Here is a 56,177-nt window from a genome sequence, read left to right on the forward strand (position 1 = left end):
CCGAGCAGAAGCGCCGTGCGATGAGCTGGGCGCAACGGCTCAAGCGGGTCTTTTCCATCGACATCACCACCTGCGCCCACTGCGGCGGCGCGGTACGGATCGTCGCCAGCATCGAGGAACCCAAAACCATCCGCGCCATCCTCGCCCACTTCGAGAAGCACGGCGCGCTGGAGCAAGCGCACTACCGGCCCGCAGCGCGCGCGCCGCCGCCGGCCGCGTGACGAGGTGCCGGCCACGCAGCCGGCAGCCAAGCCAGAGTCCGATCCGATGCGGCCACGACCCCGCAGGGCTGCGCTCGGCCCTGTGCCGGGATTCGGTGAGAAATGGCTACGCACTGAGCCGCTGCGTGGCCCCGCGATGTCGAAAACCCACGCATGAACCCCCGATCTGTGCCCGATCTGTGCCCAAAGCGGCGCTTGCGTGGCCGCGTCCTACCCGCCAGACTCGCCAAAAAGGGCGGTTGAACTTCCTATACCCGAGGACACCATCGCCATCCTGCGCGGGCTCAAGGAACGCTACGCGGTGCACCACGGCGTGGAGATCACCGATCCGGCGATCGTCGCCGCGGCCACGCTGTCCAACCGCTACATCGCCGACCGCCAGCTGCCGGACAAGGCCATCGACCTGATGGACGAGGCCGCGTCGCGCATCCGCATGGAGATCGACTCCAAGCCCGAGGAACTCGACCGCAAGGAGCGGCGCCTGATCCAGCTCAAGATCCAGCGCGAGGCGCTGAAGAAGGAGAAGGACGCCGAGTCGAAGCAGCGCCTGGCCGACCTGGAAACCGAGATCGAAGGCCTGGAGCGCGACTACAACGACCTCGAGGAAATCTGGAAGGCCGAGAAGGCCACCGTGCAGGGCGCCACGAAGATCAAGGAACAGATCGAGCAGGCGCGACTGCAGCTCGAGGCCGCGCAGCGCCAGCAGGACTACGCCAGGATGAGCGAGATCCAGTACGGCACGCTGCCGGAGCTGGAGAAGCAGCTCAAGGCCGCGCAGGAGGCCGAGACCACCTGCTTCCAGCTGCTGCAGGACCGGGTGACCGCCGAGGAGATCGCGGAAGTCGTCGCGCGCTGGACCGGCATCCCGGTGTCCAAGATGCTCGAGGGCGAGCGCGAGAAGCTGCTGAAGATGGAGGACGCGCTGCATGGCCGCGTGGTCGGCCAGGACGAGGCGATCAAGGTGGTCTCCGATGCCGTGCGCCGCTCGCGCGCGGGGCTGTCCGATCCCAATCGCCCCAGCGGTTCGTTCCTGTTCCTCGGCCCGACCGGCGTGGGCAAGACCGAACTGTGCAAGGCGCTGGCCGAATTCCTGTTCGACAGCGCGGACGCGATGGTGCGCATCGACATGAGCGAGTTCATGGAGAAGCACGCGGTCTCGCGCCTGGTCGGTGCGCCCCCGGGCTACGTCGGCTACGAGGAGGGCGGCTACCTCACCGAGGCGGTGCGGCGCCGGCCGTACAGCGTGATCCTGCTCGACGAGGTCGAGAAGGCGCATCCGGACGTGTTCAACATCCTGCTGCAGGTGCTCGACGACGGCCGCCTGACCGATGGCCAGGGCCGCACGGTGGACTTCCGCAACACGGTGATCGTGATGACGTCCAACCTGGGCAGCCAGATGATCCAGGAGCTGTCGGGCGACACGCCGGAAAGCTACACGCAGATGAAGGCCGCGGTGATGGGCGTGGTGCAGGCGCACTTCCGGCCCGAGTTCATCAACCGGCTCGACGACATCGTGGTGTTCCATCCGCTGGACAAGGCGCAGATCCGCTCGATCGCGCGCATCCAGCTGCGCGGGCTGGAAAAGCGCCTGGGCGAGCGGGGCATCCGCATCGAGGTCTCGGACAAGGCCTTCGACCTGCTGGGCAACGTCGGCTTCGACCCGGTGTACGGCGCGCGGCCGCTCAAGCGGGCGATCCAGCAGCAGCTGGAGAATCCGCTGGCGCAGCGGATCCTGTCGGGCGACTTCGGCAGCGGCGACGTGATCCGGGTCGATGCCGACGGCGGATCGCTCGTCTTCCACAAGGCCTGATGTCCGGCGGTCGCGGGGCGCGTACCGGTGCGCCCCGCGCCACGCTCTCCTCAACCCCCACGGCGTGCTGCTAGACTTGCCGCGCCTGAGGTGACCGCCGGCCTGGCCGGTGGTTGAAACGGGAATCCGGTGCGCCCCGTCGTCACGCGACGACGCGGCAATTCCGGAGCTGCCCCCGCAACAGTAGGCGAGCCAGGTCCGCACACAGCCACTGTGCCAAGCGCATGGGAAGGCGCGGACCGGGAGCGACGGTCGCGATGACACGACGCTCCACTCGCAAGCCCGGAGACCGGCCACAGGTTTCGATTGGCACGCGGTGGGCGCTGTCATGGGGCCCGTGCGCCTGCACGTTGCGCCATGACCACTCCTTGCCGTTTGCCCTGGCCCAACGACACCGCGCGGGCAGGCGCGGTCCAAGGAGTTCCCCGTGCAGTTTCCCCGGCATTGCCTCGCCGTGGCCGCGCTTGCGGTCGCGTCGTCCCCTGTATTCCCCTCCCACGCATCCGGCCCGGTCCCCGCGACCGACCTCGACAAAGTCGTGGTCACCGCCAGCCGCACCGTGCGCACCCAGGACCAGTCGCTCGCCGCGGTCAGCGTGATCGACCGCGAGCGCATCGAGCGCCTGCAACCGCCCTCGCTGCCGGCGCTGCTGCGCGGCCTGCCGGGCGTCTCGCTGGCCAACAACGGCGGGCCGGGCAAGTCGACCTCGCTGTACCTGCGCGGCACCGAGTCCGACCACGTGCTGGTGCTGGTCGACGGCGTCAAGATCGGCTCGGCGACGAGCGGCGGCGCCGCGCTGCAGGACATTCCGGTCGAACTGGTCGAGCGGATCGAGATCGTGCGCGGGCCGTTCTCCAGCCTGTACGGCTCGGAGGCGCTCGGCGGCGTGGTGCAGATCTTCACCCGGCGCCCGAAGGGCGCGTTCGCGCCGTACCTGGGCGTCGGCATCGGCAGCGAGCGGACCCGCAACCTGTCGGCCGGTGTGGCCGGTCGCGCCGGCGAAGGCTGGTATTCGCTGGGTGCGGCCCATACCGAAACCGACGGCATCGACGCCTACCGCGGCGACCCGTCGCGCGCCACGCCCGAGCCCTACCTGGACCCCGACCGCGACGGCTACCGCAACGGCTCGGTGACGCTGCAGGGCGGCTACCGCTTCGGCGAGCACTGGGACGCCGAGGCCCGCGTGTTCCGCGCGCAGGCCCACAACGAATACGACGGCAGCCAGAACAACGAGGCCGACAACGTCCAGCAGGTCGTCGCCGCGCGCCTGCGCTACACCGCCGACGGCCCGCTGACGCTGGTGCTCAACGCCGGGCGCAGCGCCGACCTCAGCGATGCCTACATGGACGGCGTCTATTCGAGCACCTTCGACACCCGCCGCGCGATCGCCTCGCTGCAGGCCGACATCGGCATCGGCGAAGGGCTGCTCAGCGCCGGCCTGGACTGGCAGGGCGACGAGGTCGACAGCACCACCGTCTACACCGTCGACCGCCGCCACAACCGCGCGCTGTTCGCGCAGTGGCAACAGGAGATCGGTGACCACGCGCTGCAGGCCAGCCTGCGCCGGGACGACAACAGCCAGTTCGGCGGCCGCACCACCGGCAGCGCGCTGTGGGGCTGGGACTTCGCCGATGCGCTGCGGCTGACCGCCAGCTACGGCACCGCGTTCAAGGCGCCCACCTTCAACGAGCTGTACTTCACCGGCTACGGCAATCCCGACCTGCGGCCGGAGACGTCGGACAGCATCGAGCTGGGACTGCGCGGCGAGCATGGCCGCGGCGGCTGGGCCATCAACGCCTTCCAGTCGGAGATCGACGACCTGATCGCCTACGACTCGCGCCTGGTCGACGACACGCATCCCTACGGGCAGCCCAACAACATCGACCGCGCCCGCATCCGCGGGCTGGAGCTGGTCGGCCACGCCACGCTGGCCGGCTGGCTGCTGCAGGCCAACGCCTCGTGGCTGGACCCGCGCAACGACAGCAACGGCGCCAGCGCGGGCAACGTCCTGCCGCGCCGCGCACGCCGCACCGCACGGCTGGAGGCGGACCGCGAGCTGGGCCGGTTCAGCATCGGCGCCACGGTCAACGCCGCCGGCGAGCGGTTCGACGACCTCGCCAACCGCAAGCGGATGGCCGGCTACGCCACCGTCGACTTGCGCGTGGGCTACGCGCTGGCGCCGCAATGGCAGCTACGCCTGGGCACCGACAACGTGTTCGACCGCGACTACGAGACCGCGAAGTTCTATCGCCAGCCCGGTCGCAGCTGGCTGCTGAGCCTGCGTTACAGCGGCGGCTGAGCGCCCGCCGCCATTGCCGGTGCCCCGGCCGGGGCACCGGCGCGACTCCCTGCCGAACCTGATCCCGCATCCACTTCCGGAGCCTTCCATGATCGACCGCAGTTCGAACCTTCCGTTCTCCTCCCGCCAGGCGCAGACCGGCATCGCCATCGTGCTGGCCGTGCTGCTGGTGGCCACCCGCGGCAACCATGTCGCCAGCATCAACGCGCTGCCGGGCGGCTCGTGGGCGGTGTTCTTCCTCGCCGGTGCGTTGCTGCGCCCGCGCTGGGCGTTCTTCGCACTGTTCGCGCTGGCGGTGTCGGTCGATTTCGCCAGCCTGACGCTGGAGCGCATCGCCGGCACCTGCATGACGCCGGGTTACTGGATGCTGCTGCCGGCCTACGCACTGCTGTGGGGCGGTGGCCGGCTGTATTCGCGGATCCACGTCGAGCGGCCGGCGACCGTGCTGCGGCTGGCGGCGGTGATGGTGGTGGCGTCGGTGCTGGCCTACCAGTTCTCCGGCGGCGGCTACTACCTGCTGTCGGGTACCCAGCCCGACCCGAGCGTGGCGGAGTACGTGGCACGGATGCTGAAGTACCTGCCGCAGCGGTTGTTCAGCCTGTCGGTCTACGTGGCGGCCGCCGCCGCGATGTACGCGGCATGGCGGGTGGCCGGGCGCGTGGCGGGGGGTTCTGCCCACGCCCGCGGGGCCTGAGCCGGTGGGCGGCGTGCGCGTGGATAGCCCCGACACCGCCGACACTGCGGGCGCGGCCGGCACCCCGGAGCGCCACCGCGAGCGGGCGCAGCGCAAGAAGGAGCTGGTCGACCGGCGGATCGCGCGGGCGACCATTGACCGCGGCGTTGTGGTGGTCAACACCGGCAACGGCAAGGGCAAGAGCTCGTCGGGGTTCGGCATGCTCGCCCGCTCGCTCGGGCATGGCTTCCGCTGCGGGGTGGTGCAGTTCATCAAGGGCCGCAGCACCACCGGGGAGGACCTGTTCTTCCGGACCCTGGGAGTAGCCTTCACCGATCGCCTCCGGTACCACGTGATGGGCGAGGGCTTCACCTGGGAAACCCAGGACCGCGATCGCGACATCGCCAGCGCGCAGGCGGCCTGGGCGGTGGCGGCCGGCATGCTGGCCGATGAGACCTGCGACTTCGTGCTGCTGGACGAGCTGAACATCGCGCTGGTCAAGGGCTACGTCGCGGTCGAGCAGGTGCTGGAGGCACTGGCGGCGCGGCCACCGCGCCAGCACGTGGTGATCACCGGCCGCGGCGCGCCCGCGGCGCTGGTCGAGGCTGCCGACACGGTCACCGAGATGCGCGTGGTCAAGCATGCGTTCAAGGCCGGCATCAAGGCGCAGAAGGGCATCGAGCTGTGACCGGGCAGACCGACGCCACGGGCACCCGCCACTGCCCGGCGCTGCTGGTGTCGGCGCCCGCGTCGGGGCAGGGCAAGACCAGCGTGACCGCCGCCCTGGCCCGCTGGCACCGCCGCCAAGGCCGGCGGGTGCGCGTGTTCAAGACCGGTCCGGACTTCCTTGATCCGATGATCCACGAGCGCGCCAGCGGGGCGCCGGTGCAGCAACTGGACCTGTGGATGTGCGGCGAGGACGACGTGCGCGCGCGCCTGCATGTCGCCGCCGGCGAGGCCGACCTGATCCTGATCGAAGGCGTGATGGGGCTGTTCGACGGCGAGCCGTCCAGCGCCGACCTCGCGCAGCGGCTGGGCCTGCCGGTGCTGGCGGTGATCGACGGTTCGGCGATGGCGCAGACCTTCGGCGCGCTGGCGACCGGGCTGGCGCGTTACCGCGACGGGCTGGCGCTGTACGGCGTCGCCGCCAACCGGGTCGGCAGCGACTATCACGCCGGCCTGCTCGAGAAGAGTCTGCCGGACGACCTGCAGTGGCTCGGCGCGCTGCCGCGCGGGGACGCGATGAAGCTGCCGGAGCGCCACCTCGGGCTGGTCGCCGCCGGTGAGCTGGAGGACCTCGACGCACGGCTGGAGGCGCTGGCCGATGCCTGGGGCCGGCACGCCGCCACCGGGCTGCCGCCGCCGGTCGCGTTCGCCCCGGCCGAGCCGCGGCCGGTGCCGCAACTGCTCGCCGGCAAGCGCGTTGCGATCGCGCGCGACGCCGCGTTCTGCTTCATTTATCCGGCCAACATCGCGCTGCTGCGCGCGGCGGGCGCGGAGCTGGCGTGGTTCTCGCCACTGGCCGGCGACGCGCTGCCGGCCTGCGACGCGGTATGGCTGCCCGGCGGCTACCCGGAGCTGCACCTGCAGACGCTGTCGCAACAGTCGTCGCTGCATGCCGCCCTGCGCGCGCACCGCGACGCCGGCAAGCCGCTGCTGGCCGAGTGCGGTGGGCTGCTGTACCTGCTGGATTCGCTGGCCGGGCGCGACGGCGCCGCCTCGCCGATGGCCGGCCTGCTGCGCGGGCACGCCACGCTGCAGGCGCGGCTGGCCGGGCTTGGCATGCAGCAGGTCGAACTGCCCGAGGGCGTGCTGCGCGGGCACACCTTCCACCACGTCCGTGCCGAAATCGAAGCCGAGCCCATCGCGCTGGCGTCCAACCCCAACCGCGGCCCGAGCAACGAAGGGATCTATCGCGACCGCCGGCTGACCGCCAGCTTCGTGCACTTCTACTTCCCGTCCAACCCGGAAGCGGCGCTACGGCTGCTGCTGCCATGAGGACGCGACGGTGAGCCTGGCTTTGGTCGCCGAACTGGCGCTGCTGCGAGCCGGTGCAGCGACGGTCGCGGTGGCGCTGGACGCGATGTTCGGTGAGCCGCGCCGTGGCCATCCGCTGGTCGGCTTCGGCCGGCTGACCGGCTGGATCGAACGCCGGCTGTACCGCGACCACCGGTTGGCCGGGGTGCTGGCCTGGTCGTGCGCGGTGCTGCCGCTGGTAGCGTTGGCCGCGGCGGTGGAGTGGTTTGCGCAGGCCGGGTCGCCGTGGGTCGCGGCGGCGCTGGGCGCGCTGGTGCTGGCGCTGGCGATCGGCCATCGCAGCCTGGGCGAGCACGCCGCGCCGGTCGCCGCCGCGCTGGAGGCCGGAGACCTGGATGCGGCGCGCGGCGCGGTCGCACGCATGGTCAGCCGCGACACCGTGGCGCTGGACGCCACCCAGACCGCCGCGGCGACGACCGAGTCGGTGCTGGAAAACGGCTGCGACGCGGTGTTCGGCGCGCTGTTCTGGTTCGCCCTGCTGGGCCTGCCGGGGGTGGTGCTGTACCGGTTGGCCAACACCCTCGATGCGATGTGGGGTTACCGCAACTCGCGCTACCACCGCTTCGGCTGGGCCGCGGCGCGGATCGACGACGGGCTCAACCTGCTGCCGGCGCGGCTGACCGCGCTGGCGTATGCGCTGTGCGGACACACCGCGCGCGCGCTGCGCTGCTGGTCGGCGCAGGCGCGGCACTGGAAGAGCCCCAATGCCGGCCCGGTGATGGCCGCCGGCGCCGGGGCGATCGGCGTGCGGCTGGGGGGAGCGGCGCCGTATCACGGCCGCTGGCAGCTCCGGCCGGAACTGGGCGAGGGCGGGCCTGCCGGAGCGGAGTCGATCCGGCGCGCGCTGCGGCTGGTGCGCGACGCGTTGCTGGTCTGGCTGTTGGCGCTCTGGGCACTCGCCATCGCCTTGAACTGGGCCGGGCCCGAGGGGCCGCATGCTTGAGCACGGAGGGCGCCTGCTCCGCGCCGCACGCCAGTACCGGATCGACCCATCGCAGTGGCTGGACCTGTCGACCGGCATCAACCCGGACGGCTGGCCGGTGCCGCCGGTCCCGGCGCAGGTCTGGCAACGCCTGCCGGAGGACGACGACGGCCTGGTCGAGATCGCGTGCGACTACTACGGCGCGCCGTCGCTGCTGCCGGTGGCCGGATCGCAGGCGGCGATCCAGATGCTGCCGCGACTGCGCGCGCCGTCGCGGGTCGCGGTGCTGGCGCCGGGCTACGCCGAGCACGCACACGCCTGGCAGCGCGCCGGCCACGCGGTGGAGCGGCTGCCGGCCGCGGACATCCACGCGCGAGCGGCGGAGTTCGACGTCGTCGTGCTGATCCATCCCAACAATCCCGGCGGCGAGCGGTTCGATGTCGGCGCGCTGCTGCAGCTGCACGCCGCGCTCGCCGCGCGCGGTGGCTGGCTGGTGGTCGACGAGGCGTTCATGGACGCCGATCCCACCCACAGCCTGTGCCCGCACAGCGACCGCGAGGGGCTGGTGGTGCTGCGCTCGGTCGGCAAGTTCTTCGGCCTCGCCGGCGCGCGGGTCGGCTTCGCCTGCGCCGCACCGGCGCTGCTGGACGCCCTGCGCGAGCGGCTCGGGCCGTGGACGCTGACCGGGCCCAGCCGCTTCGTCGTGGCCCGGGCACTGGCCGACCGCGACTGGCATGCCCGCGTGCGCACCGCGCTGGCCGGTCGCAGCGCCCGCCTGGCGACCCTGCTGGTGACCCACGGCCTGGCGCCCGATGGTGGCTGCGCATTCTTCCACTGGCGCCGCGACGCCCGCGCCGCGCAACTGCACGACGCGCTGGCCCGGCGCGGCATCCTGGTGCGGCACTTCGACGCGCCGGCCAGCCTGCGTTTCGGCCTGCCGCGCGACGCCGCCGACTTCGACCGGCTCGACGCGGCGCTGGCGGCGGTGATGGCATGAGCGCGCGCGTGCTGATGGTGCAGGGCTGCACCTCCGACGCCGGCAAGAGCGCGCTGGTCACCGCGCTGTGCCGCTGGGCCCGCCGTCGCGGCCTGTCGGTGGCGCCGTTCAAGCCGCAGAACATGGCCCTGAATGCAGCGGTGACCGTCGACGGCGGCGAGATCGGCCGTGCCCAGGCGGTGCAGGCACAGGCCTGCGGGCTCGACCCGCACACCGACTTCAACCCGGTGCTGCTCAAGCCGTGCAGCGACACCGGCGCGCAGGTGATCGTGCACGGCCAGCCGGTCGGCAACATGGATGCGGTGCGCTACCACCGCTACAAGCCGCGGGCCTTCGAAGCGGTGCTGGCCTCGCACGCGCGGCTGGTCGCACGCCACGACGCGGTGATCGTGGAAGGCGCCGGCAGCCCGGCCGAGATCAACCTGCGCGAGCACGACATCGCCAACATGGGCTACGCCGAGGCGATCGACTGCCCGGTACTGCTGGTGGCCGACATCGACCGCGGCGGGGTGTTCGCGCACCTGGTCGGAACCCTGGCGCTGCTGTCGGACAGTGAGCGCGCGCGGGTGGCCGGCTTCGTCATCAACCGTTTCCGCGGTGACATCGCGCTGCTGCAGCCGGGGCTGGACTGGCTGGCGCGGCACACCGGCAAGCCGGTGCTCGGGGTGCTGCCGTTCCTGCAGGGGCTGTACCTGGAGGCCGAGGACGGCCTGTCGACCGTGCGTGCCGATGCCGCCGCGGGCGCACCGTTGCGGCTGCAGGTGGTGGTGCCGGCGCTGCCGCGGATCAGCAACCACACCGACCTCGACGCCCTGCGCGCGCATCCGCAGGTCGAGCTGCACGTGGTCGGGCCCGGCCGCGCGCCGCCGCCGGCCGACCTGATCGTGCTGCCCGGCTCCAAGGCGGTGCGCGCCGACCTGGCGTGGCTGCGCGCGCAGGGCTGGGAGCCGCTGATCGCCCGCCACCTGCGCCACGGCGGCAAGCTGCTGGGCATCTGCGGCGGGCTGCAGATGCTCGGCCGCGCGGTGCACGATCCGCTCGGCATCGAGGGCGCCGCCGGATCCAGCGCCGGCCTGGGCTGGCTGGCGCTGGAAACCACGCTCGAAGCCGACAAGCAGCTGCGCAACGTCCGCGGGCTGTTGCAACTTGCGGGTGCCGACGCCGCGGTGCCGGTGCATGGCTACGAGATCCACTGCGGCCGCAGCGAGGGCGCGGCGCTGGACCGCCCGCTGCTGCGGTTCGACGACGGCCGCGAGGACGGCGCCCGGTCCGACGACGGCCAGGTGCTGGGCTGCTACCTGCACGGACTGTTCGACGCCCCGCAGGCGCTGGATGCGCTGCTGCGCTGGGCCGGCCTGCGCGAGGTGCAGCCGCTCGACATCCACGCCCTGCGCGAGGCCTCGATCGAACGCCTGGCCGACGCGGTCGAGGCGCACCTGGACGTGGCCTTGCTGTCGCGGCTGCTCGGCCTGGAGGCGCCATGCGAAGCCTGATCCTCGGCGGCGCGCGATCCGGCAAGAGCGCGCTGGCCGAGCGCCTGGCCGGCGGGTTCGACGACGTGGTCTACATCGCCACCGCCCGCCGCGAGCCCGCCGACGCCGAGATGGCCGCGCGCATCGCCCACCACCGCGACCGGCGCCCCGCGCACTGGGGCTGCATCGAGGAGCCGCTGGCGCTGGCCGCGACCCTGCGCGCGCAGGCCCGCCCGGGCCGCTGCCTGCTGGTCGACTGCCTCAACCTGTGGCTGAGCAACCTGCTGCTCGATGCCGACGCCGGCCGCTACGCGCGCGAGCGTGCGGCGTTGCTGCAGGCGCTGCCGGACCTGCCCGGCGCGACCGTGCTGGTCGGCAACGAGGTCGGCATGGGGTTGGTCCCGATGGGAGAACTGCCGCGCCGCTTCGTCGATGAAGCCGGCCGCCTGCACCAGGATCTTGCCGCCCGCTGCGAGCGGGTGGTGTTCGTCGCGGCGGGACTGCCGCTGGCACTGAAGGGAGCCCTGCCATGAACCACCAAGCGCTGCGCGCCGCCTGCATGCAGCCCGACGCCGCGATCGAAGCCGCCGCGCGCGCGCACCAGTCGCGCCTGACCAAGCCGCCGGGCTCGCTGGGCCGTCTGGAAGACGCCACGATCCAGCTGGCCGCGCTGCAGCGCAGTCCGCAGCCTCGCGCCGCGCGGGTGTGGATCAGCGTGTTCGCCGCCGACCACGGCGTGGCCGACGAGGGCGTGTCGGCGTTCCCGCAGGCGGTGACCGGCGAGATGGTGCGCAACTTCGTCCACGGCGGCGCCGCGATCAGCGTGCTGGCGCGCGAACTGGGCGCGCGGCTGGAGGTGGTGAACCTCGGCCTGGTCAACGATCCCGGCGCGCTCGATGGCGTGCGCCGCGCGGTGATCGCCGCGGCCAGCGGCAACTTCTGCAACGGCCCGGCGATGAGCCCGGCGCAGCTGCAGGCGGCGCTGGCCGCCGGCGCCGACAGCGTGGCCGCCGCGCTGGCCGACGGCAGCGACCTGTTCATCGGCGGCGAGATGGGCATCGCCAACACCACCACCGCCACCGCGCTGGGCTGCGCCCTGCTGGGTCTGCCGCCGGAACGGCTGGCCGGCGCCGGCACCGGGCTGGACGCCGCCGGCATCCGCCACAAGGCGGCGGTGGTCGCACGCGCGCTGCAGCGCCACGCCGGTGCCGCCGACCCGCTGGAACAGCTGCGCTGCCTTGGCGGCTTCGAGATCGCCGCGCTCACCGGCGCCTTCATCGCCGCCGCGCAGGCCGGGCTGCCGGTGCTGGTCGACGGCTACATCACCACGGTCGCGGCGCTGGCCGCGGTGCGGATCAATCCGGGCGTGCGGCCGTGGCTGCTGTTCGGCCACCGCTCGCAGGAACGCGGCCACGACGCGGTGCTGGCCGCGCTGCAGGCCGAACCGCTGCTCGACCTCGGCATGCGTCTGGGCGAGGCCAGCGGCGCGGCGGGCGCGGTGCCGCTGCTGCGCCTGGCCTGCGCGCTGCACGGGACGATGGCGACGTTCGAGCAGGCCGGCGTGTCCGACGCCACGGGAGCGCGGTCATGATTGAACTGATGCGCCATGGCGACACCGGCCAGCGCAGCTACCGCGGCCAGATCGACGACCCGCTGACCGATCTCGGCTGGGCGCAACTGCGCGCCGCCGCGGTCGGCCGCGACTGGGACCTGGTGGTGTCGTCCACCCTGCAGCGTTGCGCCGCCTTCGCGCGCGAGCTTGCCGGCGCCCGCGGCGTGCCGCTGCAGCTCGACCCGCGCCTGGTCGAATACCACTTCGGCGACTGGCAGGGCGTGCCGATCGAGCAGATCGATGCCACCGACCGCGCGGCGCTGGGGCGCTTCTGGGCCGACCCGGTGGCGCATCCGCCGCCGGGGGCCGAGACCTTTGCGCAGTTCCGCGCGCGGCTGTCGGCCGCGCTGGACGACGTGGCCGCGCAGGCGCAGGACCGACGCGTGCTCGTGATCACCCATGGCGGCGCGATCCGGCTGCTGCGCTGCGTCGCCGAGGGCCGTGATTTCGGCGACATGGCCGGCATCGACGTCGCCCACGCCTCGCTGCATCCCCTGGCTTGGCCGCCGCGGCAGGACATGGCGGGCGCTGGCGCCGCGCAGCGGCGTCCGGCGCTGGCGTGATCGGCTCCGGACTGCGCGGCCTGCTGGTCGCGGTCGGATTCATGACCCGGATCCCGGTGCCGTCGCGGGCGTTCGGCGACGCCCGCGCGCAGGCGCTGTCGCTGGCCTGGTACCCGGCGGTCGGCCTGCTGCTGGGCGGGATGCTGCTGGCGCTGGCGTGGGCGACGTCGGGGCTGCCGCCCCTGCTGCAGGGCGCGCTGCTGCTGCTGGCCTGGACCGGGCTGACCGGGGCAATGCACCTGGACGGGCTGGCCGACAGCGCGGACGCCTGGGTCGGCGGCATGGCTGGCGACGCCGATGCGCGTCGCGAGCGCACGCTGGCGATCATGAAGGACCCGCAGTGCGGACCAGTCGGCGTGGTCGCACTGGGCCTGCTGCTGCTGCTCAAGTTCGCCGTGCTGGCGAGCCTTCCGGCAGCGGCGTGGCCAGCGCTGCTGTTGGCGCCGCTGCTGGCCCGCGCGATGCTGGTGCCGGCGTTTACCCGACTGCCGTACGTGCGCCGCGGCGGACTTGGCGCGGCCCTGCCGGGTGCGCCGCGCGCCGCGTGCGTGCTGTCGCTGCTGGCGAGCGCAGCGGTGTGCGCGACGGCCGGCTGGCGCGGCGCGCTGGTGGTGGCGGTGGCGGTGCTTGTGTTCGCCGTCTGGTGCCGGGCCTGTCTGCGCCGGCTCGGAGGGATCACGGGCGATACCGCCGGCGCGCTGGTCGAACTGGTCGAGGTCGCCGTGCTGGTGGCGCTGGCGGCGACCCCGCCCTAGGCAGCGCAGACGGCAGGTGGTGGTCGCCGCAGTCGAATGCGGTCGCCATCACCTCCGGCGATGGTTGGAGCTGAAACCATGCGGCTGCCCGATGGCGAGCTGGGCTATCTTCCCGGGTCCTGAATTCGATCCGTGCCGCGAGTCCGTCATGAGCAAGCAGAGCTGGAAGCCCGAAACCATTGCCGTCCACGCCGGCTACTCGCCCGACCCGACCACGCGTGCGGTCGCGGTGCCGATCTACCAGACGGTGGCCTACGCCTTCGACAGCGCCCAGCACGGCGCCGACCTGTTCGACCTCAAGGTGCCGGGCAACATCTACACCCGGATCATGAATCCCACCACCGACGTGCTCGAGCAGCGCGTCGCCGCGCTGGAAGGCGGGATCGGCGCGCTGGCGCTGGCCTCGGGCCAGGCGGCGATCACCTATGCGATCCAGACGATCTCCGAGGCCGGCGACAACATCGTTTCCTCGGCCGCGCTGTACGGTGGCACCTACAACCTGTTCGCGCACACGCTGCCGCAGTTCGGCATCGAGACGCGCTTCGCCGACCATCGCGATCCGGAGTCGTTCGGCAAGCTGATCGACGCGCGCACCAAGGCCGTGTTCGTCGAGTCGATCGGCAACCCGCTCGGCAACATCACCGACATCGAGGCGGTGGCCAGGGTCGCGCATGCGCACGGCGTGCCGCTGATCGTCGACAACACCGTGCCCACGCCCTACCTGCTGCGCCCCATCGATTTCGGCGCCGACATCGTGGTGCACTCGCTCACCAAGTACCTGGGCGGGCACGGCAACAGCATCGGCGGCGCGATCGTGGACTCGGGCAGGTTCCCCTGGGCCGAACACAAGGCGCGCTTCCGCCGCCTCAACGAGCCGGACGTGAGCTACCACGGCGTGGTCTACACCGAGGCGCTGGGGCCGGCCGCCTACATCGGCCGCGCGCGCGTGGTGCCGCTGCGCAATACCGGCGCGGCGCTGTCGCCGTTCAACGCGTTCCTGATCCTGCAGGGCATCGAGACGCTGCCGCTGCGCATGGACCGGATCAATGCCAACACCCTGGCCGTCGCGCGACGCCTGCAGGCCCATCCGAAGGTCGAGTGGGTCAACTACGCCAGCCTCGAGGGCCACGCCGACCATGCGCTGGCGCAGAAATACCTGCGCGGCGGCGGTGCCTCGGGCCTGTTCACCTTCGGCCTGCGCGGCGGGCGCGAGGCGGGCGCGCGATTCCTCGACGCCCTGCAGCTGTTCACGCGGCTGGTGAACATCGGCGACACGCGCTCGCTGGCCACGCATCCGGCCTCGACCACGCATCGCCAGCTTTCCCCGGCGGAACTGGCGCAGGCCGGCGTGAGCGAGGATACGGTGCGCCTGTGCATCGGCATCGAACATGTCGACGACCTGATCGCGGATCTGGAGCAGGCGCTGGCACGGGCCTGAGCGGCGAAGCCGGCGGGTCGGGCGGCTGGCCGGGGCTGGCAACGGCCGCTTGCCGCAGTCACGGCGGAAGAGGTCTGGTCGCCGGCATGCGCGATGCGACGGACATCGCGCTGCGTCCGGCGCCGCTCGCGAGCGGCATTCAGATAAAGCGCTCCCGCAGCATCGCGACGCCCGCGCTCGCCGGCAGGCGCAGCTGCTCGCTGGCGTACGCGCTCACCGCACTGTCGACAGGATTGACCTCGATGACCTGCGCACGCCGTTGCCGCGCGCGCAGCGGCAGCGACGCGGCCGGATGCACCAGGCCGGACGTGCCGACCACCACCAGGACATCGCAACCGTCGATCGCGGCGCATGCGCGCGCCCACGCGTCCTCCGGCAGCGCCTCGCCGAACCAGACCACGCCAGGCCGGAACGGGCCGCCGCACAGGGGGCAGGCGGGTGGCGTCTCCCGGGCCCCATGCCGACCCCGCCGTGCTTGAGCGATTGGTGGCGGAATGGGCGCCGCGGGGCGTGCGCTCCATCGACTTGCCTAAAGCCGAACTCCCGGTGTGGCAGGCATATTTCGCCAACGGCGAACGCGCCTACTTCGGGCCGGACGACGGCACCTTGCTGCTGCGACGTGGCCCCGACAACGACGTGCTGATGTGGCTGCACGAATGGCATGTGGCGCTGCTGGCCCACGACACGGGCAAGCAGGTACTCGGCATTATCGGCTGGATCTCGCTGGGGCTGCTCTTGAGCGGTTTGTACCTGTGGTGGCCCAAGCCTGGGCGCTGGCGATCGCACTTGAAGGTACACGCACAGCCCCCGGCGCGAAGGTGGGCGACCTGGCACCGCAGTAGCGGCGCTTTGTTGCTGCCGCTTCTGCTGATGGCCACTGTGACCGGTGTAGGGATGGTCTATGGCAAGGGTTTCCATGCCGTGCTGACGGCGGCGTTCGGTGGTGCCGCGCCGCCCACGCCGGTGCTGGCGGGCACAGTGGAGAAAGTGGCATGGGATCCTGTGCTGAATCAGGCGCTCCACGCACTTCCAAGCGCCCGTCTGAGCCGCGCGTCCAATGATTCCTCTGGCGTGATTCGCAAGCCACTTTGCGTGATCGGCTAGCAAACGAAGGTGGGATGCCAGTGCGGGATTCGGTGAGGGATGTCCGCTCTTGGCCGTAGCGGGACACCCGCGCGGTGTCAGGCTTCGACCCAGCCTAGCCAGCCTCCCTTCTCGCGGTAGAACAGGTAGGGCGGAGCGGTGTTGATCGATACATTAGCAACCCTCATGTACGCAAGGTTATGCCAAGTTGTAGTGAATCTTCGCGTAAAACTGAGGCGCGCCTCTTGGCAACGAGGCGATCAACTCTGCCATAGCATCAGATAGCAAACGCGCGGCGCGGCGCGTCTCCGGTGGAGGGCTGTCATCGAGCTTATCTTCGATGAGCCCTCGATGGAAATACTCGGGAGCATTGCTGAGAAACGATTCGCGTGCTGCGTTCTTGGTGTTGCCAGCGCCGACCATCAGAGTGACGCCTTCGCCCGTTGCGTAATAGTCGCAGTACGCCAAAAAGATTGATTCAGGTTTCCTTTCTGCTTCTTCAGTCGAGTCATGAATCGGCATCGAGATGACTCGGATTGACTCGGGGTCAATGCTGGAGCGGTTAGCCAGAACCTTCAGTAACAGGTCTGAGCGGCCATCTGCCAATGCTGCCGCTGGGCTTGCCCCAAGCTCCTGATCATAATCTAAGAGAAAGCGACCGAGTTTGCGCAGAAATGGCTCAGTGTCTTCCGGGACGCTAAAGATGCGCTGGCTGATCATGTAGTGCTTCGGGAAAGCATCCATGAATGCTTCAGCGACAATGCCTTCAGCTTTTCGAAGCGCGCTTTCAAATTCTGAGTCTGAGCTGTCCATGATCTAATTCCGCTGTATTGGGGTGTGCAGGTTCGCGACTTCTAAAGTGGCTCGCACGGGACTATTCCTCTGGCCAGGATAGTCGTGTAGATCGCCTCAACGGGCCGTAACGAAGGTCTTCAGACCATGCAGGGCATTCACTTGGTGGTGCCAGTCCGATGCCAAGTCCGGACGAGTGTCGGAATATGGCCATCGTCGAGACGTCTTCTATGGTTGGGAAGTGGCGAGCGATGACCACCGCGCTACGCCTAATGTCAACGGGCAATCTCTTATCCCTTGCCAACTCAATCAGGAAACCTCCAGCCCATAGCAGGGCCCTTGTTCGTTCGTCTGGCATGGTCATTGCGGACCCTCTTAGATGCTTGCGTTCGAGAAGCATCTTTCAGAGCCGTCGCACAAGGTGCGATCATGCTTCCGCTGCGTATTCGCTGCAACGCGCGGGTTGGCTAAGTTGTGGTTTACTGAGTTGGAATAATGATGGGTGTACGCACAGGATCCTCTGAAATCCGGTGCTGCGCCAGACCCCATCTAGGGAAGATAGAACTTTATTTCCCTGTGGGTTCGCCCCCGACAGCTGTGCCACGATAGAACTTTAGGAGTTGCACCCATTCGGCGGTGACCGCGAATCAATTAGTTACATTCGTTTCAGGATGAGACTTTGTTCTACATCCATAGACAGGACGGGCCGCGCAATGCGGCCCGTTTCTGTTTGGTAAGACGCGAACTTGCGATCAGGAAGCTGCGGTGCCCGCCGTCGGCAGCGCCAATCGCTTTTCCAGATCTTCGCGCATGTCCACCAGCTCGGTGGACAGCTGCTTCCGCTTGGCCATGCCTTCGCGGTGGATCTCGCGGACTTCCTCCACCGTCCGGATCAGGGTTTCGTTGACGGTGCGCAGGGTCTCGATGTCGATCACCGAGCGTTGGTTGGCGCGTGCGGTGCCGACGGCGGTCGCATGCACCAGCTCGGCGTTCTTGCGCATCAATTCGTTGCTGGCATCGTCGATGGCGTTGGCCAGTTCCACCGCGTTGCGCTGGTCGGCCAGCGACAGCTGGATGGCGAACTGGTTGCGCCACATAGGGATGGTGATGTCGCGCACGGCGCTGAACTTCTCGATCAGCTGGATGGCATTGGCCTGGATCAGGCGGATCATCGGCAGCGTCTGGTCCGCCGCGTGCTGCAGTACCTGCAGGTCGGATACGCGCTTGTCGATCAGGCGCAGCGCGGTGTCCAGGGCGGCGCGGCGCGTGCGGGATTCCGGATCCTCCTTGCCCGCCAGCGTCGCCAGCTCCGCTTCCAATTCGGCGATGCGGACGCGGCCGGCGGCTACGTGCACGCCGAGTTCGCGACGCTCGTCCAGCACGATGTCGTGCATCTGGTCGTACTCGCGTACGCGCTGCTGCTGGATCTGCTGGGTCTTGCCCACGTCGCCCATCAGCTGGTCGATCTGGCGGTTGGTGGAGCTGTAGCGCTGGACCAGGTCGTCCTTGGTCGCGCGCATCTTGTCGATCAGCGGTCCCAGGATCGGCAGCTTGGAGCGGCCATGGAAGGATTCGAGATTCAGCGAGCGCGCGATGCGCACGACTTCGCCCAGCTTGTCGCCGCTGCTGTCGAGGTCGGCATTGCGGACCTTGTCCAGCAACTGCGTGCTGAAGGCGCTGGTCTTGGTGGTCGCTTCGCGGCCATAGGTGTGCAGGTTGCCGGGCGCGATGTCCTGCAGCGCCTTGGTCGCCTCCTGGATGCGCGGGATGTCTGCGCTTTCCAGGCCCAGGTCGGTCAGCAACTGCGGCGACAGCGCCGCGGGCACCAGCGTCTGTTCGGATGGGGTCGTCGTCATGTGGCCTCCTTGGGTAGGGTTCGCTGCGCGACCGCTGTCTGCGTGGCGGACGGGGCGGGCAGGTGTTCGATGTGGGCTTCCAGCGCTTCTATCGTCCGCGTGGCGGAGGATAGCTGCATTCCGTGGTCGGCACCGGCGGCGACACCGAGCTGCTGGTCGAGCAGCACGGTCAGCCGGGGCAATTGCTGCGCGTGGCGCTCCGCGATGGCGAGTGCGTTGGCGGCGACCAGGTCCAGCTGGCTGGCGGTGATCTCGTAGGCGCTGCGCAGGGTGATGAGGTGCGCGAGCCGCGACGTCCCGGCGTGCGAGTCATCCGTGGCCTGCTGGCGCGCCAGGTCGTCGATCTCGCGTTGCAGGCGCGCGCATGCATCGCGCAGTTGCTGCGCATGCGCGGCCAGCGTCTCATGCTGTCGGTGCAAGCGGGAGGCTTCGAAGCCGGCCTGCCGCAGCAGGATGCCGCTGCGCTCGCGCAAGGACCGTGCCTCGGCGGCCAGGCGGATGTCGCGGCCGATCAGCCGGCCCCAGAAGCCGACGCTCCGGCGCAACGCGCGCGGATCGGCGGACAGCAGCACCGTGCGCAGGTCGCGCAACGTCGCCTGCAGGTCGCCCGCGCCGGCCTGCGCCAACGCACGGATCGCGGCGGCGTGTTCGGCTACGCCGATGGTGTCGGCGTCGGTGGAAGGCGGCAGGCTCACCTCCGCGGCTCCCCTTCTTCATCTTCGCCGGATGTCGACGGCGATACGTCCAGCGTGGGCGTCGGACGCTCTTCCTTGAAGGCGAGGCTGGCGATCACCTGGTCGAATTCCGCTTCACGCGGCGATCTCGGCTTGGCCTTGCGCGCACCGGCAGGCACGGGGGCCGCCACGTTACTGCGCATCGCCTGCGCCAGCGCGACGAGGGCGGCATTGAGCTGGTCCTGCCGCACCATCGTCTGCTGCAGCGCCTGCAGTACCGGCGCGGTGTCCACGACCGCGGCAGCGGGGGCGGGCGTAGCCGGCGTGGCCGTCTCCGGCATGCGCAGGGCATGCAGGGCGGAGAGCAAGGCTTCCCAGGGCGCAGGTGCAGCCACTTCCACCGGCGCGGGTTCGCCCATCCGCTGCAGGCCGACGGCGATGTCGGCAAGTTGTGCGACCACGCGACCGCCGACATCCGCATCGTCTGCGCCCATCGCCTTGTTGCGCAGGAAGTCCGCCTTGATCTGGTTCCAGCGCGCCTGTTCTTCGCCGGTCAGCATGCCGCGCAATTCGCCGAGCTTGAGCAGGTTCTCTTCGGCCCCGGTGGTCAGCAACTGCGCCTCGCCGAGATAGTGGTCGGAAATCAGCTGCTGCAGCTCGGCAGCGTTCATGACCGGCGAGATCTTCTCTGCCAGCTTGTTCATGTTGCGGTAGCTGCCCTGCAGCCGGAACGGCGGCTCCACCCGGTACTTGTCCGCCTGCGCGGCGCTGGCGATGTACTGCTGGTTGACGCGGTAGACCACGTCACGCACGGTCAGCAGGCGCTGCAGCACGGCGACGATCTCGCCGATCTCCGCGCCGCTGTAGGCATGCGACAGCTGGTTGGTGCTGACGTCCTTGCCGCGCGCCTTGTCGACCAGCAGGTAGAGATCGGCCAGGTCGCGCGTGGCGAGCGGCGCGAGCACCGGGTTCGATGTCAGGCAGTTCTCCACGTAGCTCAGCAGGAAAGCGTCTTCCATTCCGCCGAGCACGTCGCCGAGGTTGTAGATATCGGCGCGGTTGGCCAGCATGTCGGGAATCTTGAAGACTTCGCCCGACTCCGTGTAAGGATTGCCCGCCATCACCACCGCGAACTTGCGCCCGCGCATGTCGTAGGTCTTGGTCTTGCCGCGCCACACGCCCTCGATGCGGCGCGTGCCGTCGCAGAGCGAGATGAACTTCTGCAGGAATTCCGGATGCGTGTGCTGGATGTCGTCCAGGTACAGCATCACGTTGTTGCCCATCTCCAGCGCGAGGTTGAGCTTCTCGAGCTCCTGCCGCGAGGTCGCATCCGGGGCCTGCGCGGGATCCAGCGAGCGCACCTCGTGGCCGAGCGCCGGTCCGTTGATCTTCATGAAGACCAGCCCCAGCCGGTGTCCCACGTACTCCATCAACGTGGTCTTGCCGTAGCCGGGAGGCGAAATCATCATCAGCAGGCCCATCAGATCGCTGCGCTTGCTCTCGCCGACGGTGCCCATCTGCTTGGCGAGGTTGTCGCCGATGACGGGCAGGTAGACGTCGTTGATCAGCCTGTTGCGCACGAACGAGGTCAGCGGGCGCGCCTTGAACTCGGACAGGCGCATCGCCGCGCGTTCCCGCTGCGCCACTTCGCCGCGCAATGCCTGGTACCGCTGCCATGCCGGCACGAAGTGCTCGCGGTGCGTGGCGAAGCGGGCCGGCAGGTCGTCCACTGCCAGCGCCAGCCGTCCCTCGCGGATGCGCGCGTGCTCGCCCAGCAGGCCGTCGACGGTGGCCATCAGCGTGACGTGTTCGACCACGTGCGTCAGCTGCGGTCCGTGCCGCAGCAGCGCAATCGCTTCCGGCACGTAGGCGGCGAGAGGGGCATGGTCGGGCAGGGCGGCCAACGCTTCGAGCGCCTGCCGCAGCAGCGACCACGCCGCGGCGGGCTTCGCCTCCAGCCGTTGCAGTGCGCTGGCGAGGACGGCACCACCCGCGTCGTCGGTCAGGCGTGCGCGGAAGGCGGACACCAGCGCGTCGGCGTAGTGGGTGAAGCGGAAGGTCGGTGTCGCCGTGGTGACGGTGTCCACCAGGAACGTGGCGGCCGCCTTCGTGTCCGTCGTGGCGAAGGGCAGCGCATCGCGCTGGATCCACTCGGCGAGCGTGGCCGCCAGGTCGTCGCGCAGCGTCGTCACGGCGCGGCCCGCCGGCGACAGCGCATCGATCGCGCGGGCAGCGCGGATGCGGTCGATCGTTTCCTGCGGCACGGCGTCGCTGCGGCACCACCAGGCGACTGCCAGCGCGCGCGCGGACGGCGCATGCCGCAGAGTGCCCGCGGCATTGCGCAGGGGGAGGAACGCGCGCAGGATCGCGGCCGCATCGTGGTCGTGGATGCCCTTCTCGTAGCCTTCGCGATAACGCGGCGCGGCGTACTCGCGGACGTTCCTGTCGAGTGCCTCGGGATCGGCCAGTGCGTGTTCGAGCGCCTGCATGCTGAGCCCGGCCTCGCCCGCCAGCGCGTCGTCCAGCAGCCGGCATGCGAGGTACTCGCCGCGGTAGAGCGAGGGCGATTCGGATTCGAGGCTGACGTTCCAGTAGTCGCGCAGGGCGTCCAGCGCCGGTTCCTGCAGCGGCGCCAGGTAGTCGGTGCCGGTCAGGTGCACGGCCAGCGTGTCGCCGCGCGGGATCAGCGTCAGGTCCAAGGGTTGCGTGTTGACGCTGAAACGATGGCGCGGTCCGAGGCGGATGACGTTGCCCGCGTCTTCGAACAGGTCGCTGCGGTCGCGCAGGCCGCGCACGGCCTGGTCGCGGGCGCCCTTGATGCGTGCTTCGATGTCGTCGGCCTTCACCGAGTCCTTCAGCTCGCGCAGGCGGCCGGCCAGTTCGCGCAGTTTCAGGATCAGCGCATCGCCGGCGAAGAACGCGTTGAGTTCGTCCGGCGTGGTGAAGCGCTCGGTGCGCCGGCCGAGGCCCTCCAGGATGCGGTTGGCGGCTTCCTGCACCGACTGCGCCTTGCGCTGCCGGTCATCCAGCAGTGCCTGCTTGTGCGCCTCGAAGGCGTCCAGCATCTCCTCGCGCTTGGACAGGATGTCGCCGAGGAACTGCTCGTGCTCGCCGAACTGGCTTTCCAGTTCTTCCAGCTGCACCATCAGGCGCGCCAGCTGCTCGTCGGCGCGCTCCGGCGTGGTGGCCATGGCCAGCGCATTGCTCACGGCCTGGCTGAAGAGGGTGAACTGCGCGCCGAACTGCGCCACCGCTTCGGCGGAGCCGAGTTCGCGGCGCCGCTGGGTGGCGCGTGCGCGGGTCTGGTTGAGGCGGGCGTAGATGGCCGACAGGGCGTCGACGACGCGGGTGCGCTGGGTCGCGTCGTCCACCCGCAGCGTCGCCATCAGTTCGGACAGCATGTCGAGCTCGCCGGCCATGCCCTGCATGGCCTCGATGGCTTCTGCCAGTTCGCGTGCGCTGGCGGCTTTCTGCGCGCGTGCGTCGAGTTCCAGCAGACGCTGCTGGAACGGCGCGAGCGCTTTTTCGCCGGCGAGGAACTGGCCGGTCGCCGTGCCGATACGCTCATGCGCTTCCTGCAGCGCGGCCGTCATCGCGTCGATGGCCGCCGTATCGATGTAGCGGAAGTCGCGCAGCGTCAGCAGATGACCGCGCAGGCGAGAGACCGCGCCCAGCGCCTCGACGAACTCGCCGATGCCGGTCCATCCCTCCGGCTGCAGGCGACCGAGCAGGGCGCGGTGGTCGCGCTGCGCCTGCGCCATCGACGTTTCCGACTGGCGCCGGATCTCCTGCACCTTCTCGTACTCGTCCAGCACCGACTCACCGGTGCCGGCGATCTCGTGCAGCAGCGTGGCCAGGCCATCGCACTGCGTATCGTCGATCCAGTGGTGCACGTCGAACAGGCGTCGCGTGCCGTGCGTCAGCAACTGGTAGCGCTGCGCGGACACGTCCGGGCGCTCGATCTCGCGGGCGAGGTCGAACAGATTCGACACGGCGCGCACCAGCTCGGCATTGCCGAGCTTCGCCATGAACGACGTGCCGGCCGGACGCGTGGCGGCGAATTCGTCGGACGTGAAGGGCGTCTGCCATACCTGCATCGGGTGGACGCGGGTGGGGTCGTCGTTCTCGGCGCGGAACAGCACCATGCGCCCGTCGTGCAGGCGCGCATAGCCGTGCGCGAGCACCGGCGGCTGCAGGCGGCGCTGCACAAGGTTGTAGACGAGCAGGGCGGCCTGGCCGGTCTCGCGCTCGTAGAAGATGTACATCACGTCTTCGCCGTTCGGCGAACGGATCGTGCGCTTGTACTGCATGTGCTGCACGGCGGCGTCGAAGGCCTTGTGCTCGCCATTCTGCAGGTAGTAGCCGCCCGGGAAGATGATGCCGTGGTCCTCGGGCAGCTGGATGCAGGCCTGCACGATGGCGTCCAGTCGGGTCGCCTTGCCGGTCTGCGTGTTGTAGACCAGTCCGCGCCACGTGCCCTCGCGGTACGGCAGCACCTTGAGCAGGATCAGCGAGCCGACCCGCGCGAATTCGATCTGCGCGTCGTCCAGCGACTGCGTGCGGTCCTCGACCGGTTCGCTGTAGACGCCGGCGCCGGTCTCCGTGTTGTTTTCCACCTTCAGCGTCAGGTCGCCGCCGATGGTCTCCACGAACAGGGTGTCGAGGATGTTCAGGTGCGGGTGGCGGCCACTGACCTCCATGTCCTTGGTAGCGCGCGTCCATTCGAAATCGAACGGAGGCGGCAGCACGATGTCGCGCTCGCCGCGCGCATCGAGGTAGTTCACCTCGCCCTCGGCCGTGAGCGTCCAGCGGAACACGCGCACGTCGGTGTTCTTCAGGCCGATCTGGAACGCCATCAGCAGGCGCCCGTCGCGCACGATCAACTGCAGCAGCCGCGCGTCCTTGTAGTAGCTGTACAGCTCGCTGAAATCGCGCTGGAACGCGTCGTCGCCCAGGAAGGTCGCCGCAATGTCGACGGGCGCCACGTCGTAGCCGTCGCCGGTCTCCACCAGGCGATAGATACCGAACACGTCGGCGACCGAGGTGGTCGCCTTCAGGCCCATGTAGACGTTGAAGCCGAACAGCAGCAGGTCGCCGACCTGCACGATGTCGCGCCCGACCGAATTGTGCTCGGTGCGGATGCGCAGGCGGCCGATGGCCTCCATGCGGCTGTCGCCGAATTCCTGCAGGCGGCGCGTATTCAGCGCTTCCACGAGCGTACGCAGGCGCGCACCCTGTTCGTCGAGGCGACGGCGCAGCACGTCGTAGGCGCCGCCCTGGGCCACGGCCTGGTCGACCTGCGTATCGGTGGAGGGAACGGCGGTGTTCGGCGTCTCGGACATCGGACCTCATCCTCGCCCGTCCTGGGCGGTCGATGCGGAAATCGGGGCCGGCGGCACGCGCCGCCGGCCCGGCTCATGGCAGGGCGTCAGGCGTCGGTGGCTTCTGCCTGGCGACCGGCCGCCGGCAGTCCCGCGCCTGCCAGCCGACCCAGCAGCTGCGAGGCGATGGGACTCTCGCCAACGATGCCTTCCAGCGCCTTGCCCAGCGAGATGCCCTTGGTCAGCGCATTGAACACGCCACCGTCGCCACCGATCAGTTCGATGTTGGCGTTCTTCAGCGCGCCGGCCAGCACTTCGGCGTTCTCGCGCGAGATCGCCTTGCCGGCGTCGATCGACGCAAGCAGCTGGCGCAGCTGGGTTTCCAGCAGCATGCGGAACTCCTCGTGGCTGCGCGCATCCGGGCTCATCTTGCCCATCGCATCGAACTTGGACGTCAGGCCCTCGGCCTCGGCGGACATCTTCTTGGCGATGTTGCTGGCTTCGGCGTCGCCCATCGCCTGCGTCGCGCTGGCATTGGCCTGGCCCAGCTTCTGCGCACCTTCGGCTTCGGCGGTCAGGCGCTCGGTCAGCACGCGCGCATCGGCGTTGCCCTGCTTGTAGGTGGCGTCGGCCTTGGCTTCCAGCACGCGGGCTTCGGCCAGGCCGGTCTTCTCCATGGCCACGGCGTTGGCTTCCTGCACCTGCGCTTCGGCCAGGCCCGGCGCAGCGCTTTCGGCGCGCACGCCGTCGGCCAGCACGCGCTTGGCCTCAGCCTGCTTGCCGGCGGCCTGCAGTTCCGCCTCGGCCAGCACGGTCATCTCGACGGCGCGGTGGCGCGCGGCCTGTTCGGCGGCTTCGGCGGCCTTCACGTCCTTGACCAGCGTCTCCTGGGCGGCCGCCTCGGCGGCCAGCACGGTGACCTGCTTGGCGCGATCGGCCTCGGCGACCTCGCGGGTCTCCTTGATCTTCTCTTCGGCCACCGCGACGGTCTGCTCGATCTGCGTACGCTCGCGCACCACGTTCGCCACTTCCATGCGGCCCTGCTCGACGACCTTGTCGCGGTCGACCTGCTGCATCTGAACCTCCTTGTCGGTGTTCACGCGCTCGAGCTGCTCGGCGCGTGCGACGCGCTCGAGTTCGATCGCCACGGCGCGGCGGCGGTTCTGCTCGGCGACTTCCACCTGGCGAAGCTGTTCCTGCTCGCGGATCTTGATCTGCTCTTCGGTCTCCAGGCGCGCACGCTCGGATACCTGGCGCTGCTCTTCGATCACCTTGGCGGTTTCGGCCGCCTCGCGTGCGCGCACGGTCTCGACCTCGCGCTTCTGCCGGGCTTCCGCCTCGGCCTGCTGGCGTTCCAGCGCCAGCAGCGCTTCCCGTGCCTCGGTGTTCTTCTTGGTGATGGCGAGCTTCTCGTTCTGCTCCAACTCGTTGGTATGCACGTTCTGGCGCGCGGTCAGCTCGGTGATCTTGCGGATGCCTTCTGCGTCCAGGATGTTGCTGGGGTCCAGCAGGTGCTTGGGCGTCTGCTCCAGGTAGTCGATGGCGACGTCCTCGAGCACGTAGCCGTTGAGGTCCTGGCCGATGACGGCGACGATCTCGTCGCGAAACTCCTGGCGCTTGTCGAACAGCTCGGTGAAGTCGAACTTCTTGCCCACCGTCTTCAGGGCCTCGGAGAACTTGGCGTTGAACAGCTCATCCACCGCATGCTTGTCCGAGGCGCGGTCGGCGCCGATCGCCTTGGCCACGCGCAGCACGTCGCCGGGGGTCTCGTTGACGCGCAGGTAGAACGCCACCGCGATGTCGGCGCGCATGTTGTCCTTGCAGACCAGGCCTTCCTTGCCGCGACGGTCCACCTGCAGGGTGATCAGGCTGATCTTCATCAGCTCGGCCTTGTACAGCACCGGGATGATCAGCGCGCCGGTGAAATGCACCTTCGGCTGCGAACTCATGTCGTTGACGATGAGCGCGGTGCCCTGTTCGACCTTCTTGTAGAAGGCCTTGAAGATGCCGATGAAGCCGAAACCCAGCACCAGCAGGACGACGAGTCCGATGGCGAAGGGAAGGATCGAGGCAGTGGTCATTGCAGAACTCCTTGTAGACGGCGCGGGTGTTTACTGCTGGTGGAAGGCGGTTTCGGACATGACGCGGTACGTGTTGTCGGGTTCGAGGTGTTCGATGAGCACGACGCGGTCGCCGCGCATCAGGCGCTCGCCCGGCAGCGTGCGGATTTGCAGGATCAGGCCGGCGCCGCCGTCGTCGAAATGCGCGCGTCCGCTGGTCGCATCCGCATGCGGCGAGATCACCGAGCCGGCGCGGCCGAGCACGGACGGAGGCACCGGCGGACGCAGTCGCGTGATCACGGCGGCGACGGGACGCAGCAACAGCGAGGTCACTAGGGCGCCCGGCAGCAGCGCCACGACCAGCGTGCCGGCACCAGCGAGCCAGCGGAGGCTGTCGGGGATGTGCTGGAGCACGAACAGGTGCACGAAGTAGGTGATCAGCCAGCCGAAGAAGGACAGCACCGTGAGTACCAGCATCATCGGTACGCCGGACAGTCCAAGCTTCGCCAACATGCCCGCGACCACGCTGGGTTCGGCAGTGTCGCCGTCGGTCGTCAGCCAGCCATCCACGGCGTCGATGTCCACCATGCCGGTGGCGGCGAGCAACCAGTACACCGTGCAGAAAGCGAGCAGCACGCTGTACACCAGCGTGGGAAAGGTCAGGACGGTGTTCAGGAACTCATTCATCGTGGCTCCCCCTGTTTCAGCGCTTGCGCGCGGACGACGTGATGCGTTTGCGGGCGCGGTCCAGCACGGCCTGTGCAGGATCCCCGGCGGCCTTCGTGCGCTTGCCCGGTGCGCTCGATCCACTCCCCTGGACCGGCGCGCGGCGTTGCTTCATGCGGGCTGCCGACGCGAACGCAGGTTCCGGGTACAGCGCGTCGCCCGGCTGGCGCTTCGCCACCGTGGCCTGCGCGCGCTGCAGGCTGTTGGAGGCGCGCAGGATGTCGAGCTGGTGCTTGAGACGACGCAGGCGGCCTTCGAGCTGCTCGACGACATGCTGGAACTGGCGCTCCTGCGCGGCCAGCTCGTGACCCTCCTCCAGCCGCTGGCTGCGTTGCGCCTGCAGGCGGACCACGTCGTCCGCCGCCGCGCGCGCCTGCGTCGTGCGCCCTTGCCGCAACGCCGATTCCACCTTGGCCTCGGTCTCGCCGATGCGCGTGGCCAGCGCAGCCTGGTGTTGCTCGTTCGCCACGCGGCGCGCCTTCGCGGCCGCGTGCTCGCCGCGCGCGCCATGCAGGGCGTCGTCGACGGCGCGGATTTCCTCGTCCAGCAGCCGTTCGGCGCGGTCGCCCATCACCGCGCCGGCCAAACCTTCCATGCCTTCCTGGATGCGCTTGAACAGGGTTTTCAGCGTATCGGGCATCAGGCCTTCTTCCTGGCGGCGGGACGCAGGAACGGGCGATACGCCTCGGTCGCGCTGATCGCGTTCTCGGCGAGCGTCTCGATCTCGAACATCACGTTGGCCAGGCTGGAATGCGTGTCCAGCGCGCCGAACATGGTGTAGCCCGCCACGCCGCCGATGCGCTGCATGCCGATGGTGGAAAGCGGCAGCAGCACATGCGTGCTGAGCACGTGCGCATTGAACGCCGCCACATCGGTGACGTCCTCCACCGGCCATAGATAGGCTTCGACCAGGATCTGCTCGCCCCCCACCGCGAGGAACACCGAGAGGTCGCCGTACTCGTGCATCACCAGGTGCAGGCTGGGTTCGGCGCCTTCGATGGTCTCCAGGGTGATCAGGCCATCGCGCACGGTGCTGGCCTGCTGCAGTGCGTGGCGGATCGCTGCCACGGTCCATCCCGCTTCCGCCGGTTGGGTCGGCAGGTAGGGAATGCCGGACTCCCGCTCGGCCTCCCGCATCGATTTCTCGATGGATGCCAGTTCCTCGGCGTACTCCGGGCGGATCCACACGTCCTTCTTGACCAGCCCCTGCTCGCGCATGCGTTCGCGGTAGTTGCGGACGTGCAGCGTGGATGCCTTGATGGCGGTGTGCGAGGCTGTCATGAAATGATGTTTATTGATTACATGTAATGATGTCAAGCGGCGGTGCGTCACGGTCCGGTTGTGGTCACGCAGGATGTCCCGGCAAGATGACCGGGCGGTGGCGGCTGTCGTCTGCGTGTAACAGGCGGCGCGCAGAATGCGCCCTGCAACGAGGCATCTCTCTCCTCCCGCGTTGCACCGGAGCCTGGCGGAAGCCGGGCTTCGTGCTGTCCGGGCCACGCATGATGCGTGGCATGCTGGTCGCCATGAGGGTTCCACCATGCCGTTCCGCTATCTGCTCCCGCTGCTGATGGCCGTCGCCCCGCTACCGTCTGCCATGGCCGGCGATACGCCGGGAAAGCCCCTCGTCATCGGCCACCGCGGTGCCAGTGCGCTCCTGCCGGAGCACACGCTGGCCGCGTACGAGCGTGCGATCGCCGATGGCGCCGACTACATCGAGCCGGACCTGGTCGCCACGCGTGACGGCGTGCTGGTGGCACGCCACGAGAACGAGATCGGCGGCACGACCGATGTCGCCCAGCGGCCCGAGTTCGCGCCGCGAAAACGCCGCCAGGTGATCGATGGCGAGACCTTCGAAGGCTGGTTCACCGAAGACTTCACCCTGGCCGAGCTGAAGACGCTGCGTGCGCGCGAGCGCCTGCCCGCGTTGCGCGGCACGGCGCACGACGGCCGCTACGAGATCGCGACGCTGGACGAGATCATCGTGCTGGCGTCGGAGCACTCGCTGCGTAGCCGACGCACCATCGGCCTGATTCCGGAGATCAAGCATCCCAGCCACTTCCGGCGCATCGGCCTGCCGATGGAGGAGCGCCTGCTGGACGCGCTGGCGGCGCATGCCTACACGCGCGAGGCGCCCGTCGTGATCCAATCGTTCGAGCAGGCCAACCTGCGCGCGCTGCGCAAACGCCTGGAGCCGTCGCAGCGGAACATCCGCCTGTTGCAGCTGTTGGGTGCGCCGGACGGGCAGCCGGGCGATGTGCTGGCGGCGGGCGAGACGACGCGCTACGCCGACCTGATGACCCCGGCAGGGCTGAAGGACATCGCGCGCTACGCCGACATCATCGGGCCGTGGACGCGCCTGCTGATGCCGGTGGCGGAGGATGGCGCGCTGGCAGCGCCGACGACGCTGATGGCGGATGCCCGTGCCGCAGGCCTGCAGGTGTGGCCCTACACGTTCCGGCCGGAGAACCAGTTCCTGCCGGCGACACTGCGCCATGGCGACGAGCCGCGCACTCGAAGTGAAGCGGGCTCCATCACCGAGATCCGGGCCTACCTCGCGCTGGGGATCGGCGGCTTCTTCACCGACGATCCGGCGCTGGGGCGTCGCGCGGTCGACGCCCGCTGACAGCGCTTATACCCGGCCGAACACCAGGCTGGCATTCGTGCCGCCGAAACCGAAGCTGTTCGACATCACCGTAGTGAGTGTCGCATCGCGGCTGGCCTGTACGATCGGAAATGCGGCTGCACCTTCGTCCAGCGTCTCGATGTTGGCGGATCCTGCGATGAAACCGTCGCGCATCATCAGCAGGCAGTAGATTGCTTCGTGCACGCTGGCCGCGCCCAGCGAATGGCCGGACAGCGCCTTGGTGGACGAGATCGGCGGCAGGGTGTCGCCGAGCGCGGCGCGGATCGCGTCGAGTTCGATCACGTCGCCCAGCGGCGTCGAGGTGCCATGGGTGTTGAGGTAGTCGAGCGGCGCAGTGACGCCTTCCAGCGCCATCTGCATGCAGCGCACCGCGCCTTCGCCGGATGGCGCGACCATGTCGGCGCCGTCGGAGGTCACGCCGTAGCCGAGCAGTTCGGCATGGATGCGCGCGCCACGCCTGACCGCGTGGTCGTAGTTCTCGAGTACCAGCATGCCGCCGCCACCGGCGATGACGAAGCCGTCGCGGTCCGCGTCGTACGGACGAGAGGCGTGGGTCGGGTCGTCGTTGCGCTTGCTCGACAGCGCGCCCATCGCGTCGAACATCATCGTCAGGGCCCAGTGCAGTTCCTCACCGCCGCCGGCGAAGACGATGTCCTGGCGGCCGGCGCGGATCAGGTCCGCCGCCGCGCCGATGCAGTGCGCGGACGTCGCGCAGGCCGCGGAGATCGAATAGCTGACGCCCTTGATCTTGAACGCGGTGGCCAGCGTCGCCGATACCGTCGAGCACATCGTGCGCGGGACCATGTACGGGCCGACCTTGCGGATGCCGCGTGCGCGCAGCAGGTCGGCCGCTTCGATCTGCCATTCGGCCGAACCACCGCCGGAACCGGCGATCAGGCCGGTGCGCGGCTGGCTGACCAAGGCCTCGTCCAGGCCGGCATCGGCGATCGCATCGCGCAGCGCGATGTGCGCGAACGCGGCGGCGTCGCCCATGAAGCGCTTCTGCTTGCGGTCGATCTGCGCATCGAGGTCGATCTCGGGCGCGCCGCCGACCTGGCTGCGGAAACCGAGCTCGGCGTACTGCGGGATATGGCGGATGCCGGAGCGGCCTTCGCGCAACGCGGCCGACACGGTGTCCGCGTCGTTGCCCAGGCAGGAGGTGATGCCCAGGCCGGTGATGACGACGCGGCGCATCAGAAGCTCTCCGTCGACGTGAACAGGCCCACGCGCAGATCGCGTGCGGTGTAGATCTCGCGGCCGTCGACCAGCATGCGGCCATCGGCCACCGCCAGCACTAGCTTGCGGTTGACCACGCGGCTGATGTCGATCTCATAGCTCACGCGCTTGGCGGTGGGGAGCACCTGGCCGGTGAACTTCACTTCGCCGGAACCCAGTGCGCGGCCGCGGCCCGGCGCGCCGATCCACGTCAGGAAGAAGCCGGTCAGCTGCCACATCGCGTCCAGGCCCAGGCAGCCGGGCATCACCGGATCGCCGAGGAAGTGGCACTGGAAGAACCACAGGTCCGGATGGATATCGAGTTCGGCGCGCACCGTGCCCTTGCCGTGCGTGCCGCCGTCCTGGCGGATCTCGGTGATGCGGTCGAACATCAGCATCGGGTCGTTCGGGAGGCGGCCGCTCTCGGGGCCGAACAGTTCACCGCGCGCGCTGGCCAGCAGCTGTTCGCGCGAGAAGGAAGCGGGGGCGTTCATTGCATCGTCCGTTCTGCGAAGCACAAATAATGCACACATGTGCATACGCTTGTCTTGATGCAGATCAACCGGGTTTTTCCATACGCCGCCGTACCATCCGCGCAACGCAATTGCGGCAAGGGTTTCGCGCACATTGTCCGCATCTCCACACGCGACCGTATCGTTTCCGCGCGCATCCATGCGATCGCGTACGGCGGCCGATATCATCGCGTGATGCGCAAGATCATCCACATCGACATGGACGCGTTCTACGCGTCGGTGGAACAGCGCGACGATCCGTCGCTGCGCGGGCGGCCGGTGGTGGTGGCGTGGCGCGGCGAGCGCTCGGTGGTGTGCGCGGCGTCCTACGAAGCGCGCGTGTTCGGCGTGCGCTCGGCGATGCCGGCGGTACGCGCGGAACGCCTGTGCCCGCAGGCAGTGTTCGTGCCGCCGGACTTCACCCGCTACAAGGCGGTGTCGCGGCAGGTGCGCGAGATCTTCTTCCGCCATACCGACCTGGTCGAACCGCTCTCGCTGGACGAAGCCTATCTCGACGTCACCGCGCCGAAGACCGACCTGCCGACGGCCACCGCCGTGGCCGAGACCATACGCGCGCAGATCCGCGAAGAAACCCGGCTCACCGCGTCGGCCGGCGTGGCGCCGAACAAGTTCCTCGCCAAGATCGCGTCGGACTGGCGCAAGCCGGACGGACAGTTCGTGCTGCGGCCGCATCAGGTGGAAGCCTTCCTGACGCCGTTGCCGGTGGAACGCATCCCCGGGGTGGGCAAGGTAATGCAGGGCAAGCTCAATGCCGACGGCATCCGTACCGTCGGCGATCTGCGTGCGTACGCGCAGCATGAACTGGAAGCACGCTACGGCAGTTTCGGTGGCGGCCTGTACCGGCGTGCGCGCGGCATTGACGAGCGCCCGGTCGAGCCCGACCAGCCGGTGCAGTCGATCTCCTCCGAAGACACCTTCGCCACCGACCTGCTGTTGTCGGAACTGGAGCCGCACATCGTCCGCATCGCGGAAAAAGCGTGGCAGGCCAGCCGCAAGACCGAGCGCGTGGGTCGGACCGTGGTGCTGAAGCTGAAGACGTCCCAGTTCCGCATCCTCACCCGCAGTTTCACGCCGGAGGCGCCGCCGGCGTCGGAACAGGAGTTCATCGACATCGCGATGGCCCTGCGCGAGCGCGTGGACCTGCCTGCCGCGACGCGCTACCGGCTGGTGGGCGTAGGCCTGTCGGGTTTCCGCGACCGCGACGAGGTCGCCACGCAGCCAGGGCTGTTCGACACCGTCGCTTGATGCCGGTCACGGGGTGCTTGTGCACGCGGCGGCTGCCCGTTGGCAGTCCCTGCGCGCGTCTGCCAGCACGTCGCGCGCGTCGGCGATAGTCTCGGCGTCGTTAGCCCGAGGGGAGGCGGAAGATGGACGCGATTCGACAGGGTTCTGCGGCCGAGCTGTGGCAGGCGCTGGTGCGTGAGGCGTGTTCGCGCTGCGGACAGGCGCTGGACGAGGCGCAGGAGAGCTATCTGGTCTTCGTGCTGCTGCGGCACCAGCGCGACGGACACCTGCTGGCGCGCACACAGGCGCTGGAATGGCTGGACGCGCAGCTGCGCGTCGGCAGCGCACGCAGCGATGCCCTGCGCGATGTCGGAGACCGCTGCCTGCTGATCGCGGGCCTGTTTCCCGCGCTGGCGCAGCGGCGCCGCGTGAGCGTGGAGTACTTCGTCGACCTCGGTCGTGGCGCCTACCGGGGGGTGGCCGACAGCGGGCGCAGCGCCTATGCGGACCTGTTCGCGCAATTGGCATCCACGTATCACCAGCTCGTGCACACGCTGCGGGCGGTACGTGGCGACGGCAGCATTCCCGTGTACGGACACCGCACCGGGCCTCTGCACTGAACGCGCCGGTGACCCGCGGAGGCGGGCCACCGGGAGCGACGTCATTCCTGCGGTTGGTAACGCAGGCTGAGACCATAGGTGCGGCCTGCCTGGTTGTACCAGGCGACCGTTTCGTACTCGCGGTCGAACACGTTGCCCACCTTCGCCTGCAGCGTCCATGCCTGCGCGATGGCGTACTCCAGGCGCAGGTCCAGCGTGCTGTAGCCGCCCAGGCGGACGGTGTTGGCCAGGTTGTCGTAGCGCTCACCCGCGGCGTTGAACGTCACGCCGGTGCGGAACGCGCCGAACGCGCGGTCCACGTCGATGCGCGCGGTGTTGCGCGGACGGCGTGCCAGCAGGTTGTCATGGTTGAAGCCGGCCGAACGGTTACGCGGATCGGTATGGCTCAGCTGGGTGGCGATGTCGAAGCCTGCGACCGCGATGTCGACGGTGAACTCCGCGCCGCGGATGCGGGCTTCGTCGATGTTGTTGGGCAGGAAGATCGCCGCGTCGTAGGAGATCAGCTGGTCCACCTTGTTCTGGTAGACGTTGAACGTCCAGTTCCAGGTGTCCGCGTACTGCGCGATGCCGAGGTTGACGCTCTCGGACTCTTCCGGCTTCAGGTCCGGGTTGCCGAAGAACGGGTAGTACAGGTCGTTGAAGCTCGGTGCCTTGAAGCCGGTGGCCACGCTGGCGGTCAGCTTCAGGCCGTTGCCGAACCCGAACCCGTAGCCCAGGCTGCCGGTGGTGTGGTTGCCGAACTGCTCGTTGTCGTCGTTGCGGACGCTGGCCTGCAGTTGGTGCGCGCCGAAGCGGCCCTGGTATTCGACGAAGCCGGCGAGGTTGTCGCGCTGGGTGGCGTCGAAGGCGGTGGCGCTTTCGATCTTGTCGTCCTGCCAGTCAATGCCAGCGGTCAGCAGTTGGTTGGTGGCCACGATGAAGTCGCCCTGCGCCGATGCCACGTAGCGACGCGTCTCGAAGTAACCGGACGGCACATCGTCATGGAAGTCGTCGGACTTGTCGTCGTTGCGGCCCAGGCTCAGCAGCAGGTTGACCTTGTCGCTAGGCGCGTAGCGCAGCTTGGTGCCCAACACCTGCTGCACGGTTTCGGACCGGTTGGTGAAGCTGCCGTCGAACTCGCTCTCACCGTCGGCGCGCAGCGCGTTGGCTTCCAGCGTCAGCGTGTCGGTGAATGCGTAACCGCCGCGCAGGCTGGCCGAGGTGTTGCGGTAGCCGTCACGGTCGGGTTCGTCGGCGAAGCAGCCGGCACCGAACGGGTTCGCGGCATCCCCGCTGGTGCCGCGGCAGGCGTTGAAGCCGTCGGTGCGCGTATACGCAACGTCGGCACCGAACCAGCCGCGGCCGATGGCGCCGCCGATACCGGCGCTGGCTTCACGCGTGCTGTCGCTGCCCACGCCGATGCGGACGTTCGGCCGTACCTTGCCGGTGTTGCGGCGGGTGAACACCTGGATCACGCCGCCGATGGCCTCGGAGCCCCACAGGCTCGAGCGCGGGCCGCGCACGATCTCGACGCGATCAATCTGGTCGATCGGCAGGTCCTGCAGCGCGGGCAGGCCGGCGGTCGCCGAACCCATGCGCACGCCGTCCACGAGCACCAGCACGTGGTCGGATTCGGCACCGCGCAGATTGAGCGTGGTGATCTTGCCCGCGCCGCCCTGGTTGGCGATCGAGATGCCGGCGCGTCCCTGCAGCAGCTCGCCCAGCGAGCGCGCCTGGCTGCGCTGGATCGCCTCGCGGCCGATCACCTGCGCCGGGACCAGGCTGTCTTCGACGGACACCTCGGTGCGCGTGCCGGAGACGACGATCTCGTCGAGGTTGGTGGCGTCCTGCGCCTGCGCGGCGAGTGGCAGCGCCATCGCGACCGCGAAGGCCAGCAGGGAAGGGGAGGAAAGGGTACGGCTCTGCATCGGAACAACTCCATCGCGCGCCCCGCGCGCATTGTCGGCGTGGAGTCGCGATGACGGAGAGGGAACGTTGCGGACAGCGCGGCAGACGAGCGGCGGCGCGGCACGCCACGACGCCCTCCGCATCGCAACCAGTGGACTTCCAGGCCGGTCTCCGGGCTTGCGAAGGCGTGCGCGATGCACGCTGCCGGGGCGCCTTCCCATGCGTTGGACGCACAGTGGCCGATGCCGAGGCTGTCTTCGCCTACCGTTGCGGGGGCAGCGCCGGAATGCCGCCTGCGCGGGCCACCGGCTTCCCGTTTCAACCCGTGGCAGGAATGCCTGGGTCACCTGAAAGCGCGCGCAGTATACGGGAAGCGTCCGCCCGCCACGTAGAGCGGAGCTTGCTCCGCTGCTTTTCGCCAACGGACGGTCTGCGGCGTCGAGCAAGCTCGACGCTACGACAGGAAGACCCGCGAGGGTTGCTTTCAGGAGGCGCGTGGAGCCGAGCGTGCTCCGCTGCTTCTTGGCGTCGCAGGCAGGTGGCGTGCAGGACCCGAGATGACGCGAATTGTCGCGGTCAGTCGTCGCCGCGCGAATCGAACAGGTTCAGCGACGGACCCGCGTCTTCCTCGCGCTCGGTGTGCGTGGTCGTCACCGGGCCGGCGGCGGGACGACCGCGTGGCGGTGGCAGCAGGGCGGCGGCCGCATCGTAGGCCACCAGCAGTTCCGCGCGGCGGTCTTCGGGCAATTGCTGCCAGTGGCAGTCCAGCAGGGCGCCTTCCAGCGCGTAGAGCAGGTTGAGGCTGGGGCGGAAACCCGCACGCTTCACCCGGATGAAGGCTTCCACCGCGCCGACCGACTCCAGGTCCTCCTGCGTGCGCAGGCCGACCTGGCGAAGCCAGGCGGCGGACTTGGGGCCGATGTTGCGCAGCTTGGTGCCTGTCATGTCAGCGAGTCCACGAAAATGGCGGCGATGCGTTCCATGCCCGCCTGGTCGTCGGCATCGAAGCGCGCCAGGCGGGGACTGTCCAGATCGAGCACGCCGACCAGTTCGTCCCCTTTCACCAGCGGTACCACCAGTTCCGAGCGCGATGCGGAATCGCAGGCGATGTGGCCCGGAAAGGCCTCGACATCGTCCACGCGCTGGGTCTGGCGGGTGCGTGCGGCGGCTCCGCAGACCCCCTTGTCCAACGGGATCCGCACGCAGGCTGGTAGTCCCTGAAACGGACCGACCACCAATTCCCGGCCATCGAAGAAATAGAAGCCCGCCCAGTTGAAGTCGGGCAGGGCGTGGTACAGCAGCGCGGCGAGGTTGGCGGCGTTGGCGATCCGGTCCGGTTCGCCGGCCAACAGGGCGCGGGCCTGGTCGGCCAGCTGTGCGTATTGTTCCGGCTTGCTGCCGGTGAGCGTCTGGGAGGCGAATGACATGCCGTCGATTCTACTCCCGGCCTTTCGCGGTGGACCGATATGATGCATTCCATCGGCAACCCTGACGGGGACACGGGTGGGCATGAACGCAGGCGATGATGAAACCGGGTGGCGCGGCCACGGGGTGACCCGGCTGGAGGCGTTCGTGGATGCGGCCTTCGCGTTCGCGGTGACCCTGCTGGTCATCTCCGTGGACCGCATCCCGGACAGCATCGGAGCGCTGCAGCAGGCGCTGAAGAACGTACCGGCCTTCGCCGCCAGTTTCGCGATGGTGGCGATGTTCTGGTACGCGCACGTGCGCTGGAGCCGTCGCTACCGCCTCGGCACGGTGCCGGCCACGCTGCTCAGCCTGCTTCTCGTGTTCCTGGTGCTGGTCTATGTGTATCCGCTGCGGCTGCTGCTGGGCACCTTCTTCGCGTGGATCACCGGCGGCTGGCTGCCGATGCCGCTGACCGATGCCAATGGCGCGCGCCCGCTCGCCTTCATGTTCACCTTCTACGGACTCGCGTTCGCGTCGATGTCGGCCTGCATCGGCGGCCTGTACGTGCTGGCCTGGCGCGCACGCGCGCGGCTTGGTCTGGATGGCGAGGCCGCCGCGAACGCCGCTGGCGAAATCGCCTCGCATGCGTACTTCGTCGGCGTGGGTCTGCTGTCGGTACTGATCGCCAGCCTGCTGGGCGAGCACGCGCGATCCTGGCAGGTCGCCATGGCGGGCAGCGTGTACTTCCTCCTGTCGTTTACCGGCATCGTCCACGTGGGGGGGCAGCGCTGGGGCGCACGCCGCTGGCCCGAACGCATGGAGGGCTAGGCGAATGGACCGGCTGTTCGTCACCGGTACCGACACGGGCGTGGGCAAGACCGTTGCCAGCGCCGCGTTGTTGCATGCGTTCCGTGCGCGCGGCCGGCGTGCCGTGGGCATGAAGCCGGTCGCCAGCGGCTGCGAGGCCACGCCGGACGGCTGGCGCAACGAGGATGCACTCGCGTTGCAGGCCGCCAGCGATCCCGTGCCGCCCTACGAGGATGTGAACCCCTATGCGCTGCCTGCGCCGCTCGCGCCGGAGATCGCCGCGCGCGACGCCGGCGTGGACGTGCAGCTGGGCGTCCTGGTGTCCGCGTTCGAGCGCCTGCACCCGCTGGCCGACATGGTGCTGGTCGAAGGCGTCGGTGGTTGGGCCGCACCGCTGACGGGCACGCTTGACCAACGCCACCTGGTACAGGAATTGCGCCTGCCGGTGGTGCTCGTAGTGGGCATGCGCCTGGGTTGCATCAACCATGCACGGCTCAGTGCGCGCGCGATCCAGGACGACGGCGCGCGCCTGGTGGGCTGGATCGCCAACGAAGTCGATCCGGAGATGGCGCGCCGCGACGAAAACTTCGCCCTGCTGTCCGCGCGCATGCCGGTGCCGTGCTGGGGACGCTTGCCGCATGCACCGCAAATCGACGCCGGCACGCTCAGCCGGCACATCGCACTTCCTTTCTAGGCGCGGGGCCGAAAAATAAAAAACCCGGCAGCGTGGGGGCTACCGGGTCGGCTGCGCGGAGGGAGGGGGAGCCGCGCAATAAAGGGTGGACGCGAACGTCCGTGGGCGGGTCTTACTTGCCCTTGGCGGCCTTGGTCGCCTTGGCCACGGAGGCCTGGACGTTGTCGGTCGCGGTTTCGAACTGGGTCTTCACCAGCTGGCCGAAGGCTTCACCGGTCTTCAGGCTCAGGCCGAACATTTCCTGGCTGGCGGCGACCATGCGCTCGGCGTTGTCCTTGGCGACCTGCAGGCCCTTCGGCCACAGGTTCTTGTAACCGTCCAGGTCGCGGGTCTCGGCGAGCTCGCCGAAGAACGAGGTGGTGGCGTCGATGTTCTTTTCGAACGTCTTCAGCTGCACGCCGAACACGGTCTCGGCGCTTTCCAGCGCCAGGCGGTTGGCGCGCGATGCGGCGGCGGCGAACTGGTGCGTGAACTGGCTGAAGCTTTCGTTGAATTGGGTGTTCATGGCGTGCTCCTGAAAGGGGATTCCCATCTGTTGCGACGCAGCATAACCGCCTCAATGTTGCAGCGCAATAACAGCCGTATGGAAATCCGACGAACGGTCAGGAGCCGTTAAAAATCAAACGCTTGTAGGGACTGGTGTGAAACCGGTTCCACACCTCAGTCGCCGGTGTAACGGCTGCCGGAGGTGCAGGTTTCATGCACCACGATGGCGCTCAGCAACGGAAGCACCGGCTTGGCCTCGCGCCAGATCCATGCCGCCAGCTGCTCGCTGGTCGGATTTTCCAGACCCGGAATGTCGTTGAGGTAATGGTGGTCGAGCCGGTCGTAGATCGGCTTGAAGGCGGCCTTCACGTCGGCGAAGTCCATCACCCAGCCGGCCTGCGGATCGACCGGGCCGGACAGGTGCACTTCGATGCGGAACGAATGGCCGTGCAGGCGCGCGCACTTGTGGCCTTCCGGCACGTGAGGAAGCCGGTGAGCGGCTTCGATGGTGAAGACCTTGAAGATGTCCATGCGGCGTTTCCGGAAACGGGGAAACGCGCGGCACGGATCGTGTGCCGCGCGTCGGGTTCGACTCAGCGGGCGGGACGCGACTGGCCCTGGCGGGCACCGCCGTTGCGGCCACCGTCGCGGCGGGGGCCGCTGCTGTGCTTCTTGGGTCCTGCGTGGGCGTGGCGCGGTGCTTCGCTGTGCGGGCGTCGTGCATGCTTCTGCGGGCCGTTGCGACGCGGCGTACGCTCGCCGGCCGGCTGTTCGGCCTTGCCCGGTGCGCTGTTGCCCCAGCGGATCGGGGTCTGCGGCTCGAAGCCCGGCACGTCGCGCAGGTCCACATCGCGGCCCAGCATGCGCACGATGGCGCGCAGGTACTTGGCTTCGTCCTGGGCGACGAGCGAAATCGCCTCGCCCGTCGATCCGTTGCGGCCGGTGCGGCCGATGCGGTGCACGTAGTCCTCGGCCACCATCGGCAGGTCGAAGTTGATCACCTGCGGCAGCTGGTCGATGTCGATGCCGCGCGCCGCGATATCGGTGGCGACCAGCACGTTGATGCGGCCGGCCTTGAAGTCGCTGAGCGCGCGCTGGCGGGCGCCCTGCGACTTGTTGCCGTGGATCGCCGCCGTCTTGATGCCGCTCTTGTCCAGGAACATCGCCAGCTTGTCGCTGCCGTGCTTGGTGCGGGCGAACACCAGCGTCTGCAGCCGGCTGTCCTTGGCCAGCAGGTGCAGCAGCAGGTCGCGCTTGCGGCTGCCATCGACGGGATGCACGCGGTGGGTGATGGTCTCGGCCACCGTGTTCTTCGGCGTGACCTGGATCTGCTTCGGGTCGTGCATGAACTCCAGTGCCAGTTCGCGGATCGGCTCGGCGAAGGTGGCGGAGAACAGCATGGTCTGGCGGTTCTGCTTGGGCAGCTTGGCCAGGATGCGCTTGATCGACGGCAGGAAGCCCATGTCGAGCATGCGGTCGGCTTCATCCAGTACCAGCACCTCGATGCCCGACAGATCCACGCTGCGGCGCTCGAGGTGGTCGATCAGGCGGCCCGGGCAGGCGATCACGAGATCCACGCCACGGCGCAGCGCGTCGAGCTGGTTGCCCATGCCGACGCCACCGTAGATCGTGGTGCTGGGAATACGCAGGTACTTGCCGTAGCCACGCAGGCTGTCGTGCACCTGCACGGCGAGCTCGCGGGTGGGGGTCAGCACGAGGGCGCGCGGCTTGCGCGGGCCGCGGGCGGCGACTTCCTGCGGGGTGGTGGCGAGGTACTGGATCAGCGGCAGGCCGAACGCAGCGGTCTTGCCGGTGCCGGTCTGGGCGCCGGCCAGCAGGTCATGGCCAGCCAGGGCCAGCGGAATGGCCTGTTCCTGGATAGGCGTGGGCTGGGTGTAGCCCTGTTCGTCGAGGGCGCGCAGCAGGGCGGGCGCAAGGCCCAGGTGTTCAAACGTCATTGTCGAAGCTCCAAAGCCGGCCGGCCGGACACGCACGCCACGCCGGCACAGCGATGTGCGGCAGCGAAAGACGCGCGGAATGCGGCAAGACCGTGACTCGAAGCGTTCCCTGAAACCGCGCTGCGAGAAGGGGTGCGGAGGCGCCAAAAACGGCGGATCCGAGCTTGCGCAACGAAAGAAGTCGGAGCGGGGCGGGCGCGGGAACTCGCGGGGAATTCCCTGCGCCGGCGGACCATCGGGGAAACGAACGGCCGCAGGCAAGCGGCGCGCACTGTACCCGAATCCGGGGCTGAATGGGGGAACGGAGGCTGAAACCCGCGTCTGCGACCGATTGTCGCACGGCCGGAAACCTTGATTTGTCAGGCGTATCATCCCCCGGGAAGACCGAGAAGCCGCCGCCATGAGCCTTCGCATCCTGCGCCAGAACGACACCCCGGTGGCCAGTCCGCCCGCCGAAGGCGTCGTGTGCCAGGCAGCACGGGGCTGCAGCGGGTGCCTGGTGCGGCACTTGGCCGTCTGCGCGGCCCTGCCGGTGTCCAAGGCGCATGCGATGGAGGCGCTGGCCGATGATGCGCGGCTGAAGGCGGGCGAGGCGCTGGTGCGCGAAGGCGAACCGCGGCGCGGCGTGTTCACCGTGACCAAGGGCGCGCTGCGCCGCATCCGGCTGCTGCCGGATGGTCGCCGGCTGGTGGCCGGCTTCCTGATGCCGGGCGATTTCATCGGCTTCTCCGGTACCTCGCACTACAAGCACACGATCGAGGCCATCACCGACAGCACGTTGTGCGAGTTCTCGATGGCCGACATGCGCAGCCTGTGCCACGACCATCCGGAGCTCGAGCGCGAACTGCTGGAGCGCGCCTGCCTGGAACTCGATGCCACGCGCGGCAACCTGATGGCCCTCGCCCGCCTCAATCCGATGGAGCGGCTGGCGGGCTTCCTCGTCGACATGGCGCAGCGCCGCCGGCGGCAGGGCCAGGACGACAGCGAAGTGATCCTGCCGATGACGCGCACGGACATCGCCGACTACCTGGGCCTGACCGTGGAGACCGTCAGCCGCAGCTTCACCCGCCTGCGCCAGGAAGGCAGCATCGCCACCGACGATCCGCACCACGTGCGGCTGCTCAAGCGTGAGCGCCTGGATGCGTTGGCCGAAGCGCGGGCCTGAGGGGTTCGGGATGCGAGGGGCGCTGGTTGTGGGAGCGACGTAAGTCGCGAAGGCGCACCGGGAAAGTCCCATCGCGACTTACGTCGCTCCCACATCCGACGGCATGGGCTGTTCCCGTACCAGTCTCCCATTCCGCAACCGGTAGCGCGTATCCACCACCTCCTCCGGCAGCGCTGCATGGCTGATGATCAGCACACTGCGTCCTTCACTGGCGGCGGCAAGGTCGCGCATCAGCGCGTCGGCCGTGTCCTGATCGAGGCCCTCGGTCGGCTCGTCGAGCAGCAGCAGGGGGGCGTCGCGCAGCAGGGCACGTGCCAGCGCCAGTCGGCGCGATTGGCCAGCCGAGAGCGTGGCGCCGTTCTCGCCCACCCAGGTGGCCAGGCCTGACTCGCGGAAGCGGGTGTCCAGCTTCACCTGTCCAAGCACCTGCCATAGCCGCGCGTCATCGGCATCGGGATCGCCAAGGCGCAGGTTCTCGCGCACGCTGCCGGAGAACACCGGGGCATCCTGCGGCAGCCAGGCGATGCGCGCGTGCCAGTGCGCCGCGTCCAGCGACGCCACCTCGTCGCAGGCGAACAACACCCTGCCCGCCTGCGGTGCCTGCAATCCGAGTACGAGCGCCAGCAGCGAGGATTTGCCTGCTCCGCTGTCGCCCGTCACCAGCACGCGTTCGCCGGGCGCGACATGCAGTTGCGCGCCGTCGAGCAAGCGTCGCGTCGAGCCCGGCCAGGCGAATGACACGTCGTCCAACTGCAGCGCACCGCATGCGGCCGGGGTTCGCGCGCCGGTGGTCACGCGGCCCGTCGCGGTCGGATCGTCCACCACGTGCTGAAGCCGCTGAGCGGCGACCGCGGCCGCACGCCAGGCCTGCCACGCCGGTGCGATCGCCGTGCAGGCTTCCACTACGGCGACCGTCATGAAGAACAGGCCACCGGCTGCCGCGGCCCCGATGCGTCCCGCGTGCACGGCCGACAACAGCACCCAGAGCATCGTCGGCAGCGTCAATGCGGTCGCCACGCCATGTGCCAGCGTCGCCAGCGCCAGCCGCTGCTTGCGCCGGAGTTCCCAGCGGGCGACGTCACGGCTGCGCGTATCCAGTGCTGCAAGCCATGCCATGGTGGCGTCCATCGCCGCCAGGTCCTGCTGGCCCTCGGTGCCTTCCTGCACGGCTGCGCGCAGGCGCATGCGCGCAGCCGCGCGTTGGTCTTCGAGTGCGGCCGCGCTGCGCACGGACAGCCAGGGCGCCAGCGCGGCGATCGATGCCAGCGCCGTCGCCAGCACCAGCCCTGCAGCCGGCAGGGCGGCGGTGGCCACCCCGGTTGCGATCAGGCACAGCGAGAGCACCGCGAGCAACGGGCCGACAGCCCGGACGAGCAGGCCGTCGACCGCATCGATATCCGCCATGAGCCGCGCCATCAGTTCGCCGATCCGATAGCGTCCGAGGCCCAGCGGCGCCAGCGGCAAGGCGCGGGCGAAGAACCAGCCGCGCAGGTCGCGCGCGATCCGCAGCGTCACATCGTGGCCCAGCAGTTTTTCGCCATATCGCGACAGGATGCGCACGAAGGTCAGCGCTCGGATGCCGGCCGACGGCCCGAAGAAGTTGAAGCCGATCGCGGCGCTTCCGGCCAGCGCGGCTGCCGTGAGGAAATGCCCGGACAGCCCGAGCAGTGCGGTGCCTGCCAGCAGTGTCAGCAGCAGCAAGCCGATGGACAGGGCGATGCGCGGTCGGTGCGCCACCAGCACGCTGCGCAGCGTGTCCGCGTCCTTCTCCGGGCGTGCGGTCATGGTGTTCCCTCCTCCACCTGCAAGCGCCTGCCGCGGACATGCCATCTCCCGGTCATCGCGGCCTGGGCCGCCGCGCGGTGGGTGGCCATCACCACCGCGCGTCCGCGTGCGAACTGCGTGATCGCGCGCAGCACGCGGGCTTCGGTATCGGGATCGAGGAAGGCGGTGGGTTCGTCGAGCAGCAGCAGGTCGGGATCGCGCAGGAACACGCGCGCCAGGGCGACGCGCCTTGCCTCGCCGCCGGACAGCCCGAAGCCGCGTTCGCCGATCACCGTGTCCAGCCCGTCCGGCAGTCGCGTCGCGAAGCGCATGACCTGCGCCGCGTCGGCCGCCCGCTCCAGGTCGGCATCGCTGGCGTCCGGTCGCGCCATGCGCAGGTTGTCGCGCAGCGTGCCGGCGAACAGGAACGGACGTTGCGGTGCATAGCCGATGCGCAGGCCGGACGCACGCTGCAGGGTGCCCGCGTGCGCGGGAAGCCAGCCAGCCAAGGCTTCCAGCAGCGTGCTCTTGCCGTCACCGCTGGCGCCTGTCAGCGCGATGTGCTGGTCGCGCTGCAGGTGCAGCGTGATGTCGTGCAGCGCATCGTGCGTGGCGGCGGGATGGCGCAGTGCGGCGCCGTGCGCGCTGACCAGCAATCCGGGACGTGCTGGCACCGCTCCGCCAGTAGCGTGCAACGTTGGGCGTGCAGGGTCGTCCAGCAGCAGCGCGAGCTCGTCCATCGCCGCCAGGGCGGCCGCACGGTCGTGGTAGTGCGTGGCCAGCCGCCGCAGCGGCGCGTAGAACTCCGGTGCCAGCAGCAGGCAGAACACCCCCACGCCCAGGCTCAGGGACGTATCGCGCAGGTCGAGCATGCCGAGGTAGGTCAGGCCCAGGTACAGCGCGATCATCGCCACGCTGAGCGAGGCGAAGAACTCCAGCACCGCCGACGAGAGGAAGGCGATGCGGAGTACGCGCAGGCTGCGCACGCGCAGTTCCTCGGCCGCGGCGCGGATGCCCGTGAGCTCGGTTTCTCCGCGCCCGTACAGGCGGATCAGTCCCAGCCCGCGCAGCCGATCTGCGAAATGCCCGCCCATCCGAGTGAGCGCCTGCAGCTGGCGCTGGCTCGCCGCCTGCGCGCCCCAGCCGACCAGCATCGTGAAGACGGGCACCAACGGCATCGTCAGCAGCAACACCAGGCCAACGGTGCGGTCGACCACGAACACCGCCAGCAGGATCGCAAGTGGCACGGCCACAACCTCGGCGCGCAGCGGCACGAAACCGCCGAAGTACCCCTCCAGCGCATCGACGTGCGTGCCCATGCGTTCGGCCAGCGCGCCGCTCTGCTGCGAGCGCACCCACACCGGTCCGCGGGCGACCAGTCCGCGGGCTACGCAGGCGCGCAGGTCCACGCGGATGCGCTCGACGGCGTGGTCGGCCAGCCGCCGGCTGGTCCACCCCAGACCTGCGCGCAGCAGGAGTGTCGCCAACAGCGCGGCCAGCGGGGCGAGCAGCGTGACCGGAGCGGCGCCGTCCACGAGCGCGCGCTGCAGGCAAAGCGCGATCAGGGCGGCCTGCGGCAGCACGAGTACGCCGCCGGTGACGCCGCAGGCAGAAGCGGCGCGCAACGGGGTACGAGCGATCCCGCCGAGCGACGCCAGGCGTGCTTTCGCCGTCGCGCCCGCGGGCGCGTCCTTCATCCGTGCGCTCACGCCGGTAGTGGCTGGCAGCCAAGCGCGGCGAGCACGCCGTGCAGCGCCGGATGCCGCATCAGCCACGGCGAGGCGATCGTCAGCAGGCCGGCGAAAAGCACGAACGCGGCCGCCGCGCGCCGCACCGACGTGCGCTGCCAGTGGCGCCCGAGGCGCGCGCCGGACCACGTCAGTGCGACCATCATCGGCAGCGTACCCAGCCCGAACAGCGCCATCGTCAGCGCGGCGTCGCGCGCGTTCGCCTGCAGCCAGGCCACCGTCAGCAGGCTGAGGCTCAGTCCGCAAGGCAGCCAGCCCCACAGCGCACCCGCGGCGAGACGGCGCGGCAGCGTGTCCGCCGGAAGCACGCGTGCATGCAGCGGACGGAGCGCCTGCCACACCCTCGCACCCGGGCGCGCGAGGACATCCAGGCGACCGCGCCGGTCGAGCAGGCGCAGCGCCAGCAGCACCAGCGCCAGTCCCACGCCGACGCGCATGGCGAGCACGGCGGTGTCGTGGCGCGCCAGCGACAGCAGGCCGCTGCCGAAAGCGCCGACCAGCGCCCCGGCCAGCGTGTAGCCGCCGACGCGTCCGAGGTTGAGCTGCAATGCGCTGCGCCAGCCGGCGCGGGACGACGCCGCCGAAAAGCCGGTGGCGATGCCGCCGCACATGACCGCGCAGTGCGTGCTGCCCACCAGGCCCGCCAGCAGCGCGGCGAGCAGGACGGGAACGTCAGGGGCCATCGTCGCCTTCACGGCGCGGTGGGGCGACAGGCGGGCGCGGCTGCGCCGGTGCGTCGTCGAGGATGTCCAGCGCGGGCGTGTCGAGATCGTCGAACTGTCCCTTGCGCACCGCCCAGGCGAATGCGGCGATCGCCAGGCCCAGCAGGACCAGGCTGATCGGCAACAGCATCAGCAGGATGTTCATGCCGCCGTCTCCGTGGAGGTGCGCGCCAGTCGCAGCGCATTGAGGGTCACCGCCAGCGAGGATACCGCCATGCCGAGCGCGGCGATCCAGGGCGTCACCATACCGGCCGCCGCCAACGGCACGGCGAGCAGGTTGTATCCGGCGGACCAGGCCAGGTTCTGCTTCACCAGGCGCCGCGACAGGCGCGCGATGCGCACGGCGTCGGCAATGCGCAGCAGCGACGGACCGGTGGCGACCAGGTCCGCGGCCTGCTGCGCCAGCGGTGCGCCTTCGCCCATCGCGATCGACACGTCGGCCCCGGCGAGCACGGGCGCATCGTTCAGGCCGTCGCCGACCATCGCGACGATGCGGCCCTCCGCCTGCAGCTGCCGCACGCGTGCCAGCTTGTCTTCCGGCGACTGGCGCGACTGCACGGCATCGATGCCGAGCGTGCGCGCGAGCCGCTGCACCGCAGCGTCGCCGTCGCCGCTGGCGAGGTGGATGCGCATGCCCTGCGCACGCAGGACCGCGATGGCGGTGGCCGCATCGTCGCGGGGCGTCTCGTCGAGGGTGAAACGGGCCACGCCGTGCTGGCCGTCGCCCAGCCACAGCGCACCGTCGTCGTTGCGCGCCGCGGCCCAGTCGGCGCGCCCGACGCGCCACCGGCGTCCCTCGACATCGCCCTCCACGCCCAGGCCGGCGTACGTCACGACGGACGCGGCCAGGTGGCGCACGTCGATGTCGGCGAAGGCGCTGGCGATCGGATGTCCGCTGTCCTTCTCCAGCGCCGCAACGACGCGCATGGCCGACGCAGCGTCCAGGTCGGTGTAGGCCTGCACGTCGACGCGCGCCGGGCGTCCGTCGCTGAGCGTGCCGGTCTTGTCGAACACCATGTCGGTGGCGCGCGCCAGCGTATCCAGCGCGTCGGGCCGCGTCGCCAGCACGCCGCAGCGCGCCAGTGCGCCATGCGCGGCCGCGAGCACCGCCGGCACCGACAGCGACAACGCGCACGGGCAGCTGATCACCAGCAGCGCCAGCGTCACTTCGAAGGCGCGTTCGGGCTGATACAGGCGCCAGCCGAAGTAGACCAGGACCGCCAGCGCCAGCAGGCCGATGACGAAGTGGCGGCCGATGCGATCCGCGAGCCGGGCCAGCGGCGGCCGATGTCCCTGCGCGCGATCCACCAACGCCGCCAGTTGCGACAGGCGCGTCGCAGTGCCCGTGGCGGTGACACGCAGGCGCGCGGGTCGCTCGCGGCAGGTGGTGCCGGCGTAGACGGTCTCGCCGGCCTGACGGCGCACGGGGCGGGATTCGCCGGTCAACAGCGCCTCCTCGAAATCGGCTGCGCCGTCGAGCAACGTGCCGTCGGCAGGCACGCCTTCGCCGGCCGACACGCAGACCACGTCGGCCACCCGCAGCGCCGATGGCGGCACCGATTCCCGCGTGCCGTCCCCACGCTCGCGGATCGCGAACACCGGTTGCGCCCGCGCCAGCGCATCGACCTGCGCGGTGGCCACGTTGCGCGCGCGTTGTTCCAGCATGCGTGCGGCCAGCAGCAGGAACACGAACATCACCGCTGCGTCGTACCAGACATGGGTGCCGCCGCGGATCGTCTCCACCAGGCTGGCGAAGTAGGCCAGCAGGGTGGAACCGGCAATCAGCGTATCCATGCCGACGTGGCGCGCGCGCCATTCGCGCGCCATCCCGGCGAGGAACGGCCAGCCGCTGTAGAACACCACCGGCGTGCTGACCAGGAACGTCAGCCAGCGGAACAGGTCGCGCGTGGGCAGCGGCATGGTCGCGTTGACGTCCAGGTACAACGCTTCGGCCAGCATCATCGCCTGCAGCGAACCGAGGCCGGCCACGCCGAGCCGCAGCAGCCAGCGCCGGCGTTCGGACAGGCGCGCCTGTTCGCGCGCGTCGCCGGTGGCCAGGTAGGGCCGGTAGCCGAGCATCGCCAACCGGTGCAGCAGCGCGGAGAGCTTGGTGCGCGCCGGATCCCAGGTGATGCGGATGCGGCCGGTGACTGCGTTGGCGGTGGTGTCCAGCACGCCGGCCTCGCGGGCGAGTGCGCGATCGATCAGCCAGGCGCAGGCGGCGCAGCGCATGCCGTCGGTGAGCAGCACGATCTCGCGGCCACCTTCGACGGCGCGGCTGTGTTCGTCCAGCAACTCGCTGCGGTCCCAGCTCTCCAGGTCCAGCCGGTCGGCCTGCACGCGGTTGGCGTTCGCGCTGCGCAGGCGATAGTAGCTGCCGAGATCCGCGTCCTGGATCCAGGCCGCTGCGGCGGCGCATCCGCCGCAGCAGAAGGCGTGGTCGCCCGCCTTGACCGGATGCCCGCTGGCGACCGGTTCGCCGCAGTGATGGCAGGACACCACGGGCGCGTCCATGGCAGGGCTCAGCCGCCTCCGAGCGACGGTGCGAGCCTCGCGGCCTGCATGTCCTTCTGCAGGCGGCCGCGGATGCGCCAGTGGGAGTTCTCGGGCGCGAGCTGCAGGTTCCAGTCGTGCCGCGTGTCGATCTGCGCCGGCGCCGTCCATCCGCGGGTCGTGCGCGCCAGCGGTAGGCGCAGGTCCTGCGCAGCGTCGGTGGGATGCGTCAGCACCAGCACGAGCGAGGCCTCGCGTGCGAAGTCGCCGGTCACCGCGGTCAGCGCCACGTGGTCCGGGCGGATCTGCACCAGAGCGCTCAGCTTGCGCTGCCGCGCGCGTTCGTCGGGCCCCAGGTCGGTGGTCTGGATCTGCGACACGCGCTGCACGTCGTCGATGACGGGATCGGCCCCGCCCGCGCGCACGGCGGTGATCACCAGCCAGATGCCGGCGACGACCGAGGCGAGCGGCAGGCCCCAAACCAGCCACACCATCGGTTCTTTCCAGAACGGGCGCGAAGCGGGGGCGTCGGGTTTCGTGGTCATTGGATCGGTCCGAAGTAGCTGCTGTCCACGGTCTTCTCGGTGCCGGCATCGACGTCGCGGACGGTGAACGTCACGGCATGGCGGCCGCGCAGGCTGGCGGGAGCGGTGGCGGCGACGGGCAGCGACAGGACCTCCTCGGGCTCGGCACGCACCGCCAGCTCGCCGCCGCGCAGGCGGATGCCGGGCGAGGCCGACGACAGCATGACGACATAGCGATGCGATTGCTGGTCCTTGTTGACCAGTTTGAGGGTGTAGCTGTTCTCGACCTGGCCGCCGGCCACTTCGCGGTACAGCGCGTTGCGGTCGCGCAGGACTTCCGCGATGAGCACGTCGCGGTGGAACACGCCCCAGCCCCAGGCCATCACCAGCGCCAGCAGCAGCGCGCCGTACGCGAGGATCCGCGGCCGCAGCACCCTGGAGGGCTTGCCGTCGATGGCGTTCTGGGTGGTGTAGCGGATCAACCCTTTCGGATAGCCCATCTTGTCCATCACGTCGTCGCAGGCATCGATGCACGCACCGCAGGCGATGCACTCGTACTGCAGGCCGTTGCGGATGTCGATGCCGGTGGGGCACACCTGCACGCAGATCGTGCAGTCGATGCAGTCGCCCAGCTGCTCGGAAACGAATTTCGGCAGCGGCTCGATCACCGCGCCCGCGCCGGCGAAGGTGATGGTGCCGTGCGCGCCGAGGCGCTGGTCGGCCGCGCTGGGATGCGCGTTGGCGCGCACCACGTAGTCGTAGGCGGTGACCTGGTCCAGCAGCCCGCGCGCGCGTTCCAGCACGCTGCCCAGGCCCCGCTTGCGCGGACCGCGCGGCTCGCCGCGCATCGGGTCGTAGGCGATGATCAGGGTGTTGCGGTCGAACATCGCGCTCTGGAAGCGCGCGTACGGGCACATGTATTTGCAGACCTGCTCGCGCAGGAAGCCGGCGAACCCCCACGTGGCCAGCGCGTAGAAGAAGACCCAGAAGGTTTCCCAGCCTCCCCACGCGAACGGCCACAGGCGCGCGCCGAGATCGAGGATGGGCGTGAAGAAGCCGACGAAGGTGAAGCCCGTCCACAGCGCGAACACCGCCCACAGCACGTGCTTGCCGCCCTTGCGCAGCAGCTTGTTGGCGCTCCACGGCGCCGCATCCAGCTTGATGCGCGCGCTGCGGTCGCCTTCGGTCCAGCGCTCCATCCACAGGAACACTTCCGTCCACACCGTCTGCGGGCAGGCGTAGCCGCACCACAGCCGTCCCGCCAGCGCAGTGAAGAAGAACAGCGCCATCGCTGCGATCATCAGCAGCATGGCCAGGAACAGGAAGTCCTGCGGCCAGAACACCAGCCCGAACACGTAGAACTTGCGGGCGGGCAGGTCGAACAGCACGGCCTGGCGGTCGTCCCACGTGAGCCAAGGGAACACGTAGTACATGCCCAGCAGCCACCACACGGCCGCCACGCGCAGGCGGTTGAGCCGGCCGGCCACGTCGCGCGGATACACCTTGCGTTCGCTGACGTAGAACGAATTGCCCTGCGCATCCACCACATCCAGCGGGATGCGGCGCTTGCTGTCGGGGGCAGGGGAAGGGGGCGAGGCGGGCGTGGACATGGCGGTGTCTGTCTTGGCTGGCGTCATGCTCGCGCCGCGCGCGCGTGCGAGGGAGCGACGGTTTGTCGCAGGCGGCGCGCGCTCAGTCCGGCGGCAGCGCGCGGTTGAACCGGCTGGCCGGGCGCAGGAGGATCCAGGTGAACAGGCTGCTGGCGGCGGTGGCCAGCCAGAACATGAAGAAACCCAGCGTGTAGCCGAGTTCGCGGCTGATCGCCAGGTCGGGGAAGGTCATGTCGCGCAGCGTCAGCGGGTCGACGAAGGCGAAGAACACCATCGTCGCCACGCCGGCGGCGAAGAAGCTGGGCCAGAGCACCGCCCCGACGCGCTGCGCGAGCGGCCGGGGCGGATGGTCGAAGCGGGGCTCGGTGAAGTCGGTCATCGCGCGCCGGCAGTCGCTTGCCCCTCCCTGTGCGAAAGCGACCAGACATACGAGGCCACGAGCCGTGCCCGTGTCTCGCCCAGCAGTTCGCGATGCGCGGGCATCACGCCATGGCGTCCGCGGGTGATGGTGGTGCGCATGCTGTCCCGGCTGTTGCCATACAGCCAGTAGTCGTCGGTCAGGTCGGGCGCGCCGAGTTCCTGGTTGCCCTTGCCGTCGACGCCGTGGCAGGCCACGCACAGGCCGTCGTACAGCGGCTTGCCCTGCGCGGCCATGTAGTTGTTCTTCATGCCGTCCTGCGGATCGCCGAGCACGTTGACGTAGGCGATGACGTAATCGACGGCGTTCGGGCCGCCCATGCTGGTCAGCGCGGTTCCCCATTCCGGCATCACGCCCTCGCGGCCGTCCAGCACCGTCTGCAGCACGAGGTCCGGCGTGCCGCCCCAATGCCAGATGCCGTCGGTCAGGTTGGGATAACCGACCGCGCCCTGGGCGGTCGAGCCGTGGCAGGTGGCGCAGGTGTTGTTGAAGATGGAGCGGCCCAACGCCAGCGCCTTCGGGTCCTTGGCCAGCTGATCGATGGACTGGCCGGCAAAGGGGGCGAACGTGGCGTCCAGCTTCTTGTCCTGCACCGCCTTCGCGTCGTCGTGCTCGCCGGCGGACGACCACTTGGCATAACCGGGAATGACGCCCAGCCCGCCGTACCACGCGATGTACGCGATGCTGAAGACGATGGTGATGTAGAACAGGTTGATCCACCACCGCGGCAGCGGCTTGTTGTACTCGGTGAGGTCGCCGTCCCACACGTGCGAGGTGTCTTCGGGTGCGGGGTCGCCGGGACGACGGCGTCCGGTCCACCACAGCAGCCACACGCAGCCCAGGATGTTCAGCACGACCAGCGCGACGATGAACCAGATCCAGCCTGCGCTCATGGGTTGTTCTCCCCTTCCTCACCCAGCGGCATGCGTGCCGCATCCTCGAAATCCGCCTTGCGGCGCGGACTCCACGCCCACACCCAGCCGGCGATGAACAGCACGATTAGTGCCCCTGTCACGATCCCCGAAACCATGGTTCAGCCTCCCCTCGGCGCGGCCTTGCCCAGCCCTTGCAGGTAGGCGACCACGGCGTCCAGTTCTGTGCGGCCTTCGACCTCGGAGGCGGCGTTGTTGATCTCGTCGTCCGTGTACGGGTCGCCGATGCGCTGCAGCGTCTTCATGCGCTGGGCCACCTCGGCGCCATCGACCTGGGCGTTTTCCAGCCAGGGGAAGGACGGCATGTTCGATTCCGGCACCACGTCGCGCGGGTTCAGCAGGTGCACGCGGTGCCAGTCGTCGGAGTAGCGGCCACCGACGCGGGCCAGGTCCGGTCCGGTGCGCTTGCTGCCCCACTGGAACGGCCGGTCGTAGACCGATTCGCCGGCCAGCGAATAGTGGCCGTAGCGCTCGGATTCGAACCGCAGCGTGCGCACCATCTGCGAGTGGCAGTTGTAGCAGCCCTCGCGGATGTAGATGTCGCGGCCGGCCAGTTGCAGCGCCGGGTACGGCTTCACGCCTTCCAGCGGTTTGATCGCCTCGGCCTGGAACATCAGCGGGACGATCTCGGCCAGGCCGCCGAAGGACACCGCCACCGCGATCAGCACCGCCATCAGGCCGACGTTCTTCTCGATCTTCTCGTGCGAATTTCCGTTGCTCATGTCGTCGGCTCCTCAGGCGCGCGCTTGGCTGGCATCGGGCTGCAGGATCGGCTGCGGCGCGACGGACCTGGCTGCCTGGAAGGTCTTCCAGGTGTTCCAGGCCATCAGCAACATCCCGCAAAAGACCAGCAGGCCACCGCCCAGGCGGACCAGGTAGTAGGGGTAGGTAGCGTTGAGCGCTTCGACGAAGCTGTAGGTCAGCGTGCCGTCGGCGTTGGTGGCGCGCCACATCAGGCCCTGCATGACGCCGGCGATCCACATCGAGGCGATGTAGAACACCACGCCCAGCGTGTGCAGCCAGAAGTGCGTGTCGATGGCCTTGACGGAGAACATCTGCTCGCGGCCCAGCAGCTTCGGCAGCAATGCGTAGACCGAGCCGATGGTGATCATCGCCACCCAGCCCAGGGCGCCGGCATGCACGTGGCCGATCGTCCAGTCGGTGTAGTGGCTCAGCGAGTTGACCGTCTTGATCGACATCATGGGACCCTCGAAGGTCGACATCATGTAGAACGACAGCGAGACGATCAGGAACTTCAGGATCGGGTCGGTGCGCAGCTTGTGCCACACGCCCGACAGCGTCATCACGCCGTTGATGGCGCCGCCCCAGCTGGGGGCCAGCAGGATCAGCGAGAACACCATGCCCAGGCTCTGCGCCCAGTCCGGCAGTGCGGTGTAGTGCAGGTGGTGCGGGCCGGCCCACATGTAGATGGCGATCAGCGCCCAGAAGTGCACGATCGACAGGCGGTAGGAGTAGATCGGCCGGCCGGCCTGCTTCGGCACGAAGTAGTACATCATCCCGAGGAAGCCGGCGGTCAGGAAGAAGCCCACCGCGTTGTGGCCGTACCACCACTGCACCATCGCATCGACGGCGCCGCTGTAGACCGGGTAGGAGTGCAGCAGGCCGCTGGGCAGGGCCAGGCTGTTGACGATGTGCAGCAGCGCCACGGCGATGATGTAGGCGCCGAAGAACCAGTTCGCCACGTAGATGTGCTTGACCGCGCGCTTGGCGATGGTGCCGAAGAACAGCACCGCGTAGGACACCCAGACCACCGCGATCAGCACGTCGATCGGCCAGATCAGTTCGGCGTATTCCTTGCCCTGGGTCAGGCCCAGCGGCAGCGACACCGCCGCGGCGACGATGACCAGCTGCCAGCCCCAGAACACGAACGCCGCCAGCCTGTCGGAGATCAGCCGCACGTGGCTGGTCCGCTGCACCACGTGCAGGCTGGTGGCGAACAGGGCGCAGCCGCCGAATGCGAAGATCACCGCGTTGGTATGCAGCGGACGCAATCTGCCGTAGCTCAGCCACGGCAGGTCGAAGTTCAGCGCCGGCCAGTACAGCTGGGCGGCGATCAGCACGCCCACCAGCATCCCCACGATGCCCCAGACCACGGTCATCACCGTGAACTGGCGCACCACCTTGTCGTTATATGTCCCCTGCACGCTTTGCACGCGGCCTCTCCTGGTTTTCCACGACGGAATTCTCGGCCCGGCGTGCCGGGACCGCATTGATCCTGATCAAGCCCCCCGTTTGTCCCCGGGGGAGGGCGACCGCAGGGAGGATAGGGGCGCGCGCGGGATGCGACACAAGGTCGCGCCCCTCGATCCGACGGACGGGTCTAGAATCCCCTGCAAGGTCCCAGGAGCTCCCCCATGCCCGACATGACCGTCGTCGAACTGTCCCGGCTGCAGTTCGCGCTCACCGCGATGTACCACTTCCTGTTCGTCCCGCTGACGCTCGGGCTGTCCTTCATGATCGCGATCATGGAGAGCGTCTACGTCATGACCGGGCGCGACATCTGGCGGCGCATGACCCTGTTCTGGGGCACGCTGTTCGGCATCAACTTCGCCATGGGCGTGGCCACCGGCATCGTGATGGAGTTCCAGTTCGGCATGAACTGGTCCTACTACAGCCACTACGTCGGCGACATCTTCGGCGCGCCGCTGGCCATCGAGGGCCTGATGGCGTTCTTCCTGGAAGCGACCTTCATCGGCCTGTTCTTCTTCGGCTGGGACAAGCTGAGCAAGGTGCAGCACCTGGTGGTGACGTGGCTGGTCGCGCTGGGGTCGAACTTCTCCGCGCTGTGGATCCTGGTGGCCAACGGCTGGATGCAGAACCCGGTCGGTGCGGTCTTCAACCCCGAGACCATGCGCATGGAGATCACCGATTTCATGGCGGTGATCTTCAACCCGGTGGCGCAGGCGAAGTTCGTCCACACGGTGTCGGCCGGCTATGTCACCGGCGCCATGTTCGTGATGGCGATCAGCGCGTTCTACCTGCTGCGCGGTCGCAACGCCGACTTCGCCAAGCGCTCGATGGCGGTCGCCGCCAGCTTCGGCCTGGCCTCGGCGCTGTCGGTCGTCGTGCTGGGCGACGAGAGCGGTTACGCCACCAGCGAGCACCAGAAGATGAAGCTCGCCGCCATCGAAGCGATGTGGGAGACCGAACCCGCGCCGGCCGGCTTCAATGCCTTCGCCATTCCCGACCAGAAGCACCAGACCAACCACTACGCCCTGCATATCCCCTACGTGATGGGGTTGATCGGCACGCGTTCGTTCAACACCGAGATGCCCGGCATCCTGGACCTGGTGGAGCGCGCGGAGGGTCGCATCCGCAATGGACTGATGGGCTACGAGGCGCTGCAGAAGCTGCGCGCCAACCGCAACGACGGCACCGCGCGTTACGTCTTCGAGGCGCACTGGCGCGACATCGGCCACGCGCTGCTGCTCAAGCGCTATCGCGAGGACATCGGCAACGCGACCGAGGAGGAGATAGCGAAGGCCGCGCACGACACGATTCCGCACGTGGCGCCGCTGTTCTGGAGTTTCCGCCTGATGGCCGGGCTGGGCTTCTACTTCATCGCGTTCTTCGCGGTCGCGTTCTACCTCGCCAGCCGGCAGCGGCTGGACCGTTACCGCTGGTTCCTCAAAGTGGCGTTCTGGAGTCTGCCGCTGCCGTGGCTGGCGATCGAGGCGGGGTGGCTGATCGCCGAGTACGGTCGCCAGCCGTGGATCATCGACGGCGTACTGCCCACCTTCCTGGCGGCCTCGGGACTGAAGCTGCACCAGATCATCATCACGCTCAGCGGTTTCGTGCTGATCTACACGGTGCTGGCCGTCATCGAGGTGTGGCTGATGCGCAAGCTGATCCTCAAGGGCCCCGAGCACCTGTTGCTGCCCCGGCCCGATGCGGAAGGCGTGCCACAACCGGCCCCGGCGGGCTGACGGGAGACCACCATGGATACGATTCCCCTCGATTACGGCACCCTGCGCCTGATCTGGTGGCTGCT

General features: G+C 69.3%; 51 protein-coding genes, 2 pseudogenes and 2 riboswitches (1 of these 55 running past the window's edge). Of the genes and pseudogenes, 23 read left to right on the plus strand and 30 right to left on the minus strand.

Translation table 11 applies throughout. The features are described from left to right. The 14 genes and pseudogenes from CYU89_RS14645 to CYU89_RS14710 form a co-directional block, all read left to right on the plus strand. Nucleotides 1-221, plus strand: a pseudogene (locus tag CYU89_RS14645) (IS91 family transposase); the annotation flags it as partial. 256 nt (nt 222-477) lie between these two features. Beyond that, nucleotides 478-2,031, plus strand: a pseudogene (locus CYU89_RS14650) (AAA family ATPase); the annotation flags it as partial. A 71-nt stretch (nt 2,032-2,102) separates the two neighbouring features. Continuing rightward, nucleotides 2,103-2,344: riboswitch (cobalamin riboswitch) on the plus strand. 114 nt (nt 2,345-2,458) lie between these two features. Beyond that, the gene (btuB, locus tag CYU89_RS14655) at nt 2,459-4,330 is read left to right on the plus strand and encodes a TonB-dependent vitamin B12 receptor (RefSeq protein WP_296282135.1); all 1,872 of its coding nucleotides are present in this window, start codon (nt 2,459-2,461) and stop codon (nt 4,328-4,330) included. A gap of 88 nt (nt 4,331-4,418) precedes the next feature. Further along, the gene (locus CYU89_RS14660) at nt 4,419-5,024 is read left to right on the plus strand and encodes a hypothetical protein (protein WP_296282136.1); all 606 of its coding nucleotides are present in this window, start codon (nt 4,419-4,421) and stop codon (nt 5,022-5,024) included. Between the two features lie 19 nt (nt 5,025-5,043). Further along, on the plus strand, nt 5,044-5,691 hold the full coding sequence (gene cobO / locus CYU89_RS14665) for a cob(I)yrinic acid a,c-diamide adenosyltransferase (protein ID WP_296282137.1): 648 nt from the start codon (nt 5,044-5,046) through the stop codon (nt 5,689-5,691). Continuing rightward, entirely contained in the window at nt 5,688-7,001 is a 1,314-nt protein-coding gene (locus CYU89_RS14670; RefSeq protein ID WP_296282139.1) for a cobyrinate a,c-diamide synthase, read from the plus strand. Before cobO ends, CYU89_RS14670 begins: the two co-directional genes overlap by 4 nt. A gap of 85 nt (nt 7,002-7,086) precedes the next feature. After that, a complete protein-coding gene (gene cbiB / locus CYU89_RS14675) occupies nt 7,087-7,983 on the plus strand; it encodes an adenosylcobinamide-phosphate synthase CbiB (protein ID WP_296282234.1) in 897 nt (298 codons plus the stop codon). Further along, nucleotides 7,976-8,959, plus strand: coding sequence for a threonine-phosphate decarboxylase CobD (gene cobD, locus CYU89_RS14680; RefSeq protein ID WP_296282141.1), 984 nt, complete (start codon nt 7,976-7,978; stop codon nt 8,957-8,959). Before cbiB ends, cobD begins: the two co-directional genes overlap by 8 nt. Continuing rightward, the gene (locus CYU89_RS14685) at nt 8,956-10,452 is read left to right on the plus strand and encodes a cobyric acid synthase (protein WP_296282143.1); all 1,497 of its coding nucleotides are present in this window, start codon (nt 8,956-8,958) and stop codon (nt 10,450-10,452) included. Before cobD ends, CYU89_RS14685 begins: the two co-directional genes overlap by 4 nt. Continuing rightward, a complete protein-coding gene (gene cobU / locus CYU89_RS14690; RefSeq protein ID WP_296282145.1) occupies nt 10,440-10,964 on the plus strand; it encodes a bifunctional adenosylcobinamide kinase/adenosylcobinamide-phosphate guanylyltransferase in 525 nt (174 codons plus the stop codon). Before CYU89_RS14685 ends, cobU begins: the two co-directional genes overlap by 13 nt. Continuing rightward, on the plus strand, nt 10,961-12,022 hold the full coding sequence (gene cobT / locus CYU89_RS14695; RefSeq protein WP_296282147.1) for a nicotinate-nucleotide--dimethylbenzimidazole phosphoribosyltransferase: 1,062 nt from the start codon (nt 10,961-10,963) through the stop codon (nt 12,020-12,022). The genes cobU and cobT overlap by 4 nt, the downstream gene beginning before the upstream one ends. Then, nucleotides 12,019-12,606: a histidine phosphatase family protein gene (locus CYU89_RS14700; protein WP_296282149.1), complete on the plus strand. Its 588-nt coding sequence runs from the start codon at nt 12,019-12,021 to the stop codon at nt 12,604-12,606. Before cobT ends, CYU89_RS14700 begins: the two co-directional genes overlap by 4 nt. After that, nucleotides 12,606-13,361: an adenosylcobinamide-GDP ribazoletransferase gene (locus CYU89_RS14705; protein ID WP_296282235.1), complete on the plus strand. Its 756-nt coding sequence runs from the start codon at nt 12,606-12,608 to the stop codon at nt 13,359-13,361. Before CYU89_RS14700 ends, CYU89_RS14705 begins: the two co-directional genes overlap by 1 nt. A 148-nt stretch (nt 13,362-13,509) precedes the next feature. Continuing rightward, complete coding sequence (locus CYU89_RS14710) at nt 13,510-14,799, plus strand: O-acetylhomoserine aminocarboxypropyltransferase/cysteine synthase family protein (protein WP_296282150.1); 1,290 nt, start codon at nt 13,510-13,512, stop codon at nt 14,797-14,799. Nucleotides 14,800-14,938: 139 nt separating this feature from the next. On the opposite strand, the gene CYU89_RS14715 is transcribed toward CYU89_RS14710, so the two are convergent. After that, nucleotides 14,939-15,295 (minus strand): Sir2 family NAD-dependent protein deacetylase, encoded by a 357-nt coding sequence (locus CYU89_RS14715; RefSeq protein ID WP_080469314.1) that lies wholly within the window; start codon nt 15,293-15,295, stop codon nt 14,939-14,941. Between CYU89_RS14715 and CYU89_RS14720 the strand changes: the two genes are divergently transcribed. Then, nucleotides 15,238-15,903 carry a PepSY domain-containing protein gene (locus CYU89_RS14720; protein WP_171974407.1) on the plus strand — a complete coding sequence of 222 codons (666 nt, stop codon included), beginning with the start codon at nt 15,238-15,240 and terminating at the stop codon, nt 15,901-15,903. The two genes, CYU89_RS14715 and CYU89_RS14720, sit on opposite strands and share 58 nt — an antisense overlap. A gap of 177 nt (nt 15,904-16,080) precedes the next feature. Here the strand turns inward: CYU89_RS14720 and CYU89_RS14725 are convergent, their stop codons facing one another. The 9 genes from CYU89_RS14725 to CYU89_RS14765 form a co-directional block, all read right to left on the minus strand. Then, nucleotides 16,081-16,695 carry a hypothetical protein gene (locus tag CYU89_RS14725; RefSeq protein WP_111172658.1) on the minus strand — a complete coding sequence of 205 codons (615 nt, stop codon included), beginning with the start codon at nt 16,693-16,695 and terminating at the stop codon, nt 16,081-16,083. 61 nt (nt 16,696-16,756) lie between these two features. Next, on the minus strand, nt 16,757-17,074 hold the full coding sequence (locus tag CYU89_RS14730; RefSeq protein WP_343125266.1) for a BPSL0761 family protein: 318 nt from the start codon (nt 17,072-17,074) through the stop codon (nt 16,757-16,759). A 352-nt stretch (nt 17,075-17,426) separates the two neighbouring features. Continuing rightward, the gene (locus CYU89_RS14735) at nt 17,427-18,530 is read right to left on the minus strand and encodes a toxic anion resistance protein (protein WP_296282155.1); all 1,104 of its coding nucleotides are present in this window, start codon (nt 18,528-18,530) and stop codon (nt 17,427-17,429) included. After that, complete coding sequence (locus CYU89_RS14740; RefSeq protein ID WP_296282156.1) at nt 18,527-19,225, minus strand: hypothetical protein; 699 nt, start codon at nt 19,223-19,225, stop codon at nt 18,527-18,529. The genes CYU89_RS14735 and CYU89_RS14740 overlap by 4 nt, the downstream gene beginning before the upstream one ends. Next, nucleotides 19,222-24,546 (minus strand): DNA repair ATPase, encoded by a 5,325-nt coding sequence (locus CYU89_RS14745; RefSeq protein ID WP_296282158.1) that lies wholly within the window; start codon nt 24,544-24,546, stop codon nt 19,222-19,224. The genes CYU89_RS14740 and CYU89_RS14745 overlap by 4 nt, the downstream gene beginning before the upstream one ends. A gap of 86 nt (nt 24,547-24,632) precedes the next feature. Then, complete coding sequence (locus CYU89_RS14750; protein WP_296282159.1) at nt 24,633-26,606, minus strand: hypothetical protein; 1,974 nt, start codon at nt 26,604-26,606, stop codon at nt 24,633-24,635. A 30-nt stretch (nt 26,607-26,636) separates the two neighbouring features. Beyond that, nucleotides 26,637-27,272 carry a hypothetical protein gene (locus tag CYU89_RS14755; protein WP_296282160.1) on the minus strand — a complete coding sequence of 212 codons (636 nt, stop codon included), beginning with the start codon at nt 27,270-27,272 and terminating at the stop codon, nt 26,637-26,639. Nucleotides 27,273-27,288: 16 nt separating this feature from the next. Beyond that, nucleotides 27,289-27,951 carry a PspA/IM30 family protein gene (locus tag CYU89_RS14760; protein WP_296282161.1) on the minus strand — a complete coding sequence of 221 codons (663 nt, stop codon included), beginning with the start codon at nt 27,949-27,951 and terminating at the stop codon, nt 27,289-27,291. Next, nucleotides 27,951-28,592, minus strand: a complete 642-nt coding sequence (locus CYU89_RS14765; protein WP_296282163.1) for a DUF2170 family protein — start codon at nt 28,590-28,592, stop codon at nt 27,951-27,953. Before CYU89_RS14765 ends, CYU89_RS14760 begins: the two co-directional genes overlap by 1 nt. A gap of 316 nt (nt 28,593-28,908) precedes the next feature. Here CYU89_RS14765 and CYU89_RS14770 point away from each other — a divergent pair, with 316 nt between their 5' ends. Continuing rightward, a complete protein-coding gene (locus CYU89_RS14770; RefSeq protein ID WP_296282241.1) occupies nt 28,909-29,937 on the plus strand; it encodes a glycerophosphodiester phosphodiesterase in 1,029 nt (342 codons plus the stop codon). Between the two features lie 6 nt (nt 29,938-29,943). Here the strand turns inward: CYU89_RS14770 and fabB are convergent, their stop codons facing one another. Continuing rightward, nucleotides 29,944-31,152 carry a beta-ketoacyl-ACP synthase I gene (fabB, locus tag CYU89_RS14775; protein ID WP_296282165.1) on the minus strand — a complete coding sequence of 403 codons (1,209 nt, stop codon included), beginning with the start codon at nt 31,150-31,152 and terminating at the stop codon, nt 29,944-29,946. After that, entirely contained in the window at nt 31,152-31,667 is a 516-nt protein-coding gene (gene fabA / locus CYU89_RS14780; RefSeq protein ID WP_296282167.1) for a 3-hydroxyacyl-[acyl-carrier-protein] dehydratase FabA, read from the minus strand. Before fabA ends, fabB begins: the two co-directional genes overlap by 1 nt. A gap of 213 nt (nt 31,668-31,880) precedes the next feature. Here fabA and dinB point away from each other — a divergent pair, with 213 nt between their 5' ends. Next, on the plus strand, nt 31,881-32,951 hold the full coding sequence (gene dinB / locus CYU89_RS14785; RefSeq protein WP_296282169.1) for a DNA polymerase IV: 1,071 nt from the start codon (nt 31,881-31,883) through the stop codon (nt 32,949-32,951). Nucleotides 32,952-33,073: 122 nt separating this feature from the next. Next, nucleotides 33,074-33,550 carry a hypothetical protein gene (locus tag CYU89_RS14790; protein WP_296282170.1) on the plus strand — a complete coding sequence of 159 codons (477 nt, stop codon included), beginning with the start codon at nt 33,074-33,076 and terminating at the stop codon, nt 33,548-33,550. A 41-nt stretch (nt 33,551-33,591) separates the two neighbouring features. Here CYU89_RS14790 and btuB (CYU89_RS14795) read toward each other — a convergent pair whose 3' ends face one another. The 3 genes from btuB (CYU89_RS14795) to CYU89_RS14805 all read right to left on the minus strand — a co-directional run bounded on the left by btuB (CYU89_RS14795) (nt 33,592) and on the right by CYU89_RS14805 (nt 36,864). After that, a complete protein-coding gene (btuB, locus tag CYU89_RS14795) occupies nt 33,592-35,457 on the minus strand; it encodes a TonB-dependent vitamin B12 receptor (RefSeq protein WP_296282171.1) in 1,866 nt (621 codons plus the stop codon). A gap of 124 nt (nt 35,458-35,581) precedes the next feature. Further along, nucleotides 35,582-35,803: riboswitch (cobalamin riboswitch) on the minus strand. Nucleotides 35,804-36,013: 210 nt separating this feature from the next. Continuing rightward, a complete protein-coding gene (locus CYU89_RS14800) occupies nt 36,014-36,382 on the minus strand; it encodes a TfoX/Sxy family protein (RefSeq protein ID WP_296282172.1) in 369 nt (122 codons plus the stop codon). Beyond that, nucleotides 36,379-36,864, minus strand: a complete 486-nt coding sequence (locus CYU89_RS14805) for a GAF domain-containing protein (protein ID WP_296282173.1) — start codon at nt 36,862-36,864, stop codon at nt 36,379-36,381. The genes CYU89_RS14800 and CYU89_RS14805 overlap by 4 nt, the downstream gene beginning before the upstream one ends. A gap of 82 nt (nt 36,865-36,946) precedes the next feature. On the opposite strand from CYU89_RS14805, the gene CYU89_RS14810 reads away from it, so the two are divergent. After that, complete coding sequence (locus CYU89_RS14810) at nt 36,947-37,672, plus strand: TMEM175 family protein (protein ID WP_296282174.1); 726 nt, start codon at nt 36,947-36,949, stop codon at nt 37,670-37,672. Between the two features lie 4 nt (nt 37,673-37,676). Further along, nucleotides 37,677-38,345, plus strand: a complete 669-nt coding sequence (bioD, locus tag CYU89_RS14815; RefSeq protein WP_296282175.1) for a dethiobiotin synthase — start codon at nt 37,677-37,679, stop codon at nt 38,343-38,345. Nucleotides 38,346-38,457: 112 nt separating this feature from the next. On the opposite strand, the gene CYU89_RS14820 is transcribed toward bioD, so the two are convergent. From CYU89_RS14820 to CYU89_RS14830, 3 genes are all read right to left on the minus strand, one after another. Next, nucleotides 38,458-38,850 (minus strand): phasin family protein, encoded by a 393-nt coding sequence (locus CYU89_RS14820; protein WP_296282176.1) that lies wholly within the window; start codon nt 38,848-38,850, stop codon nt 38,458-38,460. A 155-nt stretch (nt 38,851-39,005) separates the two neighbouring features. Continuing rightward, a complete protein-coding gene (gene queD, locus CYU89_RS14825) occupies nt 39,006-39,362 on the minus strand; it encodes a 6-carboxytetrahydropterin synthase QueD (RefSeq protein WP_296282177.1) in 357 nt (118 codons plus the stop codon). A 62-nt stretch (nt 39,363-39,424) separates the two neighbouring features. Continuing rightward, nucleotides 39,425-40,789 carry a DEAD/DEAH box helicase gene (locus CYU89_RS14830; protein ID WP_296282178.1) on the minus strand — a complete coding sequence of 455 codons (1,365 nt, stop codon included), beginning with the start codon at nt 40,787-40,789 and terminating at the stop codon, nt 39,425-39,427. A gap of 400 nt (nt 40,790-41,189) precedes the next feature. Between CYU89_RS14830 and CYU89_RS14835 the strand changes: the two genes are divergently transcribed. Continuing rightward, the gene (locus CYU89_RS14835; protein ID WP_296282179.1) at nt 41,190-41,954 is read left to right on the plus strand and encodes a helix-turn-helix domain-containing protein; all 765 of its coding nucleotides are present in this window, start codon (nt 41,190-41,192) and stop codon (nt 41,952-41,954) included. 78 nt (nt 41,955-42,032) lie between these two features. Here the strand turns inward: CYU89_RS14835 and cydC are convergent, their stop codons facing one another. The 12 genes from cydC to ccoN all read right to left on the minus strand — a co-directional run bounded on the left by cydC (nt 42,033) and on the right by ccoN (nt 54,339). Further along, nucleotides 42,033-43,739: a thiol reductant ABC exporter subunit CydC gene (gene cydC, locus CYU89_RS14840; RefSeq protein ID WP_296282180.1), complete on the minus strand. Its 1,707-nt coding sequence runs from the start codon at nt 43,737-43,739 to the stop codon at nt 42,033-42,035. Then, a complete protein-coding gene (cydD, locus tag CYU89_RS14845) occupies nt 43,736-45,415 on the minus strand; it encodes a thiol reductant ABC exporter subunit CydD (RefSeq protein WP_296282181.1) in 1,680 nt (559 codons plus the stop codon). The genes cydC and cydD overlap by 4 nt, the downstream gene beginning before the upstream one ends. An 8-nt stretch (nt 45,416-45,423) precedes the next feature. Next, on the minus strand, nt 45,424-46,149 hold the full coding sequence (locus tag CYU89_RS14850) for a sulfite exporter TauE/SafE family protein (protein ID WP_296282182.1): 726 nt from the start codon (nt 46,147-46,149) through the stop codon (nt 45,424-45,426). Then, nucleotides 46,139-46,333 (minus strand): cbb3-type cytochrome oxidase assembly protein CcoS, encoded by a 195-nt coding sequence (gene ccoS / locus CYU89_RS14855; RefSeq protein ID WP_296282183.1) that lies wholly within the window; start codon nt 46,331-46,333, stop codon nt 46,139-46,141. Before ccoS ends, CYU89_RS14850 begins: the two co-directional genes overlap by 11 nt. Then, nucleotides 46,330-48,702: a heavy metal translocating P-type ATPase gene (locus CYU89_RS14860; protein ID WP_296282184.1), complete on the minus strand. Its 2,373-nt coding sequence runs from the start codon at nt 48,700-48,702 to the stop codon at nt 46,330-46,332. Before CYU89_RS14860 ends, ccoS begins: the two co-directional genes overlap by 4 nt. 8 nt (nt 48,703-48,710) lie before the next feature. Further along, nucleotides 48,711-49,226, minus strand: coding sequence for a FixH family protein (locus CYU89_RS14865; protein WP_296282185.1), 516 nt, complete (start codon nt 49,224-49,226; stop codon nt 48,711-48,713). Further along, a complete protein-coding gene (locus CYU89_RS14870; protein ID WP_296282186.1) occupies nt 49,223-50,815 on the minus strand; it encodes a 4Fe-4S dicluster domain-containing protein in 1,593 nt (530 codons plus the stop codon). Before CYU89_RS14870 ends, CYU89_RS14865 begins: the two co-directional genes overlap by 4 nt. Nucleotides 50,816-50,897: 82 nt before the next feature. Then, nucleotides 50,898-51,194: a hypothetical protein gene (locus CYU89_RS14875; protein WP_296282187.1), complete on the minus strand. Its 297-nt coding sequence runs from the start codon at nt 51,192-51,194 to the stop codon at nt 50,898-50,900. Beyond that, a complete protein-coding gene (gene ccoP / locus CYU89_RS14880) occupies nt 51,191-52,126 on the minus strand; it encodes a cytochrome-c oxidase, cbb3-type subunit III (RefSeq protein ID WP_296282188.1) in 936 nt (311 codons plus the stop codon). The genes CYU89_RS14875 and ccoP overlap by 4 nt, the downstream gene beginning before the upstream one ends. Further along, entirely contained in the window at nt 52,123-52,248 is a 126-nt protein-coding gene (locus tag CYU89_RS14885) for a cbb3-type cytochrome c oxidase subunit 3 (RefSeq protein WP_296282189.1), read from the minus strand. Before CYU89_RS14885 ends, ccoP begins: the two co-directional genes overlap by 4 nt. 18 nt (nt 52,249-52,266) lie before the next feature. Beyond that, nucleotides 52,267-52,887, minus strand: a complete 621-nt coding sequence (gene ccoO / locus CYU89_RS14890) for a cytochrome-c oxidase, cbb3-type subunit II (RefSeq protein ID WP_296282190.1) — start codon at nt 52,885-52,887, stop codon at nt 52,267-52,269. 12 nt (nt 52,888-52,899) lie between these two features. Next, the gene (gene ccoN / locus CYU89_RS14895) at nt 52,900-54,339 is read right to left on the minus strand and encodes a cytochrome-c oxidase, cbb3-type subunit I (protein WP_296282191.1); all 1,440 of its coding nucleotides are present in this window, start codon (nt 54,337-54,339) and stop codon (nt 52,900-52,902) included. Nucleotides 54,340-54,540: 201 nt separating this feature from the next. On the opposite strand from ccoN, the gene CYU89_RS14900 reads away from it, so the two are divergent. Next, on the plus strand, nt 54,541-56,112 hold the full coding sequence (locus CYU89_RS14900; RefSeq protein ID WP_296282192.1) for a cytochrome ubiquinol oxidase subunit I: 1,572 nt from the start codon (nt 54,541-54,543) through the stop codon (nt 56,110-56,112). A 12-nt stretch (nt 56,113-56,124) separates the two neighbouring features. Further along, nucleotides 56,125-56,177, plus strand: partial view of a cytochrome d ubiquinol oxidase subunit II gene (cydB, locus tag CYU89_RS14905; RefSeq protein WP_296282193.1) — the 5' end (the start) only. The gene runs 1,093 nt beyond the window's last position; the window shows 53 of its 1,146 coding nt (coding positions 1-53); the start codon lies at nt 56,125-56,127; the stop codon falls past the right edge of the window.

This window comes from Pseudoxanthomonas sp. (genome assembly GCF_002863005.1).
In the GTDB taxonomy this organism is placed as follows: domain Bacteria; phylum Pseudomonadota; class Gammaproteobacteria; order Xanthomonadales; family Xanthomonadaceae; genus Pseudoxanthomonas_A.

Excerpts from the sequence above, each read along its gene's own strand:
- CYU89_RS14660 (WP_296282136.1), top strand. The coding sequence starts at position 4,419 with ATGATCGACCGCAGTTCGAACCTTCCGTTCTCCTCCCGCCAGGCGCAG.
- cbiB (WP_296282234.1), top strand. The coding sequence starts at position 7,087 with ATGTTCGGTGAGCCGCGCCGTGGCCATCCGCTGGTCGGCTTCGGCCGG.
- cobD (WP_296282141.1), top strand. The coding sequence starts at position 7,976 with ATGCTTGAGCACGGAGGGCGCCTGCTCCGCGCCGCACGCCAGTACCGG.
- CYU89_RS14685 (WP_296282143.1), top strand. The coding sequence starts at position 8,956 with ATGAGCGCGCGCGTGCTGATGGTGCAGGGCTGCACCTCCGACGCCGGC.
- cobU (WP_296282145.1), top strand. The coding sequence starts at position 10,440 with ATGCGAAGCCTGATCCTCGGCGGCGCGCGATCCGGCAAGAGCGCGCTG.
- cobT (WP_296282147.1), top strand. The coding sequence starts at position 10,961 with ATGAACCACCAAGCGCTGCGCGCCGCCTGCATGCAGCCCGACGCCGCG.
- CYU89_RS14700 (WP_296282149.1), top strand. The coding sequence starts at position 12,019 with ATGATTGAACTGATGCGCCATGGCGACACCGGCCAGCGCAGCTACCGC.
- CYU89_RS14710 (WP_296282150.1), top strand. The coding sequence starts at position 13,510 with ATGAGCAAGCAGAGCTGGAAGCCCGAAACCATTGCCGTCCACGCCGGC.
- CYU89_RS14725 (WP_111172658.1), bottom strand. The coding sequence starts at position 16,695 with ATGGACAGCTCAGACTCAGAATTTGAAAGCGCGCTTCGAAAAGCTGAA.
- CYU89_RS14730 (WP_343125266.1), bottom strand. The coding sequence starts at position 17,074 with ATGCTTCTCGAACGCAAGCATCTAAGAGGGTCCGCAATGACCATGCCA.
- CYU89_RS14735 (WP_296282155.1), bottom strand. The coding sequence starts at position 18,530 with ATGACGACGACCCCATCCGAACAGACGCTGGTGCCCGCGGCGCTGTCG.
- CYU89_RS14745 (WP_296282158.1), bottom strand. The coding sequence starts at position 24,546 with ATGTCCGAGACGCCGAACACCGCCGTTCCCTCCACCGATACGCAGGTC.
- CYU89_RS14750 (WP_296282159.1), bottom strand. The coding sequence starts at position 26,606 with ATGACCACTGCCTCGATCCTTCCCTTCGCCATCGGACTCGTCGTCCTG.
- CYU89_RS14755 (WP_296282160.1), bottom strand. The coding sequence starts at position 27,272 with ATGAATGAGTTCCTGAACACCGTCCTGACCTTTCCCACGCTGGTGTAC.
- CYU89_RS14760 (WP_296282161.1), bottom strand. The coding sequence starts at position 27,951 with ATGCCCGATACGCTGAAAACCCTGTTCAAGCGCATCCAGGAAGGCATG.
- CYU89_RS14765 (WP_296282163.1), bottom strand. The coding sequence starts at position 28,592 with ATGACAGCCTCGCACACCGCCATCAAGGCATCCACGCTGCACGTCCGC.
- CYU89_RS14770 (WP_296282241.1), top strand. The coding sequence starts at position 28,909 with ATGGCCGGCGATACGCCGGGAAAGCCCCTCGTCATCGGCCACCGCGGT.
- fabB (WP_296282165.1), bottom strand. The coding sequence starts at position 31,152 with ATGCGCCGCGTCGTCATCACCGGCCTGGGCATCACCTCCTGCCTGGGC.
- fabA (WP_296282167.1), bottom strand. The coding sequence starts at position 31,667 with ATGAACGCCCCCGCTTCCTTCTCGCGCGAACAGCTGCTGGCCAGCGCG.
- dinB (WP_296282169.1), top strand. The coding sequence starts at position 31,881 with ATGCGCAAGATCATCCACATCGACATGGACGCGTTCTACGCGTCGGTG.
- CYU89_RS14790 (WP_296282170.1), top strand. The coding sequence starts at position 33,074 with ATGGACGCGATTCGACAGGGTTCTGCGGCCGAGCTGTGGCAGGCGCTG.
- btuB (WP_296282171.1), bottom strand. The coding sequence starts at position 35,457 with ATGCAGAGCCGTACCCTTTCCTCCCCTTCCCTGCTGGCCTTCGCGGTC.
- CYU89_RS14800 (WP_296282172.1), bottom strand. The coding sequence starts at position 36,382 with ATGACAGGCACCAAGCTGCGCAACATCGGCCCCAAGTCCGCCGCCTGG.
- CYU89_RS14805 (WP_296282173.1), bottom strand. The coding sequence starts at position 36,864 with ATGTCATTCGCCTCCCAGACGCTCACCGGCAGCAAGCCGGAACAATAC.
- CYU89_RS14810 (WP_296282174.1), top strand. The coding sequence starts at position 36,947 with ATGAACGCAGGCGATGATGAAACCGGGTGGCGCGGCCACGGGGTGACC.
- bioD (WP_296282175.1), top strand. The coding sequence starts at position 37,677 with ATGGACCGGCTGTTCGTCACCGGTACCGACACGGGCGTGGGCAAGACC.
- CYU89_RS14820 (WP_296282176.1), bottom strand. The coding sequence starts at position 38,850 with ATGAACACCCAATTCAACGAAAGCTTCAGCCAGTTCACGCACCAGTTC.
- queD (WP_296282177.1), bottom strand. The coding sequence starts at position 39,362 with ATGGACATCTTCAAGGTCTTCACCATCGAAGCCGCTCACCGGCTTCCT.
- CYU89_RS14830 (WP_296282178.1), bottom strand. The coding sequence starts at position 40,789 with ATGACGTTTGAACACCTGGGCCTTGCGCCCGCCCTGCTGCGCGCCCTC.
- CYU89_RS14835 (WP_296282179.1), top strand. The coding sequence starts at position 41,190 with ATGAGCCTTCGCATCCTGCGCCAGAACGACACCCCGGTGGCCAGTCCG.
- cydC (WP_296282180.1), bottom strand. The coding sequence starts at position 43,739 with ATGACCGCACGCCCGGAGAAGGACGCGGACACGCTGCGCAGCGTGCTG.
- cydD (WP_296282181.1), bottom strand. The coding sequence starts at position 45,415 with ATGAAGGACGCGCCCGCGGGCGCGACGGCGAAAGCACGCCTGGCGTCG.
- CYU89_RS14850 (WP_296282182.1), bottom strand. The coding sequence starts at position 46,149 with ATGGCCCCTGACGTTCCCGTCCTGCTCGCCGCGCTGCTGGCGGGCCTG.
- ccoS (WP_296282183.1), bottom strand. The coding sequence starts at position 46,333 with ATGAACATCCTGCTGATGCTGTTGCCGATCAGCCTGGTCCTGCTGGGC.
- CYU89_RS14860 (WP_296282184.1), bottom strand. The coding sequence starts at position 48,702 with ATGGACGCGCCCGTGGTGTCCTGCCATCACTGCGGCGAACCGGTCGCC.
- CYU89_RS14865 (WP_296282185.1), bottom strand. The coding sequence starts at position 49,226 with ATGACCACGAAACCCGACGCCCCCGCTTCGCGCCCGTTCTGGAAAGAA.
- CYU89_RS14870 (WP_296282186.1), bottom strand. The coding sequence starts at position 50,815 with ATGTCCACGCCCGCCTCGCCCCCTTCCCCTGCCCCCGACAGCAAGCGC.
- CYU89_RS14875 (WP_296282187.1), bottom strand. The coding sequence starts at position 51,194 with ATGACCGACTTCACCGAGCCCCGCTTCGACCATCCGCCCCGGCCGCTC.
- ccoP (WP_296282188.1), bottom strand. The coding sequence starts at position 52,126 with ATGAGCGCAGGCTGGATCTGGTTCATCGTCGCGCTGGTCGTGCTGAAC.
- ccoO (WP_296282190.1), bottom strand. The coding sequence starts at position 52,887 with ATGAGCAACGGAAATTCGCACGAGAAGATCGAGAAGAACGTCGGCCTG.
- CYU89_RS14900 (WP_296282192.1), top strand. The coding sequence starts at position 54,541 with ATGCCCGACATGACCGTCGTCGAACTGTCCCGGCTGCAGTTCGCGCTC.